Origin of the sequence: Bradyrhizobium sp. ORS 285 (genome assembly GCF_900176205.1) — a bacterium.
GTDB lineage: Bacteria > Pseudomonadota > Alphaproteobacteria > Rhizobiales > Xanthobacteraceae > Bradyrhizobium.
On record NZ_LT859959.1, the window covers coordinates 2,767,179 to 2,824,362 of the forward strand.

General features: G+C 65.9%; 48 protein-coding genes (2 of these 48 only partly in view). 34 read left to right on the forward strand and 14 right to left on the reverse strand.

What is annotated here, in order from left to right; all coding sequences use genetic code 11:
• Positions 1–259, forward strand: partial view of a chloride channel protein gene (locus BRAD285_RS12530; RefSeq protein ID WP_006611866.1) — the 3' portion only. 1,061 nt of this gene lie to the left of the window's left edge; 259 of the gene's 1,320 nt are visible here — the last part of the coding sequence; the start codon falls outside the window, past its left edge; it ends in the stop codon at positions 257–259.
• 339 nt (positions 260–598) lie between these two features.
• Here the strand turns inward: BRAD285_RS12530 and BRAD285_RS12535 are convergent, their stop codons facing one another.
• The 4 genes from BRAD285_RS12535 to BRAD285_RS12550 all read right to left on the reverse strand — a co-directional run bounded on the left by BRAD285_RS12535 (position 599) and on the right by BRAD285_RS12550 (position 5,472).
• Complete coding sequence (locus tag BRAD285_RS12535; protein WP_006611867.1) at positions 599–1,345, reverse strand: SDR family NAD(P)-dependent oxidoreductase; 747 nt, start codon at positions 1,343–1,345, stop codon at positions 599–601.
• A gap of 199 nt (positions 1,346–1,544) precedes the next feature.
• Positions 1,545–2,279, reverse strand: a complete 735-nt coding sequence (locus tag BRAD285_RS12540) for an SDR family oxidoreductase (RefSeq protein ID WP_006610836.1) — start codon at positions 2,277–2,279, stop codon at positions 1,545–1,547.
• Between the two features lie 134 nt (positions 2,280–2,413).
• Positions 2,414–4,237 carry an IlvD/Edd family dehydratase gene (locus BRAD285_RS12545; protein WP_035645527.1) on the reverse strand — a complete coding sequence of 608 codons (1,824 nt, stop codon included), beginning with the start codon at positions 4,235–4,237 and terminating at the stop codon, positions 2,414–2,416.
• Between the two features lie 155 nt (positions 4,238–4,392).
• Complete coding sequence (locus tag BRAD285_RS12550; RefSeq protein ID WP_006610838.1) at positions 4,393–5,472, reverse strand: LacI family DNA-binding transcriptional regulator; 1,080 nt, start codon at positions 5,470–5,472, stop codon at positions 4,393–4,395.
• A gap of 249 nt (positions 5,473–5,721) precedes the next feature.
• On the opposite strand from BRAD285_RS12550, the gene BRAD285_RS12555 reads away from it, so the two are divergent.
• The 7 genes from BRAD285_RS12555 to BRAD285_RS12585 all read left to right on the forward strand — a co-directional run bounded on the left by BRAD285_RS12555 (position 5,722) and on the right by BRAD285_RS12585 (position 13,367).
• The gene (locus BRAD285_RS12555; protein ID WP_035645530.1) at positions 5,722–6,783 is read left to right on the forward strand and encodes an ABC transporter ATP-binding protein; all 1,062 of its coding nucleotides are present in this window, start codon (positions 5,722–5,724) and stop codon (positions 6,781–6,783) included.
• Positions 6,784–6,879: 96 nt separating this feature from the next.
• Positions 6,880–8,202: an ABC transporter substrate-binding protein gene (locus tag BRAD285_RS12560; protein WP_006610840.1), complete on the forward strand. Its 1,323-nt coding sequence runs from the start codon at positions 6,880–6,882 to the stop codon at positions 8,200–8,202.
• A gap of 251 nt (positions 8,203–8,453) precedes the next feature.
• Positions 8,454–9,407, forward strand: a complete 954-nt coding sequence (locus BRAD285_RS12565; RefSeq protein WP_035645533.1) for a carbohydrate ABC transporter permease — start codon at positions 8,454–8,456, stop codon at positions 9,405–9,407.
• The gene (locus BRAD285_RS12570; protein WP_035645534.1) at positions 9,404–10,333 is read left to right on the forward strand and encodes a carbohydrate ABC transporter permease; all 930 of its coding nucleotides are present in this window, start codon (positions 9,404–9,406) and stop codon (positions 10,331–10,333) included. Before BRAD285_RS12565 ends, BRAD285_RS12570 begins: the two co-directional genes overlap by 4 nt.
• A 140-nt stretch (positions 10,334–10,473) precedes the next feature.
• Complete coding sequence (denD, locus tag BRAD285_RS12575; RefSeq protein ID WP_006610843.1) at positions 10,474–11,457, forward strand: D-erythronate dehydrogenase; 984 nt, start codon at positions 10,474–10,476, stop codon at positions 11,455–11,457.
• A gap of 75 nt (positions 11,458–11,532) precedes the next feature.
• On the forward strand, positions 11,533–12,702 hold the full coding sequence (locus BRAD285_RS12580) for an acetyl-CoA acetyltransferase (RefSeq protein WP_035645536.1): 1,170 nt from the start codon (positions 11,533–11,535) through the stop codon (positions 12,700–12,702).
• A gap of 107 nt (positions 12,703–12,809) precedes the next feature.
• Complete coding sequence (locus BRAD285_RS12585; protein ID WP_006610845.1) at positions 12,810–13,367, forward strand: GNAT family N-acetyltransferase; 558 nt, start codon at positions 12,810–12,812, stop codon at positions 13,365–13,367.
• A gap of 224 nt (positions 13,368–13,591) precedes the next feature.
• Here the strand turns inward: BRAD285_RS12585 and BRAD285_RS12590 are convergent, their stop codons facing one another.
• Entirely contained in the window at positions 13,592–14,155 is a 564-nt protein-coding gene (locus BRAD285_RS12590) for a DinB family protein (protein WP_006610846.1), read from the reverse strand.
• Positions 14,156–14,319: 164 nt separating this feature from the next.
• On the opposite strand from BRAD285_RS12590, the gene ybaL reads away from it, so the two are divergent.
• Entirely contained in the window at positions 14,320–16,092 is a 1,773-nt protein-coding gene (gene ybaL, locus BRAD285_RS12595; RefSeq protein WP_006610847.1) for a YbaL family putative K(+) efflux transporter, read from the forward strand.
• An 894-nt stretch (positions 16,093–16,986) separates the two neighbouring features.
• Here the strand turns inward: ybaL and BRAD285_RS12605 are convergent.
• On the reverse strand, positions 16,987–17,412 hold the full coding sequence (locus BRAD285_RS12605) for a GFA family protein (protein ID WP_006610848.1): 426 nt from the start codon (positions 17,410–17,412) through the stop codon (positions 16,987–16,989).
• 262 nt (positions 17,413–17,674) lie between these two features.
• On the opposite strand from BRAD285_RS12605, the gene BRAD285_RS12610 reads away from it, so the two are divergent.
• From BRAD285_RS12610 to BRAD285_RS12625, 4 genes are all read left to right on the forward strand, one after another.
• Entirely contained in the window at positions 17,675–18,880 is a 1,206-nt protein-coding gene (locus BRAD285_RS12610; RefSeq protein ID WP_006610849.1) for a CaiB/BaiF CoA-transferase family protein, read from the forward strand.
• A 4-nt stretch (positions 18,881–18,884) separates the two neighbouring features.
• Complete coding sequence (locus BRAD285_RS12615; RefSeq protein WP_006610850.1) at positions 18,885–20,051, forward strand: acyl-CoA dehydrogenase family protein; 1,167 nt, start codon at positions 18,885–18,887, stop codon at positions 20,049–20,051.
• Between the two features lie 398 nt (positions 20,052–20,449).
• A complete protein-coding gene (locus tag BRAD285_RS12620; RefSeq protein WP_006610851.1) occupies positions 20,450–21,586 on the forward strand; it encodes a thiolase family protein in 1,137 nt (378 codons plus the stop codon).
• The gene (locus BRAD285_RS12625; protein WP_006610852.1) at positions 21,583–21,939 is read left to right on the forward strand and encodes a Zn-ribbon domain-containing OB-fold protein; all 357 of its coding nucleotides are present in this window, start codon (positions 21,583–21,585) and stop codon (positions 21,937–21,939) included. Before BRAD285_RS12620 ends, BRAD285_RS12625 begins: the two co-directional genes overlap by 4 nt.
• A gap of 658 nt (positions 21,940–22,597) precedes the next feature.
• Here the strand turns inward: BRAD285_RS12625 and glsA are convergent.
• Complete coding sequence (glsA, locus tag BRAD285_RS12630; RefSeq protein ID WP_006610854.1) at positions 22,598–24,460, reverse strand: glutaminase A; 1,863 nt, start codon at positions 24,458–24,460, stop codon at positions 22,598–22,600.
• A 384-nt stretch (positions 24,461–24,844) separates the two neighbouring features.
• On the opposite strand from glsA, the gene BRAD285_RS12635 reads away from it, so the two are divergent.
• Together BRAD285_RS12635 and BRAD285_RS12640 are read left to right on the forward strand one after the other, a co-directional pair.
• Positions 24,845–25,828, forward strand: coding sequence for an IclR family transcriptional regulator (locus tag BRAD285_RS12635; RefSeq protein ID WP_006610855.1), 984 nt, complete (start codon positions 24,845–24,847; stop codon positions 25,826–25,828).
• Entirely contained in the window at positions 25,758–27,317 is a 1,560-nt protein-coding gene (locus BRAD285_RS12640) for an acyl-CoA carboxylase subunit beta (protein WP_006610856.1), read from the forward strand. Before BRAD285_RS12635 ends, BRAD285_RS12640 begins: the two co-directional genes overlap by 71 nt.
• 6 nt (positions 27,318–27,323) lie before the next feature.
• Here BRAD285_RS12640 and BRAD285_RS12645 read toward each other — a convergent pair whose 3' ends face one another.
• The 3 genes from BRAD285_RS12645 to BRAD285_RS12655 form a co-directional block, all read right to left on the reverse strand.
• Complete coding sequence (locus tag BRAD285_RS12645; RefSeq protein ID WP_006610857.1) at positions 27,324–28,607, reverse strand: MFS transporter; 1,284 nt, start codon at positions 28,605–28,607, stop codon at positions 27,324–27,326.
• Positions 28,608–28,692: 85 nt separating this feature from the next.
• Entirely contained in the window at positions 28,693–29,880 is a 1,188-nt protein-coding gene (locus BRAD285_RS12650; protein ID WP_006610858.1) for an acetyl-CoA C-acyltransferase, read from the reverse strand.
• Between the two features lie 141 nt (positions 29,881–30,021).
• Positions 30,022–30,792: an enoyl-CoA hydratase gene (locus BRAD285_RS12655; protein ID WP_006610859.1), complete on the reverse strand. Its 771-nt coding sequence runs from the start codon at positions 30,790–30,792 to the stop codon at positions 30,022–30,024.
• A 150-nt stretch (positions 30,793–30,942) separates the two neighbouring features.
• Between BRAD285_RS12655 and BRAD285_RS12660 the strand changes: the two genes are divergently transcribed.
• The 9 genes from BRAD285_RS12660 (at position 30,943) to BRAD285_RS12700 (ending at position 41,259) form a co-directional block, all read left to right on the forward strand.
• Positions 30,943–31,599 carry a TetR/AcrR family transcriptional regulator gene (locus BRAD285_RS12660; protein WP_006610860.1) on the forward strand — a complete coding sequence of 219 codons (657 nt, stop codon included), beginning with the start codon at positions 30,943–30,945 and terminating at the stop codon, positions 31,597–31,599.
• 155 nt (positions 31,600–31,754) lie between these two features.
• Positions 31,755–33,251, forward strand: a complete 1,497-nt coding sequence (locus BRAD285_RS12665; RefSeq protein WP_006610861.1) for a CoA-acylating methylmalonate-semialdehyde dehydrogenase — start codon at positions 31,755–31,757, stop codon at positions 33,249–33,251.
• 186 nt (positions 33,252–33,437) lie between these two features.
• Positions 33,438–34,583 carry an isobutyryl-CoA dehydrogenase gene (locus tag BRAD285_RS12670; protein ID WP_006610862.1) on the forward strand — a complete coding sequence of 382 codons (1,146 nt, stop codon included), beginning with the start codon at positions 33,438–33,440 and terminating at the stop codon, positions 34,581–34,583.
• Complete coding sequence (locus tag BRAD285_RS12675) at positions 34,580–35,656, forward strand: enoyl-CoA hydratase/isomerase family protein (RefSeq protein ID WP_006610863.1); 1,077 nt, start codon at positions 34,580–34,582, stop codon at positions 35,654–35,656. Before BRAD285_RS12670 ends, BRAD285_RS12675 begins: the two co-directional genes overlap by 4 nt.
• Positions 35,657–35,683: 27 nt before the next feature.
• Positions 35,684–36,574, forward strand: a complete 891-nt coding sequence (mmsB, locus tag BRAD285_RS12680; protein ID WP_006610864.1) for a 3-hydroxyisobutyrate dehydrogenase — start codon at positions 35,684–35,686, stop codon at positions 36,572–36,574.
• Positions 36,574–38,301, forward strand: coding sequence for an AMP-binding protein (locus BRAD285_RS12685; protein WP_006610865.1), 1,728 nt, complete (start codon positions 36,574–36,576; stop codon positions 38,299–38,301). Before mmsB ends, BRAD285_RS12685 begins: the two co-directional genes overlap by 1 nt.
• Before the next feature lie 7 nt (positions 38,302–38,308).
• A complete protein-coding gene (locus tag BRAD285_RS12690; protein ID WP_006610866.1) occupies positions 38,309–38,785 on the forward strand; it encodes a MaoC family dehydratase in 477 nt (158 codons plus the stop codon).
• Positions 38,786–38,959: 174 nt separating this feature from the next.
• On the forward strand, positions 38,960–39,877 hold the full coding sequence (locus tag BRAD285_RS12695; RefSeq protein ID WP_006610867.1) for an SDR family NAD(P)-dependent oxidoreductase: 918 nt from the start codon (positions 38,960–38,962) through the stop codon (positions 39,875–39,877).
• A gap of 155 nt (positions 39,878–40,032) precedes the next feature.
• Positions 40,033–41,259 (forward strand): TIGR03862 family flavoprotein, encoded by a 1,227-nt coding sequence (locus BRAD285_RS12700; RefSeq protein ID WP_006610868.1) that lies wholly within the window; start codon positions 40,033–40,035, stop codon positions 41,257–41,259.
• A gap of 259 nt (positions 41,260–41,518) precedes the next feature.
• Here BRAD285_RS12700 and BRAD285_RS12705 read toward each other — a convergent pair whose 3' ends face one another.
• The 3 genes from BRAD285_RS12705 to BRAD285_RS12715 all read right to left on the reverse strand — a co-directional run bounded on the left by BRAD285_RS12705 (position 41,519) and on the right by BRAD285_RS12715 (position 45,117).
• Positions 41,519–42,598, reverse strand: coding sequence for a D-TA family PLP-dependent enzyme (locus BRAD285_RS12705; RefSeq protein WP_006610869.1), 1,080 nt, complete (start codon positions 42,596–42,598; stop codon positions 41,519–41,521).
• A 207-nt stretch (positions 42,599–42,805) separates the two neighbouring features.
• Positions 42,806–44,617, reverse strand: coding sequence for an ABC-F family ATP-binding cassette domain-containing protein (locus BRAD285_RS12710; RefSeq protein ID WP_006610870.1), 1,812 nt, complete (start codon positions 44,615–44,617; stop codon positions 42,806–42,808).
• Positions 44,618–44,622: 5 nt separating this feature from the next.
• Positions 44,623–45,117 (reverse strand): YaiI/YqxD family protein, encoded by a 495-nt coding sequence (locus tag BRAD285_RS12715; RefSeq protein ID WP_035645541.1) that lies wholly within the window; start codon positions 45,115–45,117, stop codon positions 44,623–44,625.
• A gap of 123 nt (positions 45,118–45,240) precedes the next feature.
• Between BRAD285_RS12715 and BRAD285_RS12720 the strand changes: the two genes are divergently transcribed.
• On the forward strand, positions 45,241–46,041 hold the full coding sequence (locus BRAD285_RS12720) for a hypothetical protein (protein ID WP_006610872.1): 801 nt from the start codon (positions 45,241–45,243) through the stop codon (positions 46,039–46,041).
• 196 nt (positions 46,042–46,237) lie between these two features.
• Here the strand turns inward: BRAD285_RS12720 and BRAD285_RS12725 are convergent, their stop codons facing one another.
• Positions 46,238–48,613 (reverse strand): xanthine dehydrogenase family protein molybdopterin-binding subunit, encoded by a 2,376-nt coding sequence (locus BRAD285_RS12725; RefSeq protein ID WP_006610873.1) that lies wholly within the window; start codon positions 48,611–48,613, stop codon positions 46,238–46,240.
• Between the two features lie 200 nt (positions 48,614–48,813).
• Between BRAD285_RS12725 and BRAD285_RS12730 the strand changes: the two genes are divergently transcribed.
• The 9 genes from BRAD285_RS12730 to BRAD285_RS12770 all read left to right on the forward strand — a co-directional run.
• Positions 48,814–49,887 (forward strand): Ppx/GppA phosphatase family protein, encoded by a 1,074-nt coding sequence (locus BRAD285_RS12730; RefSeq protein ID WP_035645544.1) that lies wholly within the window; start codon positions 48,814–48,816, stop codon positions 49,885–49,887.
• Between the two features lie 226 nt (positions 49,888–50,113).
• Positions 50,114–50,809 (forward strand): RlmE family RNA methyltransferase, encoded by a 696-nt coding sequence (locus BRAD285_RS12735; RefSeq protein ID WP_006612645.1) that lies wholly within the window; start codon positions 50,114–50,116, stop codon positions 50,807–50,809.
• A gap of 101 nt (positions 50,810–50,910) precedes the next feature.
• Complete coding sequence (locus BRAD285_RS12740; protein ID WP_006612644.1) at positions 50,911–51,189, forward strand: DUF3551 domain-containing protein; 279 nt, start codon at positions 50,911–50,913, stop codon at positions 51,187–51,189.
• Positions 51,190–51,271: 82 nt separating this feature from the next.
• Complete coding sequence (locus tag BRAD285_RS12745; protein WP_006612643.1) at positions 51,272–51,634, forward strand: hypothetical protein; 363 nt, start codon at positions 51,272–51,274, stop codon at positions 51,632–51,634.
• 206 nt (positions 51,635–51,840) lie between these two features.
• Complete coding sequence (locus BRAD285_RS12750) at positions 51,841–52,809, forward strand: tripartite tricarboxylate transporter substrate binding protein (RefSeq protein ID WP_006612642.1); 969 nt, start codon at positions 51,841–51,843, stop codon at positions 52,807–52,809.
• Complete coding sequence (locus BRAD285_RS12755) at positions 52,806–53,294, forward strand: tripartite tricarboxylate transporter TctB family protein (protein WP_006612641.1); 489 nt, start codon at positions 52,806–52,808, stop codon at positions 53,292–53,294. Before BRAD285_RS12750 ends, BRAD285_RS12755 begins: the two co-directional genes overlap by 4 nt.
• Positions 53,294–54,793, forward strand: a complete 1,500-nt coding sequence (locus BRAD285_RS12760) for a tripartite tricarboxylate transporter permease (protein ID WP_035646905.1) — start codon at positions 53,294–53,296, stop codon at positions 54,791–54,793. The genes BRAD285_RS12755 and BRAD285_RS12760 overlap by 1 nt, the downstream gene beginning before the upstream one ends.
• A 198-nt stretch (positions 54,794–54,991) precedes the next feature.
• On the forward strand, positions 54,992–56,470 hold the full coding sequence (locus BRAD285_RS12765) for an HlyD family secretion protein (RefSeq protein ID WP_006612639.1): 1,479 nt from the start codon (positions 54,992–54,994) through the stop codon (positions 56,468–56,470).
• Positions 56,467–57,184 carry the 5' portion of a hypothetical protein gene (locus BRAD285_RS12770; protein WP_035646904.1) on the forward strand. It continues 497 nt past the right edge of the window, so the window shows 718 of its 1,215 coding nt (coding positions 1–718); its start codon is at positions 56,467–56,469; its stop codon lies off the right edge, out of view. Before BRAD285_RS12765 ends, BRAD285_RS12770 begins: the two co-directional genes overlap by 4 nt.

The window sequence follows — 57,184 nt, forward strand, 5'->3', positions numbered from 1 at the left end:
GAGCACGCCGCTGGCGCCGATCATGCTGCTCGGCATGGTCGCCTATTTCGCCGGCGTCGTGCAGGCGCCGATCACCGCCTTCGTCATCGTCACCGAGATGACCGACAACCACGCCATGGTGGTGCCGCTGATGATGGCCTCGCTGATCGCCTACGGCACCTCGCGCGTGATCTGCGAGGAGGGGCTCTATCACGCGCTCGCCAAGGGTTTTGTGGCCAAAGCCGAGGCTGCGCATGCGCCGAACCCCGGCGCTGCCTAGCGGCTGAAGCTCAGCGGTCCTGGTCCGTAACGGGGCGCCGTGCGAGCGCGCTAAAGCATGATCCGGAAAAGTGCGCAGCGGTTTTCCGAAAAGATCATGCGCAAACAATAACCTAAAGCGCGATGACGATTCATCCTGATCTCATCGCGCTTTAGCATCAACGTCGCGCCCTCGCAAAATGAGTCGCGTCGCGGCGTAGGGTGGGCAAAGCGTCGCCGTCAGGCGGCGCGTGCCCACCATCGGGCGGCATGTCGTGCGGTGAGGCGGTGGGCACGGCGCCACCACGATCTTGCGCGAGGAGAGGGCAGGGCTGCGCCTTTGCCCACCCTACGTTCTCAGCTAATACGTCGCGCGGCCGCCGGAGATGTCGAACACGGCGCCGGTCGAGAACGAGCACTCTTCCGAGGCAAGCCAGGACACCAGCGACGCGAGCTCCTCGACGAGGACGAAGCGGCCCTTCGGGATCTTCGACAGCATGAAGTTGATGTGCGCCTCGGTCATCTGGTCGAAGATCGCGGTCTTCGCCGCGGCCGGGGTCACGGCATTCACCGTGATGTTGTGCTGCGCCAGCTCCTTGCCGAGCGACTTGGTCAGCGCGATCAGACCCGCTTTAGACGCCGAGTAGTGCGCCGCGTTCGGGTTGCCTTCCTTGCCGGCGATCGAGGCGATGTTGACGATGCGGCCATAGCCCTGCTTCAGCATGACAGGCACGATCGCTTTCGCACAGATGAAGGGGCCGTCGAGATTGATGCGCAGCACCTTGCGCCATTCCTCGAGATCAGTCTCCCACACCGTCTTGTTGATTCCGGCGATCCCGGCATTGTTGACCAGGATGTCGATGGTGCCGAACGCCGCCAGCGTCGCGTCGCGCGCCCCTGCGACAGCGGTGGTGTCGGTGACGTCGACCTTGAGCGCCAGCACTTCGGGGCCGATCTCCTGCGCGGTCTTCTCCGCCAGCGCAATATCGTGATCCCAGATCGCCACCTTGGCGCCTGACGCCTTGAAGCGCTCAGTGATCGCGCGGCCGAACCCTTGCGCACCGCCGGTGACGACAGCGCAGCGATTGGCGAGGTCGATGTGGTTCATGGTCGAGACTCCCCGTCCTGTGAGCCACGCTTCTTACGACGTGCTCGGTGTGCTCCCTCTCCCCGTCCTTCACGGGGAGAGGGTTGGGGTGAGGGGCAGACGCACGGGTGGTGCGCGTTGTTAGACCTGTACCCCCTCACCCGGATTGCACCTTCGATGCAATCCGACCTCTCCCCGCAAGCGGGGAGAGGTAACAAAGCTACAACGTCCAGCCGCCGTCGATCGTATGCGCCACGCCCGTGGTGAACGCGCTCTCGTCGCTGGCGAGGTAGACCGCGAGATGCGCGATCTCCTCGGCCGTGCCGAGCCGGCCCATCGGCTGGCGCGAGACGAACATCTCGAGTCCGTTCGGGCCGGCCGCGGCCGCGCGTCCCAGCAGTGACGGCGTCTCGATCGTGCCGGGGCAGATGCAGTTGCAGCGGATCTTCTTGGCCACGTAGTCCGCCGCGACCGAGCGCGTCAGCGCCGCCACCGCCGCCTTGGTCGCCGCGTAGACGTAGCGGTTCGGCGCCGCCTTGAACACGCCTGCGGCGGAGGCGATGTTGACGATGGCGCCGCCGTTCTCGGCCAGCATCTTCGGCAGAAAGGCGCGGATCGTTCGGTGCATCGACTTGACGTTGAGGTCGAAGGAGAAATCGAAGTCGTCATCCGAGCAGTCGAGGATGGTGCCGTTGTGCACGAACCCCGCGGCATTGAGCAGGATCTCGACCTTGCCGACGCGCTCGGCCATCGCATTGACGGCCGCAGTGTTGCGCACGTCGAGGGTGGCGACCTCGGCGATGCCCTCGGCCTTCAGGGTCGAGAGACCCTTCTCGTCGATGTCGGTGGCGAACACGGTCGCGCCCTGTCGCGCGAAGGCGACGGCGCAGGCGCGGCCGATGCCGGCTGCGGCGGCGGTGACAAAGGCGCGCTTGCCCTTGAGGCGGTCGGACATGGGGTCTCCCTGAAGTACATTTTGCTCTTCGTCATCTCGAGCGCAGCGATGCGATCCAGGGCTGTGCGTGCGGCCCTGGATTGCTTCGTCGCTTCGCTCCTCGCAATGACGGTGGCTGGCTTCGTGCCGTGTGTCTAGTGATTATGCCTGGCCACGCCGACAGTGCCAGCGATGTTCTGGTACCGCGTGGCGAGCTCCATGCAGGCGCCGGTGGCCTGCTGGCCGACGGTGTTGCGATAGAGCTCCTGCCACGGCGTCTGGTTGGCCGGATGCGGGAAGCCCCCCCGGGCCTTCAGCTCGGCGCGGCGCTTGGCCAGTTCCTCGTCGGAGATCAGGATGTTGGCCGAGCCCTTGTTCAAGTCGATGCGCACCTTGTCGCCGGTCTTCAAGATCGCCAGGCCACCGTCAGCAGCGGCTTCGGGCGAGGCGTTGAGGATCGACGGCGAGCCCGAGGTGCCGGACTGGCGGCCGTCGCCGATGCAGGGCAGGGACAGGATGCCGCGCTTGATCAGCGCCGCCGGCGGCTGCATGTTCACCACCTCGGCGCCGCCGGGATAGCCGATCGGGCCGGCGCCGCGGATGAACAGCACGCAGTGCTCGTCGATCTCGAGCTTCGGATCGTCGATGCGGTCGTGATAATCCTCCGGCCCCTCGAATACGATGGCGCGGCCTTCGAAGGCGTTCGGGTCCTTCGGATTGACGAGATAGCGGTCGCGGAATTCCTTGGAGATCACGCTGGTCTTCATGATCGCGGAATCGAACAGATTGCCGCGCAGCACCAGGAAGCCGGCATCCTTCACCAGCGGCTTGTCGTAGGACCAGATCACGTCGTTGTCCGGCTTCGGCGCGGCGCGGCAATTGTCGCCCATGCTGCGGCCGTTGACCGTGATGACGTCCTCGTGGATGCGCTTGTGCCGCATCAACTCGCCGATCACGGCTGGCACGCCGCCGGCGCGGTGGAATTCCTCGCCGAGATAGAAGCCCGCCGGCTGCATGTTGACCAAGAGCGGCACGTCGTGGCCGACGGTCTGCCAGTCGTCGATATCGAGCTCGACGCCGACATGGCGCGCCAGCGCGTTGATGTGGATCGGCGCGTTGGTCGAGCCGCCGATCGCGGAATTGGCGACGATGCAGTTCTCGAACGCCTTGCGGGTGAGAATGTCGGACGGCTTGAGATCCTCCCACACCATGTCGACGATGCGCTTGCCGGTCTCATAGGCGATCTGGCCGCGCTCGCGATACGGCGCGGGAATCGCGGCGCAGCCGGGCAGGGACATGCCGAGCGCTTCCGCCAGCGCGTTCATGGTCGAGGCCGTGCCCATGGTGTTGCAATGCCCGACCGATGGCGCCGACGACGCCACGATCTGCATGAACTCCTCGTAGTCGATCTCGCCAGCGGCGAGCCGCTCGCGCGACTTCCACACCACGGTGCCGGAGCCCGTGCGCTGGCCCTCGTGCCAGCCGTTCAGCATCGGCCCGCCGGACAGCACGATCGCGGGAATGTTGACGGTGGCCGCCGCCATCAGGCAGGCGGGTGTGGTCTTGTCGCAGCCGGTGGTCAGCACCACGCCGTCGAGCGGATAGCCGAACAGGATTTCCACGAGGCCGAGATAAGCGAGGTTGCGGTCAAGCGCCGCGGTCGGGCGCTTGCCGGTTTCCTGGATCGGGTGGGTCGGAAACTCCATCGCGATGCCGCCGGCCTCGCGGATGCCCTCGCGCACGCGATGCGCCAGCTCGAGATGGTGGCGGTTGCACGGCGACAGGTCGTTGCCGGTCTGGGCGATGCCGATGATCGGCTTGCCCGACTGCAGCTCGGCGCGCGTGAGGCCGAAGTTCAAATAGCGCTCGAGATAGAGCGCGGTCATGCCCGGATTGTGCGGATCGTTGAACCACTCCTGCGAGCGCAGCCGGCGGCTCTTGTCAGCGCCGTTGCCGGCATGTCCGTTGGATTTTGTCATTTGCGTCCTCCCGCAGTGCAAACGTGGTGATCCGGTCGGTTCAGGGTGCACGCGAACAAGGCACCTGAGAGCAATGAGCCGGAATCGAAGTCGCCTACGTCTTTCGTTCAAGTCGTTGTCGTCAGCGTGGTTCTAGATCAGCGAATTTGGTTGCGCTACCATTTTGTTCCTGAGGCGCGGTCCGCCTGCGACGGGCGCGCTCCCGCGGAACGTTGCATCGTCGAGCTCTGGCGCTCCATGACCTCGAAGCCGAGATCGACGACGCGTTCGGTCACGGGGCGCCCTTCGATCTCGTCCATGATCATCGTCGCGGCGCGAAGACCCATCTCGTAACGATTGGTGCGGACACTGGTCAGCGTCGGAACCGCCGCGGCCATGAACTCCATGTCGTTGAAGCCGACGATCGCGAGCTGCTCGGGCACGGCGATGTGCCGGCGCTGACATTCGAACAGCACGCCGAGCGCGAGGTCGTCATTGGCGCAGAACACCGCATCGATGTCCGGCGCCTTCAGCATCAGGTCCGAAAACAAATTGCCGCCCATCGTCGTGGAGGTCGGCACGGCGGTCGTGACGATCAGTCGCGGGTCGAACAAACCGGCATTCTTCATCGCGCTCTGGTAGCCCTGCAGCCGTCGCTGCACCCTGGGGTCCATGCGCGCGCCGAGGAAGCCGATGCGCCGGCAGCCCTGCGCGAGAAGGTGCGAAATGGCCGCATAACAGGCATCGACGTGCGAGAAGCCGATCATCATATCGATCGGATCAGGGCCGAGCTCCATGATCTGCACGACAGGGCAGTCCGCCGCCTGCGTGATGGCGCGGCCTTCCGCGGTCTGGTCCAAGCCAGTCACGATCAGCCCGGCCGGCTTCTGCATCAGGAACAGCCGCAGCAGGCGCTCCTCCTGCAGCACGCTGTAGCGCGTATTCGCAAGTTGGATGCTGTAGCGGCTGCCTTCGAACGCGTCATAGATGCCGCGCAGCACGTCGGAGAAGACGTTGTTGGTGAGCGACGGTATCAGCACGCCGATCACTTCGGTGCGCTGCGATGCCAGCGCGCGCGCGGCAAGGTTGGGAACGTAGCCGAGATCCTTGGCGGCGCTCTCGATGCGCAGCCGGCGGCCCGCCGAGACGGTGTCGGGATTGCGGAAGAAGCGTGACACCGTGATCGGGCTGACGCCCGCCAGTGCCGCGACTTCGGTCAGCCGGACTTTGCCCGGCGTGATACGTTTCCGTCCCATGGATCGCTCATAGCATAGGCGGTCTGGTACACAAGCGATATTGACAGCGCTATCACGCGGTTGCTAAGCGAAGCATTGCGAAAGAGAACTAAACTGCCGACAATGCGTGCCGAGCTGGCGCCACTTCAGCGCCGCCTGCACGATCAGAAGACTACATAACGACAAGCGGCCAGATCAAACGGTCGCGCACAATGGGTGAGAATGCCGCCGGTCTGCAGCCAATGCAGTCGGTCTTTGAGGAGGAAATTGATGTCGTCGGTGCAAATTCGCGACGTGCGCAAGTCTTTCGGCGGATTCGAGGTGCTGCACGGCGTGACCATCCCGATCGAGGATGGCGAGTTCGTCGTGCTGGTCGGTCCGTCCGGCTGCGGCAAGTCGACGCTGCTGCGCATGCTGGCAGGGCTCGAGAACATCACCTCCGGAACCATTTCGATCGGCGAGCGCGTCGTCAACAACGTGCAGCCGAAAGAGCGCGACATCGCGATGGTGTTCCAGAACTACGCGCTCTACCCGCACATGACCGTCGCCGACAACATGGGCTTCTCGCTGAAGCTGCGTGGCGCGCGGCCCGAGGACATCAAGAAGGGCGTGGCGCGCGCCGCCGAGATCCTGGCGCTGACGCCGCTGCTCGATCGCTATCCGCGCCAGCTCTCCGGCGGCCAGCGCCAGCGCGTGGCCATGGGGCGCGCCATCGTGCGCGATCCCCAGGTGTTCCTGTTCGACGAGCCGCTGTCCAACCTCGACGCCAAGCTGCGCGTCGCGATGCGCACCGAGATCAAGGAGCTGCATCAGCGGCTCAAGACGACCACGGTCTACGTCACCCACGACCAGATCGAGGCCATGACCATGGCCGACAAGATCGTCGTCATGCATGACGGCATCGTCGAGCAGATGGGCTCGCCGCTTGATCTCTACGACAAGCCGGACAATCAGTTCGTCGCCGGATTCATCGGCTCGCCCGCGATGAACTTCCTCAACGGCCATCTCAAGTCCAACGGCTCGGTCTATGTCGAGACCGACAACGGCGCCAAGCTGCCGCTGCTGACGGCGCCGGCGGCGTCCGACGGCCGCCCCGTCGTCTACGGCGTGCGCCCGGAGCATCTCGAATTGGCCGATGACGGCATCGAGGCCGAGGTGATCGTTGTCGAGCCCACCGGCTCGGAGACTCAGATCGTCGCCCGCATCGGCACCCAGGACATCATTGCGGTGTTCCGCGATCGCCACGAGGTCAATCCCGGCGAGAAGATCCATCTGCGCCCGCGCGCGTCGGCGGCGCATCTGTTCGACAAGGATACCGGCCGGAGACTGTGATCCGGCCGCGCGGCGCTGGACGACGACTTAGAACTAAAACGACCGAAAAATCGGCAACAAACAAAACAAACAATATTGAATGGGAGAGAACTTCAGATGACGAAATTTCTCACGGATCGGCGGTCTCTGCTCAAGGGTGGCGCGACCTTGATGGCGGCCGCGGCGACGATGTCGGCCGACGAACTGCTCGGCTATGCCAAGGCCTGGGCGCAGACCTCGCCCTGGAAGCCGGAGCCCGGCGCCAAGGTCAACATGATGCGCTGGAAGCGCTTCGTCGAGGCCGAGGACGTGGCCTTCATGAAGATCGTCGACGCCTTCCAGAAGGCCAACAACGTCACGATCAACATCTCCAACGAATCCTATGACGACGTCCAGCCCAAGGCCTCCGTTGCGGCCAACACCGGGCAGGGGCTCGACATGGTCTGGGGCCTCTACACGCTGCCGTTCCTGTTCTCCAACAAGTGCGTCGACATGACCGACGTCGCCGATTACCTCGGCAAGAAGTGCGGCGGCTGGACCGACTCCGGCAAGGCCTATGGCATGCTCGACGGCAAGTGGATCGGCATCCCGGTGGCGGCCACCGGCGGCCTGATCAACTATCGCGTCGCTGCCGCCGAGAAGGCCGGCTTCAAGGAGTTCCCGAAGGACTTGGCCGGCATGTCCGAGTTCTTCAAGGCCATGAACAAGAACGGCACGCCCGGCGGCATGGCGCTCGGCCACGCCTCCGGTGACGCCAATGGCTGGGTGCACTGGGCGCTGTGGGCGCATGGCGGCAATCTGATCGACAAGGACAACAAGGTCGTCATCAACTCGCCGGAGACCGCCAAGGCGCTGGAATACGTCAAGGGTCTGTACGACAATTTCGTGCCCGGCACCGCGTCGTGGAACGACTCTTCCAACAACAAGGCGTTCCTGGCCGGCCAGCTCTACACCACCGTCAACGGCATCTCGATCTACGTCACCGCCAAGAAAGAGGCGCCGCAGATCGCCGAGGACATGAACCACGCGCATCTGCCGCCCGGCCTGGACGGAAAGACCCGCGAGATGCATCTGGGCTTCCCGATCCTGGTGTTCAACTTCTCCAAGTACCCGCAGACCTGCAAGGCGTTCACCGCCTTCATGCTGGAGCCGGAGCAGTTCAATCCTTGGATCGAGGCGGCGCAGGGCTATCTGTCGCACTTCCTCAAGGGCTACGACGCCAACCCGATCTGGACGGTCGATCCGAAGAACACGCCGTATCGCGACGTCGCGGCCACCGCGACGACGCCGGCCGGCCTCGGCAAGCTCGGCGAGGCGGCCGCGGCCGCGATCGCCGACTTCGTCCTGGTCGACATGTTCGCGAACTACTGCACCGGCCGCGAAGACGTGAAGACGGCGATGGCGAGCGCCGAGCGCTCCGCCAAGCGCATCTTCCGCTGAGGCGGGCCTCGACTGCGTAGGGTGGGCAAAGGCGCGCCGGGATCGCGGAGACATCCGAGATCTCGCCCGCGCCGTGCCCACCGACCACATCGCACCACCGGCGTTGGGCACGTCCCTCGTCGCGATGCAGGCATCGCGCCGAGGTCCTTTGCCCACCCTACGGGGGCGTCGCGAGAAAGAGATCTATCCCGAACGCCGGTGGGCACGTTTGATTTGCCCACCTTCCGGTTCGAAGGGAGCTGCTCGATCAGATGAGTACCATTCAGACCTCGATGCCTTCGGGCGCCGCCATCGGCGAGCCATCGGCCTGGACACGGTTGAAGACCAACCGCAACGTCATCGCGCTGTGGTTCATGCTGCCGGCCGCGGCGTTCCTGATCCTGTTCCTGGCCTATCCGCTCGGGCTCGGCGTCTGGATGAGCTTCACCGACGAGAAGATCGGCCGCAGTGGTGTCTTCGTCGGCATCGAGAACTACGAATGGCTGTGGGACGATTCGATCTTCTGGCTGTCGGTGTTCAACACGCTGCTTTACACGATCGTGGCAAGCGCCATCAAATTCGCAATCGGACTTTATCTCGCGCTGCTGCTGAATCGGCACATGCCGTTCAAGGCGATGATCCGGGCGATCGTGCTGATCCCCTTCATCGTGCCGACGGTGCTGTCGGCGATCGCGTTCTGGTGGATCTATGACGCGCAGTTCTCGATCATCTCCTGGTCGCTGATCAAGCTCGGCGTGATCACCCAGAACATCAACTTCCTCGGCGACACCGCCTGGGCGCGCGCCTCGGTCATCATCGCCAACATCTGGCGCGGCGTGCCGTTCGTCGCCATCACGCTCCTGGCCGGCCTGCAGACCGTGTCGCCCTCGCTCTATGAGGCCGCGACGCTGGATGGCGCCACCAGCTGGCAGCGCTTCCGCTACATCACCTATCCGCTGCTGACGCCGATCATCGCCGTCGTGATGACCTTCTCGGTGCTGTTCACCTTCACCGACTTCCAGCTGATCTGGGCGCTGACCCGCGGCGGCCCTGTCAACGCCACGCATCTGATGGCGACCCTGAGCTATCAGCGCGGCATCATCTCCGGCCGTCTCGGCGAAGGCGCCGCAATCGCGACCGCGATGATCCCGTTCCTGATGGCGGCGATCGCGATCTCGTGGTTCGGCATGCAACGGCGCAAATGGCAGCAAGGATCCGACCAATGACCGACACCACGCTGCCGCCCAAAGCGCAATCGAACGCCACGGCGACTGCCGCGAAGCTCGCCGGCGACGACTCCGAGGGGATGAGCTACCTCGAGTCGCTGCCGCGCCGGCTGATCACGCTGTATCTGCCGCTCGGGATCATTCTCCTGGTGCTGCTGTTCCCGTTCTACTGGATGGGCCTGACGTCGATCAAACCCGACGAGCAGCTGATCGATATGGAGAAGTACAACCCGTTCTGGGTGGTGCATCCGACCTTCAAGCACATCTCGAAATTGCTGTTCGAGACGCAGTATCCGCGCTGGCTGTGGAACACGATGTATGTCGCGATCGGCGCCACCACGCTCTCGATCTTCGCCTCCGTGCTCGCGGCCTACGCCATCGTGCGGCTGCGCTTCAAGGGCGCGGACACCGTGGGCGTGCTGATCTTCTTCGCGTACCTGGTGCCGCCGTCGATCCTGTTCATCCCGCTGGCCTCGGTGATCCAGGCCTACGGCCTGTTCGACTCGCCGCTGTCGCTGATCCTGGTCTATCCGACGCTTCTGATCCCGTTCTCGACCTGGCTCCTGATGGGCTACTTCAAGACCATTCCGTTCGAGCTGGAGGAATGCGCCCTGATCGACGGCGCCAGCCGCTGGCAGATCCTGGTCAAGATCGTGGTGCCCTTGGCGGTGCCGGGCCTGATCTCGGCCTTCATCTTCTCGTTCACCCTGTGCTGGAACGAGTTCATCTACGCGCTGACCTTCCTGCAATCGACGCCGAACAAGACCGTGCCGGTCGCCATCGTCAACGAGTTCGTCGACGGTGACATCTACAAATGGGGATCGCTGATGGCCGGCGCCCTCGTCGGCTCGCTGCCCCTCGTGATCCTTTACGCCTTCTTCGTCGAGCATTATGTGTCGGCCATGACCGGCGCGGTGAAGGAGTAGGCGGGCTCGTCGAGCTCTCGTAGGGTGGGCAAAGCGAAGCGTGCCCACCGTCTTCCGGCATCGCCAAGTGATCGCCAAGTGCTGCGGTGGGCACGGCGCTACGCGCCTTTGCCCACCCTACCTTTTGAAGGAGCATCCCCTTGCATATTCTCGTTCTCGGCGCCGCCGGCATGGTCGGGCGCAAGCTGGTGGAGCGGCTGGTCCGCGACGGCCGCCTTGGCGACACCGCCATCACCCGCCTGACCCTGCAGGACATCGTCGCGCCGGCGAAGCCCGACACGCCGATCGCCGTCGAGACCATCGCCGGCGATTTCGCCGTCCCCGGCTTTGCCGAGAAGCTGATCGCCGATCGTCCCGACGTCATCTTCCATCTCGCCGCCATCGTCTCCGGCGAAGCCGAGCTCGATTTCGACAAGGGCTACCGCATCAATCTCGACGGCACGCGGATGCTGTTCGACGCGGTCAGGTTGATCGGCGACGGCTACAAGCCGCGCCTGGTCTTCACCTCGTCGATCGCGGTGTTCGGCGCGCCGTTCCCCGCGGCCATCGGCGACGAGTTCGTCAACGCGCCGCTCTTGAGCTACGGCACCCAGAAGGCGATCGGCGAGCTGCTGCTGGCCGACTACAGCCGCCGCGGCTTCTTCGACGGCGTCGGCATCCGCCTGCCGACCATCTGCATCCGTCCCGGGGCGCCGAACAAGGCGGCGTCCGGCTTCTTCTCCAACATTCTGCGCGAGCCGCTCGCCGGCAAGGAAGCTGTGCTGCCGGTGTCCGAGGACGTCCAGCATTGGCACGCCACGCCGCGTTCGGCGGTCGGCTTCCTGCTGCACGCCGCGACCATGGACACTGCCAAGATCGGCCCGCGCCGGAACCTGACCATGCCTGGCCTCACGGCTACCGTCGGTGAGCAGATCGCCGCGCTCCGCCGCGTCGCCGGTGACAACGTCGCCAACCGCATCAAGCGCGAGCCGGATCCCTTCATCGTCGGCATCGTCGCCGGCTGGCCGCGGACGTTCGAGGCCAAGCGCGCCCGCGAGCTCGGCTTCACCACCGAGGAAAAGACCTTTGATGACATCATCCGCATCCACATCGAGGATGAGCTTGGCGGCAAGTTCGTGGCCTGAGACCGCCACCAGCCTCTGGACTCACATGGCGCAACGCGCCATGTGAGGGGCAGGGAGACATTCGGGAGAGACAGCATGACCGCCAGCATCGTCGGATGGGCGCATACGCCGTTCGGAAAGTTCGACGCCGAGACCGTCGAGAGCCTCGTCGTCAAGGTCGCCAATGAGGCGCTGGCCGACGCCGGCATCTCGGCCGGCGATGTCGATGAGATCGTGCTCGGCCATTTCAACGCCGGCTTCTCACCCCAGGACTTTACCGCCTCGCTGGTGCTGCAGGCCGATCCCGCCTTGCGCTTCAAGCCGGCGACCCGCGTCGAGAACGCCTGCGCCACGGGCTCGGCCGCCGTCCACCAGGGTATCCGCGCGATCGCCGCCGGTGCCGCCAAGATCGTGCTCGTCGTCGGCGTCGAGCAGATGACCCGCACGCCGGGCCCGGAGATCGGCAAGAACCTGCTCAAGGCCTCCTATCTGCCGGAAGATGGCGACACGGTCGGCGGCTTCGCCGGCGTGTTCGGCAAGATCGCGCAGGGCTATTTCCAGAAGTATGGAGACCAGTCCGACGCGCTGGCGCTGATCGCCGCCAAGAACCACAAGAACGGCGTCGCCAATCCCTTCGCGCAGATGCGCAAGGATTTCGGCTTCGAGTTCTGCCGCTCCGATAGCGAGAAGAACCCGTATGTCGCCGGCCCCCTGAAGCGCACCGACTGCTCGCTCGTGTCCGACGGCGCCGCCGCGCTGGTGCTGACCGACAGCGAGACGGCGAAGAAGTTCGCTAAGGCGGTGAATGTCCGCGCCACCGCGCACGCGCAGGATTTCCTGCCGATGAGCAAGCGCGACATCCTCGCCTTCGAGGGCTGCACGGTGGCCTGGCAGCGTGCGCTGGAGAAGGCCGGCGTCACCCTGTCCGATCTCTCCTTCGTCGAGACCCATGACTGCTTCACCGTCGCCGAGCTCATCGAGTACGAAGCGATGGGCCTGACGCCCAGGGGGCAGGGCGCCCGCGCCATCAAGGAAGGCTGGACGCTCAAGGACGGCAAGCTGCCGGTCAACCCGTCCGGCGGCCTCAAGGCCAAGGGCCATCCCATTGGCGCCACCGGCGTCTCCATGCACGTGATGACCGCCATGCAGCTCACGGGCACGGCGCCCGAGGGCATGCAGCTCGCCAACGCCAAGCTCGGCGGCATCTTCAACATGGGCGGCGCCGCGGTGGCGAACTACGTGTCGATCCTCGAGCCGGTGAAGTAGCCTGGCTCCATCCTCGTCATTGCGAGCGAAGCGAAGCAATCCAGGGCCGCGCTCGCGACTCTGGATTGATTGGTCGCTTCGCTCCTCGCAATGACGCTGGATAATCGATGATCCTCTCGACTGAACGCCTCACCTTGCGCGAATGGCGCGACGCGGATCGCGCACCGTTCGCGGCGATGTCCGCCGATCCCGACGTCATGCGCTACTTGCGCGCGCTGCCGACGCGGCAGGCGTGCGATCAATGGATCGATTTCCAGATCAAGCATTTTGCCGAGCACGGCTTCGGCTTCTGGGTGGTCGAAGATCGGGCCACTGGCGCCTTCCTCGGCGCAACCGGATTGTTCAAAGTTTTCTTCGACGCCCCGTTCACGCCGGCCGTCGAGACTGGCTGGCGGCTGGCCCGCGCGGCCTGGGGGCAGGGCATTGCCACGGAGGCCGCGCGCGCATCACTCACGTTCGGCTTCGATGAGCTCGGCCTTGACGAAATCATCGCCTATGCCGCGCCGGCAAATGGGGCGTCACAGAGCGTGATGCGCAAGCTCGGCATGATCCGGGATGAGGCGTCCGATTTCGATCACCCGCGCGTCGAGGCCGACAGCCCGCTGCGCCGGCAGGTGATGTACCGGCTCCCGCGCGAGGTGTGGGCCAGAAGCGAGATGCCGTAGGGTGGGCAAAGCGGCCGCCGCAGGCGGCAGCGTGCCCACCGTCGGGCAGCGTGCTCGAACGAGATGGTGGGCACGGCGCCATTGCGACCGCTCGTGAGGAGGGAGCGCGGCAGCGCCTTTGCCCACCCTACACGGCACCATTGTCGTAGCCCGGATGAGCGCAGCGATATCCGGGTTCGAGGCAACAGCGCGTGTAAACCCGGATGTCGCTGCGCTCATCCGGACTACGGCTTCCAAATCTTCTCCTCGCTGAACCCCAGCTCAGCAAACTCCTTCGTCCGCAGTCCTGCATCGTCGGCCGGAAAGAACTCGTCCAGCTGCGGCGGCTTCACCGACGTCGCTGACAGCATCGCATGCGCCTGGCCGCGGTGGTGGATGTCGTGCTGGAACAGATGCAGCAGCAGGCGATCGCAGCGCTCGTTCTGCACCCGCGTCTCGCGGTTGATCCGCACGACATCGTCGAGCCGCGCCGGCGTCAGCGCCTCGCAGAAGGCGATCAGGCGGCGGTCCATCGCGCCCTGCGCTTTCACGAGATCGGCGAGGCGCGGGAACGGCACCTGGTTCTGCCAGGCCATCGGGCCGAGCCAGCCGCCCTCCAGCGCGTCGATGTAGAACAGGTCGATGATGTAGATGTGGTTCAGCGTCTTCTGCAGGCTCGGGAAGAAGCCGGTGCGCTCGGCGGCAAAGTCGTCGGCGCTGAGCTGGCCGCAGGCCGTCAGCAGCCGGTGATTGGCCCAGGCATTGTTATAGGCGAAGGCACGAAACGTCTGGACGAGATCGGCGGGCATTGCGTCTGATCACCCCGTGATGGCTCGTCGCCGATCATACGGAACGGATCGCGCGCTTCACCACCGATTTCCGCGCGCGTCCGCGCATCATCCCCATGCGCGTGACGGAACTCTGCCACAATTGGTCGCGGTGCATCATTTCGCCCCCTGTGCAATAAGTTCAGATGCCGCACGACACACCCCTCATCGCGACCATCGTCGCCGGCCTCGGATTGGCCTTCGTCTTCGGAGCTCTCGCGCAGCGCTTCCGGTTCCCGCCGCTGGTCGGCTATCTCCTCGCCGGCGTCGCCGTCGGCCCCTTCACGCCCGGCTTCGTCGCCGACCAGGCGCTGGCGACCGAGCTTGCCGAGCTCGGCATCATTCTCTTGATGTTCGGCGTCGGCCTGCATTTCTCGCTGAAGGACCTGATGTCGGTCCGCGCCATCGCCGTGCCCGGCGCCGTGGTGCAGATCACGGTTGCGACCCTGATGGGCATGGCCTTGAGCTGGGCCATGGGCTGGTCGATCGGCGGCGGCCTCGTGTTCGGCCTAGCGCTCTCCGTCGCCAGCACCGTGGTGCTGCTGCGCGCGCTGCAGGAGCGGCGGCTGATGGACACCGAGCGCGGCCGCATCGCGGTCGGCTGGCTGATCGTCGAGGACCTCGCGATGGTGCTGGCGCTGGTGCTGATCCCGGCCTTTGCCAGCCTGCAGACCGGCAATGGCGACGTCGCCGCCGCCGATCCGCTCGCCGCCCGCTTCGGGCTCGGTCTCACCGGCGTGCTGCTGCTGACCTTCGCCAAGATCGGCGTGTTCATGGCCGTGATGCTGCTGGTCGGACGCCGCCTGATCCCGTGGATCCTGCACTACGTCGCCCACACCGGATCGCGCGAGCTGTTCCGCCTCGCGGTGCTCGCGATCGCGCTGGGCGTCGCCTTCGGCTCGACCAAGCTGTTCGGCGTGTCGCTGGCGCTCGGCGCGTTCTTCGCCGGCATGATGCTCGGCGAGTCGCCGCTGAGCCAGCGCGCCGCGCAGGAATCGCTGCCGCTGCGCGATGCCTTCGCGGTGCTGTTCTTCGTCTCCGCCGGCATGCTGTTCGATCCCGCCAGCATCATCCGCGAACCCTGGCCGCTGCTCGCGACGCTCTTCATCATCCTGTTCGGCAAATCGCTCGCCGCGTTCCTGATCGTGATCGCGTTCCGCCATCCCGTCTCGACCGCGCTCACAATCTCCGCCAGCCTTGCCCAGATCGGCGAGTTCTCCTTCATCCTTGCCGAGATCGGCGGCGCCACCAATCTGCTGCCGAAAGCCGGCCGCGACCTGATCCTGGCCGGCGCGATCATCTCGATCATGCTCAACCCGCTGATGTTCGCCGCCCTCGACTGGCTGTTGCCGCGTCTGGAGCACCGCCGTGCGGACGTCGCTGCGAGGCCGGCGCCGAAGCCAGCCGAGATCCCGGTGACACCTTTGACCGAGCACACCATCGTCGTTGGCTATGGCCGCGTCGGCCGGCTCGTCGGCGAGGCGCTGCAGCAGCGCGGCCACGCCTTCCTTGCGGTGGAAACATCTGAGGACATCCTCAAGCAGCTGAAGAGCGCCGGCATCGAGACCATCACCGGCAACGCCGCCCGCAGCAACGTGCTGCGCGCGACCAACCCCTCGGCCGCGCACGCGCTGGTCATCGCGATCCCCGAGGCGTTCGAGGCCGGGCAGATCGTCGAGCAGGCCCGCGCGGCCAATCCGGCGCTGCACATCGTGGCGCGCGCGCATTCCGATGCCGAGGTCGAGCATCTGAAATCGCTTGGCGCGGACATGGTCATCATGGGCGAGCGCGAGATCGCGCGCGGCATGATCGAGGAGCTCGACACGCGGCCGCCTGATCCGGCGCCGGAGCTTGTGCCGCAGCGGACCGAGAGCGTGCAGGCGCGAGCTGAACGTTCGGCTCCGTGGTTGGATGTCTGACACGACCGGGGCCTCATGGTTCGAGACACGCCGCTCCATGAACGGCTCGTCCGGGTTAGCTGGCCGTGCTCGCGGCGCTCCTCACCATGAGGGTTAAAAGCCGGGGCGGCACTGTACACCGGACCATGAACAGGCCGGCCGGCGTGTTCATGGAGAGGAGCGTAATCCCGGTCGATATATGCTTCGAGCGCCTGCAACGCGCTCCTTCCCCTCACCCTGAGGAGACCGCCGAAGGCGGGCGTCTCGAGGGTGAGGCCTCGTCCTTCACCTCAGGGGCTCCCGGCGACGCGTCGCATGTTCGCAGGTGTGCCGCTCCTGTTAAGGCGCGATCATAGCCTGCGCCAGCGGCCAGAATTCGCCCGCAGGCTCAAGCTGATTTGCCCTGTCCAGTCCTGCCGTAAAAAATAATTATCTTTCCATTTATCGGAAATCGTGCTTTACTCCCGCCATCCTGCTTCGCCACGAGGGGCGCTTCGCGATCGTCACGAACGTTGAGGCAGGGAGGCGGTGGCCGCGACATGTCGCAGCGTAGCTTGTCTGCGCGGACGAACGATGTGGCGCGGACGCGAAGTCGCGTGGTCCCGGCATCCCGATGCTGATGCCAAGCCGGCGGGTGATGATGATCCCAACGGCGACGGTGGCCAAAAGCCGGTGCACCGAGGAGAGCGTGAAGTAAGCGTGAAGACCACCGCGCAGGGAAGGCCGGGTCGGTCCGGCTGAACCTGTGGTTCTCTCCCCGTGCTTTTCTTTCGCACGGGGGCCACGGGTGCCAGTCGGCACCCGGCCTTCCCTGCGCCCTCTGTTGAACAGAGGGCCACATCGATCAGCACAGCTCGGACAGATCCTGTCGCGAGGCCGGTGATGCTTGTCCGCCCGTCGAATGCGAACCTCGACTCACTCCGGCATCATTTCGCCGGAGCCGCCGAACTCGGCCGGAAAATCCTTCAGCTTCGGCAGGCCGTCTTTGATCGGCAAGACGCTCTCCGCGTAGTTGACGTGCACGCCCGGCGTGAACTTCAACGTCGGAATCGTCGCCGCATAGACATCGATCATGCCGAGCGGCGGATGGTCGGTCATCAGGTGCCCGCCGCACTTGGTGCAGTATTTGCGGTGGCTCATGTCGGTCTTGTGATAGGTGCCGATCGCCTCCGCGCCCTTGGTCACCCGCACATTGGTCGGCTTCCACAAGGTGAAGGCGTTGACCGGACCGGCCGACCAGGAGCGGCAGGACGAGCAGTGGCAGTAGCCCATCGCCTCCGGCTCGCCATCGGCCTCGAGCTCGACCGTGCCGCAGAAGCATTTGCCCTGATACAGCGTCATGACAGCGTTCTCCCTCAATGTTTTTGGATGTTGGACGGCCATGCTGACACAACTGCGCGGCGGAAGGGAATCGCAGAATGCAGGTGTTGGCGCGGAACAATCTGGTGCGCCGCAACGGCGCTCGTCCGATCGTGATCCGCGCGACGGAATGTGGCCATGGCGCAGTCTTGCGCATGGCCCCATACGTGCGCAGCCGCTTGCCCCGGAACCGGCTGTGCCGTTAGCTCTGTCGATAACAACGAACGAGGGAGCTGACGCCGCGATGGGACCGCTTGCGGGCATCAAGGTCATCGACATGACCACCGTGCTGATGGGGCCGTATGCCGCCCAGACGCTCGGCGACTACGGCGCCGATGTCATCAAGGTGGAGTCGCCGGAGGGCGACGTGACCCGGAAAATCGGACCCTCACGTCATCCCGGCATGGGCCCGGTGACCCTCAACACCAACCGCAGCAAGCGGGTGATCTGCCTCGACCTCAAGAAGCCGGCCGGCCGCGAGGCCGTCCTGCGGATGGTCAAGGACGCCGACGTCCTGCTCTACAACATACGTCCTCAGGCGATGGTGCGACTTAACCTCGGCTATGACGTCATCTCCGCGCTCAATCCGCGCCTCGTCTATGCCGGGGTATTCGGCTTCGGCCAGGACGGACCGTATGCGGCCAAGCCCGCCTATGACGACCTGATCCAGGGCGGGGCGGCGCTGTCGCACCTGATGGCGGTGGCCGGCGACGGCACCCCGCGCTACGTGCCGAACGCGCTGGTCGACCGCATCGTCGGCCTGACGGCTGTCGGCGCGATCTGCGCGAGCCTCGTGCATCGCGACCGCACCGGCCGCGGCCAGCGCCTGGACGTGCCGATGTTCGAGACCATGTCGGCCTTCATCATGGGCGATCACATGGGCGGCCTCACCTATGAGCCGCCGCTGGACAAAGGCGGCTATGCGCGGCACCTGTCGCAGGACCGCCGGCCCTACAAGACCGCCGACGGCCACATCTGCGTCATCGTCTACAACGACAAGCAATGGGACGCGTTCTTCACCGCGTCCGGCCGCTCCGACCTGCGCGCCGACGATCGCTTCAACACCTTTGCGCATCGCGCCGCCAACATCGACGTGGTCTACGCCGAGCTGGCGCGCATCTTCCAGACTCGGACCACAGCTGAATGGACCGCGCTGCTGAACGAAGCCGACATCCCGGTCATGCCGATGCACGACCTCGAAAGCTTGCTGCATGATCCGCACCTCGTCGCGACCGATTTCTTTCCCGTCGTGAATCACCCGACCGAAGGCCCGATCCGCAGCACCCGCGTGTCCGCGACCTGGTCCGAGACCAAGGCCGAGCCGCAGCGTCTCGCGGGACGGCCCAACGAGCATGGTGACGAGATCCTGCGCGAACTCGGTTTTTCGTCCGACGAGATCGCCGCGATGATCCGTGACGGCGCGACCACGCCGCCGCCTGCGAAGGAGTGAGCGCATGGATTTCGCACTCTCGGCAAATCAGGAATCGATCCGCGACGCCGTGGCAAAAATCTGCGTCCGTTTCGACGACGCCTATTGGCTGAAGAAGGATAAAGAGGGCGGCTTCCCCGCCGACTTCCACAAGGCGCTGGCGGAGGCCGGCTGGCTCGGCATCTGCATCCCCGAGGAATATGGCGGCTCCGGCCTCGGCATTCTCGATGCCGCGATCATGATGCGCACGATCGCGGAATCCGGCGCCGGCATGAGCGGCGCCTCGGCGATCCACATGAACGTGTTTGGGCTCAATCCGGTCGTCGTGTTCGGCAGCAAGGAGCAGTGCGCGCGGATGCTGCCCGGCATCGTCGACGGTAGTGAGAAAGCCTGCTTCGCGGTCACCGAGCCGAACACCGGCCTCAACACAACGCAGCTGAAGACCCGCGCCGTGCGCAAGGGCGACCGCTACGTCGTCAACGGGCAGAAGGTGTGGATCTCGACCGCACAGGTCGCCGAAAAAATCCTGCTGCTGGCGCGCACCACGCCGCTGGAGGAGGTCAAGCGGCCGACCCACGGGCTGAGCCTGTTCTACACCGACTTCGACCGCAGCCGCATCAAGGTTCACGAGATCGAGAAGATGGGCCGCAAGCCGGTCGACTCGAACGAGCTGTTCTTCGAGGATTTCGAGATCCCGGTCGAGGACCGCCTCGGCGAGGAGGGGCGGGGCTTCGACTACATCCTGCACGGCATGAACCCCGAGCGCATCCTGATCGCCGCCGAAGCGGTCGGGCTCGGCCATCTCGCGCTGTCGCGTGCGTCAGCCTATGCGCGGACGCGCAACGTGTTCAATCGGCCGATCGGCCAAAATCAAGGCATCCAGCATCCACTGGCGAAGAACTGGATGGAGCTCGAAGCCGCCTGGCTGATGGTGCTGCAGGCCGGCTGGCAATACGACCAGGGCATGGCCTGCGGCCCCGCCGCGAATGCCGCGAAATATCTCGCGGCTGAAGCCGGCTTCCACGCCTGCGAGCAGGCGGTGATGACCCATGGCGGCTTCGGCTACGCCCGCGAGTATCACGTCGAGCGATACCTGCGTGAGTCGCTGATCCCGCGCATCGCGCCGATCAGCCCGCAACTAATTCTGTCCTTCATCGCCGAGAAGGTGCTCGGCATGCCGAAGTCGTATTGAGATGTCGCATTCAGACGAGCCGGTTTCGAGATGATCAACGACTCAGCCGTGAGGGACGCACGATGCCTGCATTCCCTCCCCCCTTGTGGGGGAGGGGCAGGGAGAGGGGTACCCCACGAAGACTGGTCGTGTGGCAACGCTCGACCCTTTCCCGCAAATTCAAGGCTGTCGCATTCGACGAAATGCGACCATCGCAGCAGGAACCCCCGCCAATTGGTTGCTCCGTCATGCCCGGGCTTGTCCCGGGCATCCACGTCCTTCCGAGCACGCCGGCCGACGTGGATGGCCGGGACAAGCCCGGCCAGGACGACGTGGAAACAGACGAGCGAGTTACGTCAGGCATCATGCATGATAGCCTTTCCCGCAAAGGGAAAGGGAGCGCAGCGAGGGCTGCGGCCATGACCTACATCACCGGCACCGGCCTGACCTCGTTCGGCCGCCACGACGGCCGCTCCTCGCTCGACCTGATGAGCACGGCGGCGCAGCTCGCGCTCGACGATGCCGAGCTCACGCGCCGCGACATCGACGGCATCCTGTGCGGCTATTCGACGGTGTCGCCCCATATCATGCTCGCGACCGTGTTCGCCGAGCATTTCGGCATCACACCGTCTTATGCGCACGCGGTGCAGGTCGGTGGTGCGACAGGGATGGCGATGGTGATGCTGGCACATCACCTCGTCGAGGCCGGCGTCGTCAAAAACATGCTCGTCGTCGCCGGCGAGAACCGGCTCACAGGGCAGAGCCGCGACGCCTCGATCCAGGCGCTGGCGCAAGTGGGGCATCCCGACTACGAGCTGCCACTTGGCCCGACGATCCCTGCCTATTACGGCCTCGTCGCCTCGCGCTACATGCACGAATATGGCGTGACCGAGCAGGATCTCGCCGAGTTCGCCGTGCTGATGCGCGAGCATGCGCTCGATCATCCCGGCGCACAGTTTCACGAATCGATCACCGTCGCCGACGTCATGGCGTCGAAGCCGGTGGCGAAACCGCTGAAGCTGCTCGACTGCTGCCCCGTCTCGGACGGCGGCGCCGCCATCATCGTCAGCCGCGAGCCGACCGGGGCGACCGCGGTGCGCGTGCGCGGCTGCGCTCAGGCTCATACCCATCAGCACGTCACGGCGGCGCCGGCTCTGAGCGAGCTCGGTGCCGAGATCGCGATCCAGAAGGCCAAGGCGGCCGCCGGCGTCGCGATCGCCGATGTCGACTACGCCGCCGTCTATGACAGCTTCACCATCACGCTGTGCATGCTGCTCGAAGACCTCGGCCTTGCCGGCCGTGGTGAGGCCGCGGCGCGCGTGCGGGACGGCCATTTCAGCCGTGACGGTGCCGTGCCGCTCAACACCCATGGTGGCCTCCTGAGCTACGGCCATTGCGGCGTCGGCGGCGCCATGGCGCATCTCAACGAGGCGCATCTGCAGATGACGGGGCGGGCCGGCCGCCGCCAGGTGCGCGATGCCGCGCTGACCTTGCTGCACGGTGACGGCGGCGTGCTGTCATCGCATGTCAGCATGTTCTGGGAGCGAGTACGATGAGCGAATCAGCCGACTGGACCAGAGGCGTGGCGGCGATCAGCTATCAGCGCTGCGCCTGCTGCGCCCATGTGCAGTATTTCCGCCGCGAGTTTTGCGCGGCTTGCGGCTCGCTTGCGCTGACGGATCACGTAGCGAGCGGCGAGGGCACCATCTACGCGGCGTCACTGGTGTGCCGCGCCGCGACGCCGGAGACGCGCGCGCATGTGCCCTACAACCTCGTGCTGGTGGATATGCGCGAAGGCTTTCGGATGATGGCCCACGGTGACCACGATCTTGCGATCGGCGACACGGTCAACGCACGCTTCGTCAGCTTCGCCGGTGGCACCGTGCCTTACTTCGGGAAAGCGCCATGACGGCGGATCACACGAGCGGAATCGGAAAAGGCCGACCGCGGGCGGCCGAGGCGGGACGATACGCACAACACATTCGTCCCGACCCGGATCGCCGCGCGATTGACGCAATACTCTACGCTACGCTTACTAACTCAAACGCAACTCTACTCGGTCGTTCGCATGAGCAATCGAGCCCACATTCCCACCTACGGGCGATGAAGCAACTGCGACGCAGAACCTCCAGACAGCCCTTCATCGCCCGTAGAACAGGACGCTGGCGATGACGATCATCGACGTCACGGCCAGCATGTGCGCGAGTGCCTCCGATGTTGCCCTCTTAGTGGCTTCCTTCATGCCGTTTCCTCCCTGGACTGGACACGACTTTCCGTTGCGCAAATACACACGCGACGGCGGCTGGAATTTTACTCGGAACACCCCATTGCGATGTCCGCTTCGCGAGTCCCCACTCGGCGTTCATCGACGGTTCAGAACATCGTCGGGTAATGCGGCGCGAATTGGGCTCGCTTATGGTTGTCCTGCGACCGACTCCCGGTAACGTTTAGGCGAGCCCGTACAATTACGAGTGATGAGAAATATCGCCTGAAGGCTATGAGCTGCTGTGAATTGCAACCTTAAGTATTTGGGTGCGCCGACGACATGCGACACTCCGATGACAGTCTCAATCGGCTGCAAGCAAATTGAGCCGCGCGTTCGCGATCGTCAGACGCTCCGCGAGCAGCTGTGCGAGATTGCGCATGATGCGCTCGCCAGCGCGTGGATGCCGCGCACGGAAGCGCTCGAAATCATCGAGACCGATCTCGAAGGCCGTCGCGGAGAAATCGGCGGTGACGTCTGCGGAACGTGTCGGTTCGAGCAGCGCCATCTCGCCGAAGCATTGCCCCGCGGTCAGTGTCGCCAGCCGAATGCCATCGGGCAAAGTGACGTGGACGACGCCGGAGCGGAGGAAGAACAGCGACGCCGCCCGTTCGCCGGAGCCGATGATGCGCTCGCTCTGCTGATAGTGCCTGATCGTCGCCAGCGCCGCCATCTCATGGCGTTCGTCGGCGGAGAGGCCGGCGAGCAGCGGCTGCTCGGCGAGCTCGGTGGTCTCGAGGAAATCGATCGCGCCGCCATAGCGGTAGACGATCTGGTCCTCCGCCCATTCGATCGCGGTGTCCAGCAGATAGAAGTCGCGCACGTTCCGGATGTCGCCGGTGCGCGCGGTGATCTCCTGCCACTCCGGCGAGGTCCGGCGGATTCCCGAGAGCACGACGGTGACGTGGAAGTCCGCCAGTTCATGAAACAGCTCGGCGAGCAGGCGCAGGCCGGCCGGTGTCATCGCGGTGACGCGGTGGAGGTCGAAGATCACGAATTGCGGACGCTCGCTCGCCGCCAACTGGCGGGAGACGTAGTCGACATTCGACAGCGACAGCGTGCCGACCAGTTCGAGCACGCGCACGGCGTCCGGATGCGCCGACAGGATCTCGCGCTCCTGGGCACGGCGGCTGCGCCGCGACGGATTGGCGCCGATGTCGTAGTCGGCGATGATCGTGGTGCGCGCGTCGTCGGAGCGGTTCAGCATGTGCAGGCCGTAATGCGCCGACAGCGCCTCGCAGACCTTGATGCCGCGCACGCTGTTGCCATGGCCGTCGAGCCGCGGCGAGTAGCTGCCGAGGCCGAGCCGGGCCGGCAGGCTCGCCAGGATGCCGCCGCCGACGCCGCTCTTGGCGGGAATGCCGACGCGGTAGATCCATTCGCCGGCGAAATCATACATGCCCGACGACGTCATCACCGAGAGCGTGCGCGAGACCGCATAGGGCGTCACGACCTGCTCGCCGGTCACCGGGTTGACGCCGCGATTGGCGAGCGTCGCCGCCATGACCGCGCAATCGCGCGCGGTGACCAGCACGGCGCACTGCCGGAAGTAGACGGCGAGCACGTCGTCGACGGGCTCGCTGATCACGTTGGAGGTGCGCAGGAGATAGGCGATGGCGCGGTTGCGATCGCCGGTCGCCGCTTCCGAGGCGAACACCGCATCGTCGACATCGAGCTTGCGGCCGGCGAAGCGGCCGAGCGCGTCGCGGATGGTCTCGAAGGCATCGGCGTGCCGCGCCTTGCGCACCAGGCCGCTGCACGCGATCGCGCCGGCATTGACCATGGCATTGAACGGATGGTTCTCGGCGTTGAGCCGGATCGAGTTGAAGGGATCGCCGGAGGGCTCGACGCCGATGACGCGTTCAACCTCGTCGGAGCCGAGGATGTCGAGCGCAAGCGCGAACACGAACGGCTTGGACATCGACTGGATCGTGAACGGCACGCGGCTGTCGCCGACCTCGTAGACATGGCCGTCGAGCGTCGCGAGGCTGATGCCGAAATGCGAAGGGTCCGCCTTGCCGAGCTCGGGGATGTAGTTCGCGACCGCGCCGTCGTGATCAGGCCAGAAGTCGGCGTGGCACGCCGAAAGGAAGCGCTGCAACGGCGGCATCGCGGCGGACGCCCAATGCTGCGGATTGCGGTGGGGGCGCGGAGTGTCGGTGGTCATGATGGCTCGGCGGGAAGACGGACGGCGCGCCGGTTATGTCGCAGCGGCGTTGGGGCAGCCAGCCCACAGTTGGGGCAGCACTGGTGAAATGTTGCCGCTGCCCAGGGATTGAGCGCTCGTCTGGACCCGCGGGCTGGGCCCGACTCGCGGAAATCCGCGCGATGTCCGCTGTCCGGGCGGCGGCTATGCGGTGCTGCAACACCGTCCCCGCGCGCGGCTCCTGGCATGCCATCCGGAATTGCGCTGAGAGGTCGCGTCTTGTGCCAACACGCTGAAGAACGATGGGTTTTAGAAACGCTCTTGTGTTGTGGGGGCAAAAAGCCTGGGCTAGCTTGTCCTGTAAGCGGAATTTAATTCCGCATAACGGAATTGAGTGGAACGCGCATGGGACGACGGTCTGAGCGATTGAGCAGGGTGGGCATGCTGCCCGGAGATCTCGCGGGCGAGGGCGAGGTCATTCAGGTGGTGTCGCGGGCGTTCGACGTGCTTCGTTGTTTCGAGGGGCACGATTCGCGACTCGGCAATCTGGAAATCTCCAACCGCTGCGGCCTGCCGCGGTCGACGGTGTCGCGGCTGACGCACACGCTGACGCGCATGGGCCAGCTGGTCTATCTGCCGCGCGATCAGAAGTATCGCATCGGCCCCAGCGCGGTGGCGATGAGCACGTCGATGACGCGGGGCTTGCAGCTGCGCAATCTGATCCGCCAGCGCCTGCAGGACGTCGCCGAGCAGTTGCCGGGCACGGTCGGGTTCGTCATCCCCGATCAGTTTCATCTGGTCTATCTGGAGTTCGGCCGCGCCGCGAATGCGCTCGGTCTGCACGAGACCACCGGCAGCCGCATCTCGATGGCCTCGACGGCCGCGGGGCACGCCTATGTCGCTGCGCTGGAGCCGGAGGTCGGCGACGCGCTGCTGGCCGAGATGGAGCGCGAGATGCCGGATGCGGCGAATCTCTTGCGGCCGCGCCTCGAGCACAACAGGCAGTTCCTGAAGGAGCATGGCTACGTAGTGGCCTGCGGCCTCTGGAGCCCGCATATCAACGGCCTTGCGCTGCCGGTGTGGTCGCCGCAGTACCAGACCAATGTCGTGCTGACGATCGGCTTGCTGTCGGCGATGTATGACGAGCAGCGCCTGCACGACGAGGTGGCGCAGCCGATGCGCGAGCTCGGCCGCAACATCGCAGCCCTGCTGCAGGGCGCGGAAGCCGATGTCTTCAACAGCCGGATGGAGAGGAAGCCGCTCCAGGTGACGACGAAGACCAATCATAAGAAGACCATCACCGGGGCAGGGGGAACGAATGAGTTGGCAGCCGGAGCTCGAGGAATTGGCCCGGCGCGAAGCCTTCGCGCGGGAGATGGGCGGGCCTGACAAGGTCAAGCGTCAGCACGACCAGGGCCGCCTCACCGTCCGCGAGCGCATCGACGGCGTCGTCGATCCCGGCAGCTTCCACGAGATCGGCGCCGTCGCCGGTCTCGGCGAATATGACGAGCAGGGCGAGCTCACGCATGTGACGCCCGCGAACTGCGTGTTCGGGCGCGCCCGCGTCGACGGCCGCACCGTCGTGGTGGTCGGCGACGATTTCACCGTCCGCGGCGGCTCGGCCGATGCCTCGATCGCGGCCAAGCCGCTGATGGCGGAGGAGATGGCGCACGACTTCCGTCTGCCCATCATCCGCATCATCGAAGGATCTGGCGGCGGCGGCTCGGTCAAGACGATCGAGACCAAGGGTGCGGCCAATCTGCCCGGCGGCATCGGCGGCAATCGCTGGTACCGCTACACGACCGAGAACATGTCGCTGGTGCCGGTGGTCGGCCTCGGGCTCGGCTCGGTGGCAGGCCTTGGCGCGGCCCGGCTCGCGGCGAGCCACTATTCGGTGATGACGCGGCAATCGGCGATGTTCGTCGCCGGCCCACCGGTCGTGAAGCGGCTCGGTCAGGACCTCGGCAAGATGGAGCTCGGCGGCGCCGACATCCAGACCAAGGCCGGCGGCGTCGATCATGCCGTCGACACCGAGGCGGAGGCGTTCGCCTGCGCGCGTCGCTTCCTGTCCTATCTGCCGTCCTCGGTGTATGAGCTGCCGCCGACCTTGCCCTGCACCGACGATCCGCAGCGCAGCGACGAGCAACTGATCAGCGCCGTGCCGCGCGATCGCCGCCGCGTCTACAAGATGCGGCCGATCATCGAGTCCGTCGTCGACAGCGGCTCGTTCTTCGAGGTGGCGCAGAACTACGGCCGCCCGCTGATCGTTGGTCTCGCGCGCCTCGAAGGCCGCGCGGTGATGGTGCTGGCGAGCGATCCCTATCACTTCGGCGGCTCATGGACGGCGGACGCCTGTCAGAAGGTGATCCGCTGGGTCGACTTCGCCGAGACGTTCCATCTGCCCATCGTCTATCTGATGGATTGCCCCGGCTTCATGGTCGGCCTCGACGCCGAGAAGGCGGCGACCATCCGCCATGGCGTGCGCGCGATGGCGGCGGTCAACCAGTCGACGGTGCCGTGGTGCACGGTCATCGTGCGCAACAATTTCGGCGTCGCCGGGGTGGTGCACCAGCCGGCCGACCGGTTCTCGATGCGCTACGCCTGGCCGTCCGCCCATTGGGGCTCGCTGCCGCTCGAAGGCGGCATCGAGGCGGCGTATCGCGCCGAGATCGATGCGGCGGCGGATCCGAAGGCCAAGCTGAAGGAGATCGAGGAGCGGCTGACCAAGCTGCGCTCGCCGTTCCGCTCGGCCGAGAAGTTCTGGGTCGAGGAGATCATCGATCCCCGCAAGACGCGCTCACTCCTCTGCGAGTTCGCGCGCCTTGCCGAGCCGCTGCGTACGCCAGGGCCGCCGACCGCGATGACGACGCGGCCGTGATGAGTGTTACGCCGCGGCAGGCTTGGCCTGCCGCGCGATCGCCAGCGCCAGCAGCGCGGCGACCATGCAGAGCGCGCCGGCCATGAAGAATGCCGGCAGATAGCTCTGCAGCAGGGTGCGTGACAGGCCGGCGCCGAACGCGGCAGTGCCGGCGCCGAGCTGATGTCCGGCGAACACCCAGCCGAACACCAGGTTGGCGCGCTCCGGCCCGAACCGCTGCGCCGTCAGCCGCACCGTTGGCGGCACGGTTGCGATCCAGTCGAGGCCGTAGAACATCGCGAACAGCGACAGGCCATAGAAAGAGAAGTCGGTGAAGGGGAGAAACAGGAGAGAGAGACCACGCAGGCCATAGTACCAGAACAACAGCCAGCGATTGTCATAGCGGTCCGACAGCCAGCCCGAAACGATCGTGCCGACGAAGTCGAACATGCCCATCGCGGCGAGGAGGCTCGCGGCCTGCACCTGGGGGATGCCGAAGTCGAGGCACATCGGAATCAGGTGCACCTGCACGAGCCCGTTGGTCGAGGCCCCGCAGATGAAGAAGGTCGCGAACAACATCCAGAACACCGGCACCCGCACTGCATCACGCAGGGTGCCGAGCGCGGTGGCGAAGATCGACGTGCTGACCGGAGGCGGGGCCGCGATCGGCTCGGTGCCCTTGTCGCCGAAGGGGCGCAAACCGAGATCGCTCGGGCGGTCGCGCATCAAGAGCAGGACGGCCGTGGCCGAGACGGCAAGGGCGCAGCAGACCAGCGCAAGCGCGGTGCGCCAACCCAGCCGTTCGGTCAGGCTGGCGAGCAGCGGCAGGAACACCAGCTGTCCGGTGGCGACGCTGGCGGTGAGGATGCCGACGACGAGGCCGCGCCGCGCGACGAACCAGCGCGTGGCGATGGTCGCGCCGAGCACGAGCGCAGTCATGCCGGTGCCCAGGCCGATCACGACGCCCCACAGCAGCACGAGGTGCCAGACCTGGGTCATCGCGAGCGAGGCGAGCAGCGCCGAGACCACGATCAACTGCGCCAGCAGCGTGATGTTGCGCAGGCCGTAGCGGTTGAGCAGGGCGGCCGCGAACGGCGCCATCAGCCCGAACAGCACGAAGCGGATCGACAGCGCCGAGGAGATCTCCGCGGTGCTCCAGCCAAATTCCTGCTGCAAGGGCACGATGAATACGCCGGGGGCGCCGACCGTGCCGGCCGAGACCAGCGCCGTGAAGAAGGTCACGGCGACCATCACCCAGCCATAGTGGATGTTGCGCCGTCCGAGGGCTGCTGCGAGCTGATTGGAGATCATGCGGGTCTCGTGAGGCTGGGAAACAGCGCCAGTCTGGCAGACAGCGCGGGTGGCGTGAATGGCAAAGATCCCTCGCTTTCGGACATCAGGGCCGTTCGAGCGCGATCGCCGTGGCCTCACCGCCGCCGATGCACAGCGCGGCGACGCCGCGCTTCAACCCACGGGCCTGCATCGCATGCAGCAGCGTCACCATCAGCCGTGCCCCGGTGGCCCCGATCGGGTGGCCGAGCGCGCAGGCGCCGCCATTGACGTTGAGCCTATCACGGGGGATCCCGAGATCGCGCTGCGCCGCCATGGCGACGACAGCAAACGCCTCGTTGATCTCGAACAGGTCAACGTCCTCGACCTGCCAGCCAATCTTCTCGAGCAGCTTGCGGATCGCCGGGATCGGCGCCGTCGTGAACCATTGTGGCTCCTGGCTGTGCGTGGCGTGCCCCTTGATCTCAGCGAGCACGGGCAGCCCGTCGCGCTCGGCGCGCGATCGCGTCCCCAGCACGAGCGCTGCTGCGCCGTCCGCATTGGCCGAGGACGCCGCCGGCGTGATCGTGCCGTCCTTGCGGAACGCCGGCTTGAGCGCCGGGATCTTTGCCGGATCGACCTTGAGCGGATGCTCGTCATTGGCAATCACGCGAGGGCCGGATTTTTCCGTCAGCGTGATCGGCGCGATCTCGGCCGTGAAAGCGCCGCTCTCGACCGCCTTGCGCGCGCGGGTCAGGGTTTCCACCGCATAGGCATCCTGATCGGCGCGGGTGAACTGATAGGCCTCGGCAGTTGCCTCGCCAAAGTCACCCATCGAGCGCCCGGTGTCGTAAGCGTCTTCCAGCCCGTCCAGCATCATGTGGTCGAGAATGCGATCGTGGCCGGCACGATAGCCGCCGCGCGCCTTGGCCAGCAGATAGGGCGCATTGCTCATGCTCTCCATGCCACCGGACACGACGATGTCGGCCGAGCCGGCGCGGATGATGTCGTGCGCCAGCATCGTCGCCTTCATGCCGGAGCCGCACACCTTGTTGATCGTGGTGGCGCCGGTCGCATCCGGCAGACCTGCGCCGCGCGCGGCCTGTCGTGCGGGGGCCTGGCCCTGACCGGCCGGCAGCACATTGCCCATGAACACTTCGCTCACCGCGTCGGCAGGGACGGCCGCACGGTCGAGCGCCGACTTGATCACGTGAGCGCCGAGCTCATGCGCACGCAGCGGCGACAATTCGCCCATGAAACGGCCGAGCGGGGTGCGGGCGGCGGACAGGATCACGACGGGATCTGACGAGGCCATGACGGGCTCCCTGGATTAAGATTATGGTCATCATATAACGGTGGCTCGAAAATGCAAATCGGCGATCCCGGGGAACTTGTAGTGAACAGGTCAGCGGGATTTGCCGGAAGCTACAGCCGGAAACTTGGCAAAAATTGCGCTCTAGCGCTTGCGATCGATGAAGTGCTGCATCAGCCGCTTGGGCTCGTCGGTCAGGAACGATCGTCCGAAGGCGCCGATCGACACCTCGATCGACTCCTTCAGCGGCAGGTCCTCCCATTGCCGCAGCAGGGCCTTCTGCGCCCGCAGTGCTTCGGGTCCGCAGGCGAGCAGCGAAGCAATGATCTTCTCGACTGCCGCATCGAGCTCGCCTTGCGCGGCGATCGAATCGACCAGGCCCCAGGCGAGCGCGGTCGGGGCGTCGATCGTCTCGGCGGTCATCACGAGCCATCGCGTACGGCCCCAGCCGATCAGTCGCGGCAGCAGCGCGGCATGAATGACCGAGGGAATGCCGACGCGCACCTCCGGCATGCCGAACTTCGCATCATGTGCCGCGACGCGGATATCACACGCTGCCGCGACTTCCAGGCCACCGCCGAGGCACCAGCCAGGCATACGCGCGATCACGGGTGCCGGGAAATTTCGCACCGCTTCACATAGTCCGGCCAGTCGCGTGATGAACGCCTCCGCTGAGGCTTGATCGAGCCTCGCCATCTCCTTGATGTCCGCGCCGCCGATCATGCTCTTCTCACTTTCGCCAGCCAGTACGAGCGCACGAATGCTGTCGTCGGAGGCGAGTGATTGCAGTCCGGCTTGTATGCCAAGGATGGCCGCCGACCCGACAATGTTCAGCGAGCCGGCATTGCAGATCGTGAGCCGCACCACGCCGCGGGCGTCGCGACTCACGCCGCAGTGAGAATTGAGCATATCCATGGCCGGCCTCGTCTGGGGTGTTGGGTGGAAGTCGCGGGAATAAATCAGGCCAGCGAAGTTGATTTAGATCAACTCGAATTCATCAAATAGCTGCAGCGAGCAGGGCGCAGAGCTGCTATTGTATGACCTCGGACATTCAATGGGACGGCAATGCGCTACTCTCCGGAACACAAGGCGGAAACCCACGCGCGAATCGTGCGCAAGGCGTCGGTGCGGCTACGGGAGAAGGGCGCTCACGGCGTCGGTGTTGCCGATCTGATGAAAGAGGCCGGGCTCACGCATGGCGGCTTCTACGCTCATTTCGAATCGCGCGATGCGCTGGTCGTCGAGGCGTTCGGTTATGCGATCGATCGGTCGGTGGAGCGCTGGCGCAAGCTCTTGGACGAATTGCCGCCGCAAAAGCGGCTCGCCGCCATCGTCGACGGCTATTTGTCGACCGAACATCGGGACGATCCCGGCCATGGCTGTGCGGTTCCCGCTCTCGGGGCCGAAATCGCGCGCGAGAGCGCCAAGACTCGCAAAGCCTTCGCAGCGAAGCTGGAAGAGCTGATCGACCTGTTCGCCGATTATATCGCCGATGTGCCGCGCAAGACCGCACACAAGCGGGCCTCCGCGATGCTCGCCACCCTGATGGGGACCATCGTCATGGCGCGCATTACCGGCAGCGGCGAATTATCCGAGGAGATCCTGAACTCCGGTCGCGAGGTGGCGCTGGCGGTTGCCAATGGTGACGGGGCAGCGGCGAAGACCTCGGCGCGGGCGCCCTTAAAAAGGCCGCTGAAAAAGGTGGCCGGCGTTAAGCGCTGAGCCTTCGGACGATCAGCGGGATGGACGGCCTGCCGCGGGAGCGAAGGGGCGGCAATTTCGCAGCGCCGGTCAGCGCTTAGACCCTTCCCAAACGCCGCAAAGACTGCAAGATGCCGGCCAAATCGGCACTGCTTACCCCCTGCGGAGGATACCCCATGCGTTCGATCGGTCATTTCATTGGCGGCAAAGAGGTCAAAGGTACGTCCGGACGGACGGCTGATGTCTTCGAGCCGATGACCGGTGATGTCCAAGCCAAGGTCGCGCTGGCCTCGCGCGCCGAGCTTCGTGCGGCTGTGGAGAACGCCAAGGCCGCGCAGCCCGCCTGGGCCGCGACCAACCCGCAGCGCCGTGCGCGCGTCATGATGAAGTTTCTGGAACTCGCGCAGCGCGATTACGACCAACTCGCCGAGCTGTTGGCGCGCGAGCACGGCAAGACCATTCCGGACGCCAAGGGGGACATCCAGCGCGGCCTTGAGGTCGTCGAGTTCGCCTGCGGCATTCCGCATTTGATGAAGGGCGAGTACACCGAGGGCGCGGGCCCCGGGATCGACATCTATTCGATGCGCCAGCCGCTCGGTGTCGTTGCCGGTATCACGCCGTTCAATTTCCCGGCGATGATTCCGATGTGGAAGTTCGCGCCCGCCATCGCCTGCGGCAATGCCTTCATCCTCAAGCCGTCAGAGCGCGATCCTGGCGTGCCGATGAAGCTCGCAGAGCTGATGATCGAGGCCGGCCTGCCGGCGGGCATCCTCAACGTCGTCAACGGCGACAAGGAAGCGGTCGACGCCATCCTCGAGGATCCGGATATCATGGCGGTCGGCTTCGTCGGCTCGTCGCCGATCGCCCAGTACATCTATGAGCGCGCCGCCGCGTACGGCAAGCGCTGCCAGTGCTTCGGTGGCGCCAAGAATCACGCCATCATCATGCCCGACGCCGATCTCGACCAGGCGGTCGATGCGCTGATCGGCGCGGGCTACGGCTCCGCCGGCGAGCGCTGCATGGCGGTGTCGGTCGCGGTGCCCGTCGGCAAGACCACCGCGGATCGGCTGATGGACAAGCTGATCCCGCGTGTCGAAGCCCTGAAGATCGGCACCTCTGTCGATCCGTCGGCGGATTTCGGTCCGCTGGTGACCCGCGAGGCGGTCGAGCGCGTCAAGAACTATGTCGACATCGGCGTCAAGGAAGGCGCGACGCTCGCCGTCGATGGCCGCGGCTTCAAGATGCAGGGCTACGAGAACGGCTTCTACATGGGCGGCTGTCTGTTCGACAACGTCACCAAGGACATGCGGATCTACAAGGAAGAGATCTTCGGTCCCGTGCTGTCGGTCGTGCGCGCCAAGGATTACACGGAAGCGCTGGCGCTGCCGTCGGATCATGATTACGGCAATGGCGTTGCGATCTTCACCCGCGACGGCGACGCCGCGCGCGACTTCGCGGCGAAGGTCAATGTCGGCATGGTCGGCATCAACGTGCCGATCCCGGTGCCGATCGCCTACTACACCTTCGGCGGCTGGAAGAAGTCGGGCTTCGGCGATCTCAACCAGCACGGCCCGGATTCGATCCGCTTCTACACCAAGACCAAGACGGTGACCTCGCGCTGGCCGTCCGGCGTCAAGGAAGGTGCGGAGTTCTCAATCCCGCTGATGAAGTAAGTTGAATGGGAGCCCGTGAGGGCTCCCATTGCGTCGTCCTCGTCGTCATTGCGAGGAGCGGAGCGACGAAGCAATCCAGACTGTGTCCACGGAACGATCCTGGATTGCTTCGCTTCGCTCGCAATGACGGGGTGTGCGGCGCCGACCCGACCAAAATAACAAGCCTTCAGGAAACGCGGAGAACGAATGCAGTTCGCTCTCGATGAGGATCAGATCGCGGTGCGCGACATGGCGCGCGCGTTTGCAGCCGAGAAGATCGCCCCGCATGCGCTGCGCTGGGACGAGGAGAAGCATTTTCCGGTCGACGTGATGCGCGAGGCCGCCGCGCTCGGCATGGGCGGCATCTACATCCGTGACGATGTCGGCGGCTCGGGCCTCTCCCGTCTCGATGCGGCGCTGATCTTCGAGGCACTGGCGACGGGCTGCCCGACGGTGTCCGCCTTCATCTCCATCCACAACATGGCGTCGTGGATGATCGACACCTTCGGGACCGAGGCGCAGCGCCAAGCGTATCTGCCGAAGCTCTGCCCGATGGATCTGATCGCGAGCTACTGCCTGACCGAGCCGGGCGCCGGCTCCGACGCGGCGGCGTTGCGCACGCGCGCGGTGCGCGACGGCGACGACTACGTGATCAACGGCCAGAAGCAGTTCATCTCCGGCGCCGGCGCGACTGACATCCTCGTCGCCATGGTGCGGACCGGCGCCGATGGTCCCGGCGGCATCTCGACGCTCGTGATCGACGCCAAGACCCCTGGCGTGTCGTTCGGCGCCAATGAGCGCAAGATGGGCTGGAATGCGCAGCCGACCCGCGCTGTGATCTTCGAGAACGCGCGCGTGCCGGTGGCCAACCGCCTGGGCGAAGAGGGCATCGGCTTCAAGATCGCGATGGCCGGGCTCGACGGCGGTCGCCTCAACATTGCGGCGTGCTCGCTCGGCGGCGCGCAGGGGGCGCTCGACAAGACGCTGGCCTACACGAAAGAGCGCAAGGCGTTCGGCAAGCGGCTCGACGAATTCCAGGCGCTGCAATTCCGCATCGCCGACATGGCGATCGAGCTGGAAGCTGCGCGCACCTTTCTGTGGCGTGCAGCGGCGGCCCTGGATCGAAAGGATCCGGACGCGACGATGCTGTGCGCGATGGCCAAGCGCTTCGGCACCGATGTCGGGTTCGAGGTCGCCAACCAGGCGCTGCAGCTGCATGGCGGCTATGGCTATTTGAGCGAATACGGCATCGAGAAGATCGTGCGCGATTTGCGGGTGCACCAGATCCTGGAGGGGACCAACGAGATCATGCGCCTGATCGTGTCGCGCAAGCTGATCGAGGGTGCGCGATGAACGAGGTGCTCGAGGGCGACCTGATCGTTCGTCGCGAGGGTTCGGCCGGCATCATCCGATTGAACCGTCCCAAGGCGATCAACGCGATGACCCTGGAGATGTCGATGGGCATCGACGCCGCGCTCGATCAGTTCGAGGCGAATCCCGCCGTTGCCGTGGTCGTGCTCGAAGGCGCCGGCGAGCGTGGCCTGTGTGCCGGCGGCGACATCCGCGGGCTCTACGAAAGCTCGAAGGCGAACGGCGATCTGGGCAAGGTGTTCTGGCGCCAGGAATACATCATGAACGCGCGCATTGCCGCGTTCCCCAAGCCCTATGTCGCCTACATGGACGGGCTGGTGATGGGTGGTGGCGTCGGCCTGTCTGCGCATGGCCGGCATCGTATCGTCACCGAGAAGACCAAGCTCGCGATGCCCGAGGTCGGCCTCGGCTTCTTTCCCGATGTCGGCGGCACCTGGCTGCTGTCACGCGCGCCGGGCGAGCTCGGCGCCTATTTCGGTTTGACCGGGCAGACCATGAACGGGCCCGACGCGATCCATGCCCGTTTTGCGGATGCGGTGGTGCCGACCGAAAAGTGGCCGGCGCTGCGCGAGGTCCTGACCAATGTCAGGCCCGGGACATTGTCGGCCGAGATCGACCGGCTGATCGCAGGTTTTGCCACCGGGGAGTCGGCCGGGCCCGTCGCCGCGCGGCAGGCCAAGATCGATGCCTGGTTCGCCCATGACAGCATGCACGACATCTTCGCGGCCCTCGAAGCTGATGACTCCGAGCTGGCGCGCGCGACGTTGAAGACGCTCAAGGAGAAGTCGCCGCGCGGCGTGGTCGTGACCCTGAAGCTGCTCCGCCTGGCGCGGGGAGCGACCTCATTGCAGGAGTGCTTGGTGCGCGAGTATCGCGCGGCGCTCGAAGTCTTCCGCAGCGACGATTTCCGCGAGGGCGTGCGTGCCGCGATCATCGACAAGGACCGCAACCCAAAATGGTCGCCGCCTGAGGTCGATCGGGTCACGCCGGAGATGCTGGCGCCGTACCTCGCCGAAATCGGCGCCGACGAGCTGACATTTCCGCAAACGAGATAACAAGCAGGTCGAGGGAGAGAACGGACCATGGCAACGATCGCATTCATCGGCCTCGGCAACATGGGCGGACCGATGGCCGCCAACCTCGTCAAGGCCGGCCACAAGGTGGTCGCGTTCGATCTGGTCGAGGCGTCGCGCGCGCAGGCCAAGGCCGATGGCGCTGAGATCGCCGACAGCGCGGTGGCGGCGGTGAAGGGGGCGGATGCCGTCGTCACCATGCTGCCGGCCGGCAAGCATGTGCTGGCGGTGTGGAACGAGGTCGTGCCCACGATGAGCAAGGGCGCGCTGATCATCGATTCCTCGACCATCGATGTCGAGAGCGCGCGATCGGCGCATGCGCTGGCTGCCAAGCATGGCATCGCCGCCGTCGATGCGCCGGTGTCCGGCGGCACCGGTGGCGCCAAGGCGGCGACGCTGACCTTCATGTGCGGCGGCGAGGATGGCGCGTTCGCGGCGGCCAAGCCGATCCTGGAGACAATGGGCAAGAAGATCGTTCATTGCGGCGGCGCCGGCGCGGGGCAGGCGGCCAAGATCTGCAACAACATGATCCTGGGCATCTCGATGATCGCGGTCGGCGAGGCCTTCGCGCTGGGCGAGAAGCTCGGCCTCTCGCATCAAGCGCTGTTTGACGTCGCCTCGACCTCCTCGGGCCAGTGCTGGTCGTTGACGTCCTATTGCCCGGTGCCGGGACCGGTGCCGGCCTCTCCTGCGAACAACGACTACAAGCCCGGCTTCGCGACCGCGCTGATGCTGAAGGATCTCACACTGTCGCAGGATGCCGCCAAGGCGGCCGGCGCGGCGACGCCGCTCGGTCAGCACGCGCAGGAGATCTACAAGGCCTTCGATGCCGCCGGCCATGGCGGTGTCGATTTCTCAGGCATCATTCAGCACGTCCGCAAGCTCGCCGGGACCACCTGATGACGACATTCAAGGACGCACGCGCGTTTCTCTTGGCGCATCGCACCGACTACGATGCCGCGGTGAAGGGTTTTCGCTGGCCCGATCCGGTCCCGTTCAACTGGGCGCTCGACTGGTTCGATGCCGAGCTTGCGTCGGACCCCGAAAGCCGCGAGCGCACCGCGCTGTGGATCTTCGACGCCGCGCAGGATCGCCAGACGAAACTGTCCTTTACGGCGCTGTCGCGGCGTTCTAATCAAGTCGCAAATTTTTTGCGCGCGCAGGGGCTCAAGCGCGGCGATCATCTGCTGCTCTTGCTCGGCAATGTCGTGCCGCTGTGGGAGACGATGCTGGCGGCGATGAAGCTCGGCGTAGTCGTGATCCCCGCGACCACGCTGCTGACGACCGATGAGTTGCGCGATCGCCTGGAGCGTGGCCGCGCGAAGGCGGTCGTCGCGGCGCAGGATCAGGTCGCAAAGTTTGCCGATGTCGGTGCGGATGATCTCGTCCGCATCGTCGTGGGGACGACGACATCATCCGATTGGCTGCCGTTCGAAAAGGCGGCCGAGGCCGCTGAGGCATTCACGCCGGATGGTCCGACGCAGCCGGATGATCCGATGCTGCTGTATTTCACATCGGGCACGACGGCCAAGCCGAAGCTGGTGCGGCACAGCCATCGCAGCTATCCGGTCGGCCATCTCTCGACGATGTACTGGCTCGGCCTGCAGCCGGGCGACGTGCATCTGAACATCTCCTCGCCGGGCTGGGCCAAGCACGCCTGGAGCTGTTTCTTCTCGCCGTGGAATGCGGGTGCCACCGTGTTCGTTGTCAATCAGCCGCGCTTCGATGCCAAGGGGCTGCTGGCGATCATCAAACGCTGCGGCGTGACCACGCTGTGCGCGCCACCGACCGTGTGGCGGCTGTTCATCCAGGAGCATCTCGCCGACTTCAAGGTGTCCTTGCGCGAGGCCTGCGGCGCCGGCGAGCCGCTCAATCCGGAAGTGATCGACCAGGTGCGCGCCGCGTGGGGTCTCACCATCCGCGACGGCTACGGCCAGACCGAGACCGCAGCGATCTGCGGCAATTCGCCGGGTCAGAAGCTGAAGATCGGCTCGATGGGTCGCCCGCTGCCGGGCTATCGCGTCGAGGTCGCCGACATCGACGGCAACCTCGCGAGCGAGGGCGAGATCACCTTGGCGCTCACGGGTGAGCGGCCGGCCGGTCTGATGCAGGGCTATCAGGGCGATGACGGCAAGCTCACGGGTGCCGACGGCACGCGCTATCGCACCGGTGACGTCGTGTTCCGGGATGAGGAGGGCTATCTCACCTTCGTCGGCCGCTCCGACGACGTATTCAAATCCTCCGACTACCGCATCTCGCCGTTCGAGCTCGAGAGCGTACTGCTGGAGCACGAGGCGGTCGCCGAGGCCGCGGTGGTGCCGAGCCCGGATCCGATCCGGCTTGCGATCCCCAAGGCCTATGTGCTGCTGACGTCAGGGGCGGAGCGCTCGCGTGCGACGGCGCTGTCGATCTTCGAGCACCTGCAGGCGCGGCTCGCGCCGTTCAAGCGGATTCGCCGGCTTGAGCTGGTCAGCGAGCTGCCGAAGACGATCTCCGGCAAGATCCGCCGCGTGCAGCTGCGCCGGCTGGAGCACGAGGACAATCGCACGGACCATCTGCGCGGCACGGAATTCAAGGAAGAGGACTTCCCGGAGCTGAAGACACGACCGTCCGGGCACGAGGTGTAGGGAACGCATGAACAAGATCTGGAAGAAGCCGCCCATTTCGCTTCAAAGCTATCAGGCCATGGTCGGCCAGGAGATCGGCGTGTCGTCATGGCACGTGCTTGATCAGCAGCGCATCGATACCTATGCCGACGTGATCGAGGATCATCAGTTCATCCATGTCGATCCGGAAGCGGCCAAGGCGACGCCGTTCGGCACCACCATCGCGCATGGCTTCCTCACGATGTCGCTGCTGTCGGTCATGTCCTACGAGGTCATGCCGGCGATCGAGGGCACGGCGATGGGCGTCAATTACGGCTTCGACAAGCTGCGCTTCATCTCGCCGGTCAAATCAGGCAAGCGCGTGCGCGGCCGCTTCGTTCTGTCTGAAGCCACGCTGCGCAAGCCTGGGGAGTTGCAGTCGCGCACCAACGTCACAGTCGAGATCGAGGGCGAGGACAAGCCCGCCCTGGTCGCCGACTGGATCGGTCTCATCTATCTGAGCTAACAATTTTCGTCACACCCCACTTCTCGTCGTCGCCGGGCTTGACCCGGCGATCCATCCAGACCGACAGTCTTTCGAAGTGGATGGATGCCCGGGCCTTCGCCGCGCCGAAGGGGCTTCGGCCCCGCAGGCGGGGCGAGCCCGGGCATGACGACCCAAATGATAGGGAACAGGATCATGGCAATCAGATTCGACGGACGTGTCGCCATCGTCACCGGCGCAGGCAATGGGCTCGGACGCGCGCACGCGCTGGGGCTGGCGAGCCGCGGCGCCAAGGTCGTGGTCAATGATTTCGGCGGCGCGCGTGACGGCACCGGCGGCTCGATGACCGCGGCGGAGACCGTGGTCGAGGAGATCCGCAAAGCCGGCGGCACCGCCATGGCCGACGGCGCGGACGTCTCGAATTTCGAGCAGGTCACCGCGATGGTCGAGCGCGCCACCAAGGAATGGGGCAGCGTCGACATCATGTGCGCCAATGCCGGCATTCTCCGAGACAAGTCGTTCGGCAAGATGGAAGTGGCCGATTTCGCCAAGGTGCTCGACGTGCATCTGGTCGGCAGCTTCTACTGCTGCAAGGCGGTGTGGAACGGCATGCGCGAGAGCAACTACGGCCGCATCGTGCTGACGACGTCGTCATCCGGCCTGTTCGGCAATTTCGGCCAGGCCAATTACGGTGCGGCGAAGACGGGCATGGTCGGCCTGATGAACGTGCTGGCGGAGGAGGGCCGCAAGACCAACGTCCGCGTCAACATCATCTCGCCGACGGCGGCCACCCGCATGACCGAGGAACTGCTGCCGCCGCAGGCGCTGCAGCTGATGAAGCCGGAATCGATCACGCCGGCGGTGGAGTATCTCCTGAGTGAGGACGCCCCGACCCGCACGATCATGGGCGCCGGCGCCGGCTCGTTCGCGGTGATCAAGATCCTGGAGAGCGAGGGCATCAATTTGCCGCCGGAGGAATGGACGCCGGATGCGGTCGCCGCGCATTTCCAAGAGATCAGCGACATGTCGAAGGCGCGGGCGCTGCAGGGCGCGTTCGAGCAGACGCAGAAGTATGTCGGCCAAGCTGCGGCGCGCTTAGGGATCAAGCTGTAAAGCACAGCCGGCATCCCACACTCCGCCGTCATGGCCGGGCTTGACCCGGCCATCCATCGCCTTTGCACAGAACGCTTGGACAGACGTGGATGCCCGGGTCAAGCCCGGGCATGACGACCTTTTGCATTGAGATGGGCGCGGCCTAAACTGGCGACATGTCATCTTCGAAGCAAATCGCCATCATCGGAGCCGGCCCGGCCGGGCTGATGGCCGCCGAGGTGCTGGCTGAGGGCGGAGCCCGCGTCACCGTCTACGACGCGATGCCGTCGGTGGCGCGCAAGTTTCTGATGGCGGGGCGAGGCGGCCTCAATCTCACCCATAGCGAAGAGCTGACCGCATTCCTGTCGCGTTATCGCGAAGCCGCGCCATGGCTTGCGCCGGCCATTCGAGCGTTTTCGCCGCAACAACTTCGCGACTGGTGCGAGGCGCTCGGCGAGCCGACTTTCGTCGGCTCCTCGGGCCGCGTGTTTCCGGTTGCGATGAAAGCCTCGCCGCTGCTCCGCGCCTGGCTGCGCCGGCTCGACGTCCAGGGCGTACGCATCGAGCTGCGCCATCGCTGGACCGGCTGGGACGATCGAGGACATCTTATCTTTGACACGCCAAACGGTCCGCACACCATTGCAGCCGATGCGGCCGTGCTCGCCCTCGGCGGCGCGAGCTGGCCACGCCTCGGTTCAGACGGCGGCTGGGTGCCCATCCTAGCGGCCAAGGGCATTGCGATCGCGCCGCTGCGGCCAGCCAATTGCGGCTTCACCGTCGGCTGGTCCGACATCTTTCGCGACCGCTTCGAGGGCCAGCCGCTGAAGGGCATCGCGCTGTCGTTCGGCGAGCGCAGCGTGCGGGGTGAAGCCGTGATCACGCGCACCGGCCTTGAGGGGGGCGCCGTCTACGCGCTGTCGGCCGAGTTGCGCGAAGCGATCGCCGTTCATGGCGAGGCGACGCTGCACGTCGCGCTGCGGCCCGATGTCGACGTCGCTGATCTGATCAAGAAGCTCTCGGCTCCGCGCGGCAAGCAGTCGTTCTCGAACATGCTGCGCAAGGCACTGCAATTGTCGCCGATCGCGATCGGTCTGCTGCAGGAGGCGGCAAAGATACAAGGCCTGTCTCTGTCGTCGCTGTCGCCGGATCGCCTTGCGGCGCTGATCAACGCGGTCCCAATCGAGCTGACAGGCACCGCCGGCCTCACCCGCGCCATCTCGAGCGCTGGCGGCATCGCGCGTGATGAGCTCGACGCCAATTTCATGCTGCGCCGACTGCCCGGCGTTTTCGCCGCGGGAGAGATGCTCGACTGGGAGGCGCCGACCGGCGGCTATCTGCTGCAGGCTTCGTTCGCGACCGGCGTGGCGGCAGGGAAGGGCGCGTTGAAGTGGCTCAAATCGTAGGGTGGGCAAAGCGCAGCGTGCCCACCATCAGCGTCAACCGAGACCACGGTGGGCACGATGCGCCGCGGCCTTGCCGCGTCGCCTCTTTGCCCACCCTACAGATCATCGTTATTTACTCAGGTGCCGCCACAAGCACCGTCGTCATTCCGGGGCGCCCGGAGGGCGAGCCCGGAATCCATAACCACGATGGTGCGTATGGATTCCGCGCTCAGCCGCTGGCGCGGCTGCCCCGGGATGACAGGCTGGAGAGAGCGGTCGCTTACCGCAGCTTGCCGCGCGCCGCGACCGGCAGCGTGCCCACGATCTCGTCGCCACGGACCATCACGACCTCGTCCATCATGTTGACGACGACGCAGACGTGATTGGGGATGATGCGGACGACGTCGCCGACATTGGGGCGGGTGTTGCTGCGGGAGAGGTCGAGAAAGCCGTGCTCCTCGGCGAAGCGGGCGATCTTGGCTTCCGGGTGCTCCAGGATCAGGCCGTGGCCGTCGAGTCCGCCGGTGTCGGTGGTCAAGGTCTTGGAGCCGGCATCGAGGATGCCGCGCTCGGGCGCGGCGCGGCTGACGACGGTGGAGTAGATCTGCAGCGCGCAGTCGTCCCACGTGGCCACGCCGGCGGCGACCTGCATACGGTCGTTGTAGATGTAGGTGCCCGGGCGATGCTCGGTCGCGCCCTTGAGCTTGCCGAGATTCTTCAGGTTCGGCGAACCGCCGGTCGAGACGATCGTTGCCTCCAGATCTTCGGCCCGCACGCCGGCCAGCGCCTCGTCATAGAAGCGCTGCGCGTCGTCCCAGCCGGTCTCGGTCGGATACATCATGAAGCCGGCGAAGCGCAGGCCCTCGCTCGCCTTGATCTGCCGCGCCAGCTGGATCGCCTCGGCCGGCGTCTCGACGCCGGCGCGCTTGCGCCCCGTATCGCATTCGACCACGACCGACAGCGTGCGGCCGGACTGTTTCGCCGCCTGCGGCAGGCCGGCGATGACGGTCGCGTTGTCGGCGGCGACGGTCATGTCAGCTTTCGCCTGCAGGGCCGCGAGACGCGCCATCTTCTCCTCGCCGATCAGATTGTAGCTGATCAGGATGTTGGTGATGCCGGCGTCCGCCATGATCTCGGCCTCGCCGATCTTCTGGCAGGTGATGCCATCAGCGCCGGCCTCGATCTGCAGCTTGGCCAGCACCGGGCTCTTGTGCGTCTTGATGTGCGGCCGGTTGGCGACGCCGACGGCATCGCATTGCGCCTGGATGCGCGCAATGTTGCGCTCCACCTTGTCCATGTCGATGACGGCGCAGGGCGTGCCGTACTCCCGGGCGATCTTGGCGGCGAGCGGGGTGGTCATGTCGTTAGCTCCATGTTGTCGTCATTGCGAGGAACGAAGCGACGAAGCAATCCAGAGTCCCGGCTGCAGCCCTGGATTGCTTCGCTCCGCTCGCAATGACGGAGAAAGAGAGTAGGGTGGGCAAAGCGAAGCGTGCCCACCGTCTTCTGTTGCGGAAGGATTCGGTGGGCACGGCGCGTGCGCGCCTTTGCCCACCCTACGGCGGTGTCATCCACCCTCGATCTCCTCGCGCAGCACTTCCAGCTCCAGCCAGCGGTCTTCGGCGGCGGTGAGCTCGGCTTGCGCGGTGGCGATGGCGAGGGAGGCGGCGTCGAATTTCTTGCGATCTTTCGAGTAGAGTGCGGGATCGGCGAGCACCGCCTGCTGCTTGGCGATCTCGGCTTGCAGCTTGGCAATCGTCTTCGGCAGCGTCTCGAGCGCGTGCTTCTCATTGAAGGAGAGCTTGCGCTTTGGCGCGCTCGTGGGCGCGGCGGCGGCCGGCTTCGTCTCTTTCTTCTCCTCAGCCGATTTCGCATGCTCGCGCTTCAGATCGGCGCCGCGCTGGACCAGCATGTCGCTGTAGCCGCCGGCATATTCCTGCCATTTGCCGTTGCCCTCCGGCACGATCACCGAGGTGACGACGCGATCGAGAAAGTCGCGGTCATGGCTGATCAGGATGACCGTCCCCTCGTAGTCGCCGAGCATGTCCTCGAGCACATCCAGCGTCTCCAGGTCGAGATCGTTGGTCGGCTCGTCCAGCACCAGCAGGTTCGACGGTTTGGCCAGTGCACGCGCCAGCATCAGCCGGCCACGCTCGCCACCGGAGAGCACTTCGAGCGGCGTGCGCATCTGCTCACGCGAGAACAGAAAGTCTTCCATGTAGCCGACGACATGCTTCGGCTTGCCGGCCACCATGACGTGGTCGCCGCGGCCGCCGGTCAGCGCCTCCGCGAGCGTCGTGCGGGGATCGAGGCTTTCGCGATGCTGGTCGAGTGTCGCCGTCTCCAGATTGACGCCGAGGCGGATGCTGCCGCTGTCAGGCTCGCTGCCGCCGGTGAGCAGATTGACCAGCGTGGTCTTGCCGGCGCCGTTCGGGCCGACGATGCCGATGCGATCGCCGCGCTGGATGCGGATGGAGAAATTGTCGACGATCTTGCGATCGCCGTAACTCTTCGTCGCGCCCTTGGCCTCGATCACCAGCTTGCCGGACTTGTCGGCTTCGGCGGCGGCGAGATTGGCACTGCCCGCCGTGCCGCGATAGTCGCGGCGCTGCTGGCGCAGCGCATGCAGATTGGCGAGCCGCTTGACGTTGCGCTTGCGCCGGCCGGAGACGCCGTGGCGCAGCCAGTGTTCTTCATTGACGATCTTGCGGTCGAGCTTGTGCTGCTCGCGCTCCTCCTCGTCCAGCACCTCGTCGCGCCACGCCTCGAAGCCGGCGAAGCCGCGGTCGATCTGCTTGATCTGGCCGCGGTCGAGCCAAGCGGTGGCGCGCGACAGATTGGTCAGGAAGCGGCGGTCATGGCTGATCAGCACCAGCGCGCAGCGGCGGCCGTCGAGCTCGTTTTCCAGCCATTCGATGGTGGTGAGGTCGAGATGGTTGGTCGGCTCGTCCAGCAGCAGGATGTCGGGATTGGGCGCGAGCACGCGCGCCAACGCCGCACGGCGCGCCTCGCCACCGGAGACATGCGCGGGATCTTCCTCGCCTGATAGTCCGAGCTGCTCGACGAGATAGCGCGCCTGATAGTGATCGTCGCCCGGTCCGAGCCCCGCCTCGACATAGGACAGCGTCGTCGCATGGCCTGAGAAATCGGGCTCCTGCGGCAGATAGCGCACTGTGGCGCCGGGCTGCACGAAGCGTGTGCCGCTGTCGCAATCGACGAGGCCGGCGGCGATCTTGAGCAGCGTCGACTTGCCCGAGCCGTTGCGGCCGATCAGGCAGACGCGCTCGCCGGGCGAGACCGAGAGCTCCACGCCTTGCAGCAGCGCGGTGCCGCCGAAGGTCAGGCGGATGTCTTTCAACTGGATGAGTGGCGGCGCCATGTCGCTTAGCTCTGTTGCTGGACCCGCGCGGCGCGTTGGCGCTGCACGCGGCGGATCGTGGTGTCGAGGGTGGAAAGGAAGGTCGAGCGGTCGCGCGGCGTGAACGAGCGCGGGCCGCCGGTGACCTCGCCGGACGAGCGCAAATCAGTCATCAGGTTGCGCACAGCCAAGGTCATGCCGATCGACTCCTCCGTGAACGGCTTGCCGTTCGGCGCGATCACGGCGCTGCCGGCCTTGACGCAGCGGCTCGCCAGCGGAATGTCGGAGGTGATGACGATGTCGTCGGCGGTGGTGCGCTCGGCGATCCAGTCGTCCGCGGCATCCATGCCGCTGCCGGCCGCGATGCGCGTGATCAGGGGATCGTCCGGCACGCGAATGAAGCCGCCGGCGACGACGACCACCGGCAGCCCGTGACGGATCGCGACGCGGTAGATCTCGTCCTTCACCGGGCAGGCGTCGGCATCGACATAGATGGTGATCGGGGCGGTTTGGAGCGTCATCGGGCCTTCATTCGGGATGGCCGGTTGGTACTCCATCGCGCCGGGAATTGCGAGCCAAAGGCTGAGCTTGCCAGGGGCTTTCCGGCCGTTACCATCGCCGAAAAGCGTCAAAGGGAGGCAAGGATGTCCGGTGAAATTGCGTCTTATGCGGTCGAGGCGTTCAACACGGCCAAGCAGTCCGAGAACAAGATGCACGACGACAGCGTCGCCCGCCGCTTCGGTTTCACCGGCGGCCTGGTGCCGGGCGTCGAGGTGCTGGCCTACATGCTGCACCAGCCTGTCGCGCGCTGGGGGCGGGCGTTCCTGGAGCGCGGGCTGATCGAGGCGCGGTTCATCAAGCCGGTCTATGATGGGGAGATCGCGGAGGTCAGGGCGAGCGAGATGGCTGGCGGCTTGGCGATGGAGGTGACGAGCCGGGGCCAGCTCTGCGCCACCGGTTCCGCATCGCTGCCGGCGGAGACGCCGGATATCGTGCTGGGGGACTATCGTGATGTTCCACCCGCAGACGTGCGACCGCCCATCGGCGCAGACTCATTCGAAGTCGGCAGCTGGCTCGGCACGGCGCCGCGCGCCTGGCCGGGGCCAGCGGCGACGATGTATCTCGAGGAAATCCGCGAGCGCGATCCGATCTATGCGAACGAGCGGCTCGGCCATCCCGGCATGCTGCAGCGGGTGATGAACCGGCTCCTGGTCGACAACGTCCTGCTCGGCCCGTGGATTCACGTCGGCAGCCGGATGCAATTGCTGTCGCTGATCGCCGAAGCCGACGAGATCACGGCGCGGGGCCGGGTGGTCGCCAACTACGAGAAGAAGGGCCACCGCTTCGTCGAGATCGATGCCCTGGTGGTCGCGAACGGCAGCCGCCCGCTGGCGCACTGCCACCATGTCGCGATCTATCAGCCGCGCGCGCAGGCGGCGGCTTAGCGGGTGAGGTAAGAGTTTTCTGAGAAAGGCGAAGCGCTCGAAATCGGGCAACGCTCTCACCCCTCATGGTGAGGAGCGCCGAAGGCGCGTCTCGAACCATGAGGCCTGATCCGGGCCTCGCCCTTCGAGACGCCCGCCTTCGGCGGGCTCCTCAGGGTGAGGGGTGAAGGTTCACCAAACCGACAGGACGAGCGCCTCACGCCGCCGTCTTCGCCTTGCCGTCCTGGATCGCGCGCCAGATCTTTTCCGCGGTCAGCGGCATGTCCAGATGCTTCACGCCGTAGTCCGAGAGGGCATCGATCACTGCATTTATCACGCTCGCCATCGACCCGGCACAACCCGCTTCGCCGCAGCCCTTGGTGCCCAAGGGATTGCTCTTCGCCGGGACCGGATGATTGTCGACCGTCATCATCGGCACGTCGGAGGCGCGCGGCAGCGCGTAGTCCATCAGCGAGCCCGTGATCGGCTGGCCGCTCTCGTCGTAGCGCAGGTGCTCCATCATCGCCTGGCCGATGCCTTGGGCGACGCCGCCATGCAGCTGGCCGGCGACGATCATCGGGTTGATCACGGTGCCGAAATCGTTGATCGCGGTGTAGCCGACGATGTGCGCCACGCCCGTGTCCGGCTCGATCTCGACCTCGCAGACATGGCAGCCGTTCGGGAACGTCGACTCCGTCGCCGTCGAATTGTGGTCGACGTCGAGCGAGGCCGGCACGCCCTCAGGCATCTTGCCCTCGCGCATCCGCCGAGCCAGCTCCATGATGTCGATGCTGCGGTCGGTGCCGGCGATAGTGAACTGGCCGCCAGCGAACTCGATGTCTGCTTCAGACGCTTCCAGCAGATGCGCCGCCGCCTGCTTGCCCTTGGCGATCACGAGCTGCGAGGACTCGACGATCGCCTGTCCCGTCGCGGTGATCGAACGCGAGCCGCCAGTGCCGTTGCCGAAGCGGACGAGATCGGAGTCGCTCTGCTCCAGCCGGATCTTTTCGAAGGGCACTCCGAGCTGCTCCGACAGTACCTGCGAGAACGGTGTCGCATGGCCCTGGCCGTAATCGAGCGTGCCGGTGGTCAGCGTCACGCCGCCATCGGCGTCGAAGGTGATCTTGCCGAGCTCACCGGAGGGCGGGGCGGTCACCTCGAGATAGGAGCCGACGGCGATGCCGCGCAGCTTGCCGGCCTTGCGGCTCTCGCGCTTGCGCTTGGCGAAGCCCGCGTAGTCGGAGGCCTGCAACGCCTTCTCGAACACGGCGGCGAAGTCGCCGGAGTCATAGGTGACCCCCGAAGCCGCCGGGAACGGCATCTGGCTCGGCTTGATGAAGTTGCGCTTGCGGATGGTGAGGCGATCGATGCCCATTTCGCGCGCGGCGGTGTCGATCAGCCGCTCCATGAAGTAGTTGGCCTCGGGCCGGCCGGCGCCACGATAGGCGCCCATCAGCGTCACGTTTGTCAGCACCGTCTTGATGTCGACGCCGAGCAGCGGCGTCTTGTAGACGCTGGCGAGGTTCTTGCCGGTGTTGAGCGACAGCGGCAGCGGCGCAACACCCATGATGTAGGCGCCGAGATTGCCATAGCCGGAGAGACGAACCGCGAGGAACTTGCCGTCGGCATCGAGCGCGAGCTCGCCATGAATGATCTGGTCGCGGCCCTGGCTGTCCGACAGGAAGGCGGTGGTGCGCTCGTCGCGCCACTTCACCGGACGCCCGAGCTGCTTGGCGGCGTGCAGGATGCAAATGTACTCTGGATAGGAGACGTTCTTCATCCCGAAGGAGCCACCGACATTGGTGGTGACGATGCGGACCTTCTCCGGCGCAACGTTGAGAATCTTGGCGAGCGTCGCCTTGTTGCCGGACACGCCCTGGGTCGGCACCTGCAGGGTGAAGCGCTCGGACTTGCCGTCGAACGCGGCGAGCGCGACGCGCGGCTCCATCGACACCACGGCGACGCGGGTGTTGACGATGTTGAGCTTGGTCACATGCGCGGCCTTTGCGAAGGCCTCGTCGATCTTGGCGGTGTCGCCATAATGGTAATCGAGCGCGACGTTGTTCGGGATGTGCTCGTAGAGCTGCGGCGCGCCGGGCTTGGTGGCTTCCTCGGCATTGGTGACCGCGGGCAGGGGCTCGATATCGACCTCGACCGCCTCGGCGGCGTCACGGGCCTGCGCCGCGGTCTCCGCCACGACGAAGGCGACGGGGTCGCCGACGAAGCGCACCTTGTCGGTGACCAGCGCCGGACGGTTGGTCTGCAGCAGCGGCGAGCCGTCCCGGCTCTTCATGGGCAGGCCGCAGGTGAACGGGCCATAATTGGCCGCGGCGAGGTCCGCTCCGGTCCACACGCCGAGCACGCCCGGCATCGCCTTGGCAGCCGACGTGTCGATGCCCTTGATGATGCCATGGGCGTGGCTGGAGCGGACGATCCAGGCATGCGCCTGTCCCGGCAGGTTGAAATCGTCGGTATATTTGCCGTGGCCGCGCACCAGCGTGTCGTCCTCCTTGCGCCGGACCGGCTGCCCGACGCCGAATTTCTGCAGCGCAATCGCGTTTTCGAGGGTGGCCGGAGCGGTGTGATCTTGCATGGATAGTGACCTGCGGAGCTGGATGGAGCGCAAATGCGGGCTGTTCCCAGATAGTGCAGCGCCCGCGGCCGGACAACGGTTGATTAGGAATGGTGCATCACGCCTGACGGAGGGGCTGTTGCGCCGGGCCTATCCACTGATAATGTCTCATGAAAGAGAACTTCCATCTGGGCCGGTTCGGCCAGCGGAAAGACATTTGAATGATCAATGACACGCGGCTGCGGGAGAGTCCGACGCCGCGCGGGAACCTGGAGCCCGGCTTGCACCCGGGTCTGGACGTCGCGACACCGGCCTGCGCCAGCCATGGCAGCAGCGTGTATGCGGCGCTGGACCTCGGAACCAACAATTGCCGGCTTCTGATCGCCTGTCCCTCGGGCGACAGTTTCCGCGTGGTCGACTCCTTCTCGCGCATTGTCCGGCTGGGCGAGGGCATCTCGACCACCGGCTGCATCAGCGATGCGGCGATGGATCGGGCCATCGCGGCGCTCTCCATCTGCCGGGACAAGATCCAGTCGAAGAAGGCCAGGCGTCTGCGCCTGATCGCGACCGAGGCCTGCCGTGCGGCGGCCAATGCCGAGGGGTTCCGGACCCGGGTGGCGGCCGAGACCGGCATCGAGCTCGAAGTCATCGACCGCGAGACCGAGGCGGCGCTCGCCGTGAAGGGCTGCGCGCCGCTGCTCGACTCTGGCGGTCGCGGGGCGATCCTGTTCGACATCGGCGGCGGCTCCAGCGAGCTGGTCCGGATCGAGCGTGATCCCTCTGACCGCAATGCGGAACCGCGCATCAAGGCCTGGATGTCGATCCCGCTCGGGGTCGTGACCCTGGCCGAGCGCTTCGGCGGCCGTGACGTCACGCCGGAGATCTATGCCGCCATGGTCGAGGCCGTGGCCGAGCATGTCGGGCCGTTCGCGGCCGAGAACGGCGGTGATCTTGCCGATATGCATCTGCTCGGCACGTCTGGCACGGTGACGACGCTCGCGGGCATTCACCTCAATCTCGCGCGCTACGATCGCCGTCGCGTCGACGGCATCTGGATCAATGATGCCGACATCACGGCGACGATCGGCAAGCTGCTGGCGATGAGCTACCAGGAGCGCGCCGAGAACAACTGCATCAGCATCGATCGGGCCGATCTCGTGCTGGCCGGCTGCGCCATCCTCGACGCCATCCGCCAGTCCTTCCCGCTGCCGCGCTTGCGCGTCGCGGATAGGGGCCTGCGCGAAGGCATGCTGGTCGAGATGATGCGCGAGGACGGCGCGCTGCGAACGGCATAACGCGCATCTCCTCAAGTGGCCGCAATGGTCGCCACGCTCTCGGTTCACCTCTCCCCGTCGGGGAGAGGTCGGCGCGCAGCGCCGGGTGAGGGGCTGCAGGCGTCTTGATGGACCACGACCCCTCACCCGGATTGCATCTGGCGATGCAATCCGACCTCTCCCTTCGGGAGAGGTGAACGCCCGTCGCCGCACGAGTTGACTGAAACGTCGCCAGACAGAGACCGACATGGCAAAAGACACCACCGGCCGCATGCATGTGCAGGTCAAGACCGGGGGCAAGCGCAAGCTGTCCTCGAAACTCTGGCTGGAGCGCCAGCTGAACGATCCCTATGTGGCGCAGGCCAAGCGCGACGGCTATCGCTCGCGCGCGACCTACAAGCTGCTCGAGATCGACGACAAATATCACATGCTCAAGCCCGGCATGACCGTGGTCGATCTCGGCGCCGCACCTGGCGGCTGGAGCCAGATCGCGGCGCGCCGGGTCGGTGCCGAGGCGGGCAAGGGCAAGGTGATCGCGATCGACCTCCTGGAGATGGGCGAGATCCCGGGGGTCACGTTCACCCAGCTCGATTTCCACGCCGAGGATGCCCCGGAGAAGCTGCGCGCGATGATCGGCGGCCGTGCCGACGTGGTCATGTCCGACATGGCTGCCAATACCACCGGCCATCGCAAGACCGACCAACTGCGCATCGTCGGCCTTGTGGAACTCGCCGCGCATTTCGCCGGCGAGGTGCTGAAGCCCGGCGGCAGCTTCCTCGCCAAGACGTTCCAGAGCGGCGCCGATGCCGAACTGCTGGCCCAGCTCAAGCGCGATTACGCCACCGTCCGCCACGTCAAGCCGGCGGCAAGCCGGCAGGATTCGTCGGAGCGCTACGTGCTGGCGATGGGTTTCCGCGGCGGAGAGCAGGGCGACGTGTTGTAATGGCGTCATTGCGACCGCCCGGCCGCGGCGATACAGAGCAGGTGCAATCAAGGTCTCGGGAATCGGCTTGGGGCCGGCGAGATCAAGACCGGAGGTCCTGCATGCGTGTTCTGACCTGGAGCGCCCTCGTGCTCGCTTTGACGGCGGGCTCTGTGATAACAGGACCAGCTCACGCCCAGGCCTATGATCCGCGCTATCCCGTGTGCATGAAGGTCTATGAAGGCGGCCGGTTTGGCGGCGGCGAGTGGATCGACTGCAGCTATACCTCGCTGCCGCAATGTCGTGCGACCGCATCGGGCCGGTCAGCGATGTGCGACCTCAATCCGTTCTATGCGCCGCCGTCGCCTCCGCCGCGTCGCGTGCATCGGCGTCATCACTGAAACATGTCGTGACGCAACGGCCATTGCCGTGCCGCACAACCGCGCGCAAGATGAGAATCGTTCCGTCAGCCTGGTCACTGCCATGCCGCATCGCTTCATCATTTCGATCGTGACGCTCCTGCTGCTGGTGCCCGCGATCGCGCTCGCGGCGCCCTCGCACAAGCGCAAGGCGCGGAGCTGGCAGGGCTATGGCTTCCTGCCCGGCTACAAGCAGCCGCCGAACAACAGCCTGCCGCTCTATGCGGACAAGGAAGCGATGCGCAACGGGCCGCCGCGCGGCAGCCGCCGCCACTGGTACATCGACGGTACGCCGAAATACATGCTGTACAATGGCGAGTGGCACTATTTCGGCCAGCCCGGCTTTTATCGCGGCCATTACAATGGCGGCAGCTTCGGCCCGTGCTGGACGCGGACCCCTGTCGGCATGGTCTGGACCTGCGGCTAGGCCGCTCGGCAGCTCACGCCAGACGGAACGCGCGCAGATGGGTGCGCTATCCTGTCGCAGCCCGGCGTCTTGAACGGCCCCTCTGCGGCTGTAGGCTTTTGGCGCGTCTTGAGAATCCGGGAACCGCTCCAGCCGTTCGCGGCGCATGCTCGCTTGTTCAAGCGCAAGAAGAAACGGGAGCCGCCCGGGCGGCCGTGGAGGGTGTTTTGACATCGTTTTGTGCGCGCCTGTTCGGCGCGGTCGTCGCGCTGACGGCGCTGGCCGGTGCTCCGGTTTCGGCTCAGCAGATGGAGCTCAAGGTGATGGCGCCGGCCGCGCCGGGCGGCGGCTGGGACCAGACCGCGCGGGCGATGCAGCAGGCGTTCGTCGCCTCGGGCGTGGCGCGCAGCGTCCAGGTCACCAACGTCGCGGGCGCGGGCGGCACCGTGGGCATCGCGCAGTTCGTCAACGGCGCCAAGGGCGACGGCAACCAGCTGATGGTCAACGGCTTCGTGATGGTCGGCGCGCTCGCCATGAACAAGTCGCCGGTGACCCTGGAGCAGGTGACGCCGATCGCGCGCCTGACCGAGGAGATCCAGGTCATCGTCGTGCCCGCGAGCTCGCCGATCAAGACCGCGCAGGATCTGGCCGCGGCACTGAAGGCCGACATCGCCAAGGTGACTTTCGCCGGCGGCTCGGCCGGCGGCGTCGATCACGTGATGGCGGCGCTGTTCGCCGGCACCGTCGGAGCCGATGCCAAGAAGGTCAACTACATCCCGTTCTCCGGCGGCGGCGAGTCGCTCGCGGCCATCCTCGGCGGCAAGGTCACGGCCGGCATCTCGGGCCTGTCCGAATATGACGGGCAGATCAAGAGCGGCAAGCTGCGCGCGATCGGCGTGTCCTCGGAGAACCGCATTCCCGGCGTCGACATCCCGACCTTCAAGGAGCAGGGCATCGACCTCGTGCTCGCCAATTGGCGCTCGGTGGTCGCCGCACCCGGCATCACGCCGGAGCAGAAGAAGACGCTCGCCGACGCCGTCGAGAAGATGGTCAAGTCGGATGCGTGGAAGGACATCCTGAAGCAGAAGGGCTGGGACGACGCCTATCTCGCCGGCGATGCCTTCGCCGACTTCCTGAAGAAGGAGAACGTCCGCGTCACCGACGTGCTGAAGTCGGTCGGCCTCGTCAAGTCATGACGGACAGCGCCGCAAGAGAGGCGCCCGCGCGAGGCATCGACAAGGCCGGCGTCGTCATTGCGGCGCTACTGGCCGCGGTCGCGCTGGTGCTGGTCTACGACGCCAACCAGATCCCGGCGACCACGATGTACGGCATGGGCCCGCAGGTCATGCCGGTGGTGATCGCCGTCGGGCTCGGCATCCTCGCGCTCGCCAATCTGATCGATGCGCTCAGGGGCAACCTGCCGCCGCGCGAGAGCGCGGATCCCGTGGCGGTGCTGCTGATCCTGGTCGGCCTCGCGCTTCTCATCGCCATCATCGGCTTCGGCGGCGGCTTCATCCTGGCGACGACGGCGCTGTTCGTGACGACCTCGGCCGCGTTCGGCCGCCGTGCCTTCGCAACCGACCTCGTCATCGGCGCGGTGCTGACGACCTTGATCTACATGGCCTTCGACCGTCTCCTCACCCTGAGCCTGCCCGCCGGTCCGCTCGAAAGACTGCTCTGATGGACACCTTCGCCGCGCTCGCGCATGGGATGGCGATCGCCGCCCAGCCGATGAACCTGCTCTATGCGCTGATCGGCGTGTTCCTCGGCACCGCCGTCGGCGTGCTGCCGGGCATCGGTCCGGCGCTGACCGTCGCGCTGCTGCTGCCGGTCACCTACAAGCTCGATCCCGGCGGCTCGCTGATCATGTTCGCCGGCATCTATTATGGCGGCATGTATGGCGGCTCGACCACCGCGATCCTGATCAACACCCCCGGCGAGAGCGCCTCGATGGCCACCGCGCTCGAAGGCAACAAGATGGCCAAGGCCGGCCGCGGCGGCCCGGCGCTGGCGACCTCGGCGATCGGCTCCTTCGTGGCCGGCACCATCGCCACCATCGGCCTCGCATTTCTCTCGCCTTATCTCGTCGACATTGCGGTGCGCTTCGGCCCCGAGGATTACTTCGCGCTGATGTGCGTCGCCTTCATCACGGTGTCCGCGACGTTCGGCGACTCGCCGATCCGCGGCCTCACCAGCCTGTTCATCGGGTTGGTACTCGGCCTCGTCGGCATCGACAAGCTGACGGGACAGGCGCGGCTCGCCTTCGGCGTGCCGGAGCTGCTGGACGGTGTCGAGGTGACGACGCTCGCGGTCGGCCTGTTCGCGGTCGGCGAGGCGCTCTACGTCGCCTCGCGCCGGCATCACACCGAGGAGAAGATCGAGGCGGTCAAAGGCTCGCTATGGATGACGCGCGAGGACTGGAAGCGCTCTTGGAAGCCGTGGCTGCGCGGCACGCTATTCGGCTTCCCGATCGGCGCGCTGCCCGCCGGTGGCGCGGAGATTCCGACCTTCCTGTCCTATTCAACCGAGCGGCGGCTGACGAAATATCCCGACGAGTTCGGCAAGGGGGCGATCGAAGGCGTTGCCGGACCCGAGGCTGCCAACAATGCGTCCGCCGCCGGCACCTTGGTGCCGCTGTTGACGCTGGGACTACCAACCTCCGCAACCGCGGCGATGATGCTCGCGGGCTTCCAGCAATACGGCCTCAACCCGGGACCGCTGCTGTTCGCCGAACGCCCCGATCTCGTCTGGGGCCTGATCGCGAGCCTGTTCATCGCCAACACGATGCTGCTGGTCTTGAACCTGCCGCTGGTCGGCCTGTGGGTGCGGCTCCTGAAGATTCCGACGCCCTGGCTCTACGCCGGCATCCTCGTGTTCGCGACGATGGGAACGATCGCGGCCAAGCCGTCGGTGGTGGAGTTGTCGATGTTAGCCGGTTTCGGCGTGCTCGGCTTCCTGATGCGGCGCTTCGACTTTCCCATCGCGCCGGTTGTCGTCGGCCTGATCCTGGGCCCGATCGCCGAGAGCCAGCTACGCCGCGCGTTGGCGATCAGCCTCGGTGATCCCATGACGCTGCTACAATCTCCGATCTCCGCGACGTTGTTAGTTGTCGCGCTGATTGCGCTGGTCGCGCCGTTCATCTTGAAGGGACTCGGGCGTTTCAAGGCGAATGAGGATTGAGTGTGGCGCGCAAGCCTAAACCGCGCCATCGCACTGCAACATAACGTGACCGGCAGAACGGGCGAAGATCGGACTCGGCTTGAAACGATGTCCGCGTGATCTGGTTTGCGCTTCAACCATCGAGACCGGGGCCTGGAACCCCGGATCATCAGAGGAAGCGTCTTTCGGGGCGTGTCACCCCAAACCGAAAGAGACCCGATGACCGATCGCTTCGATGACGGTTTCAAGCCAGTCGCTGCATCCCCTCTCTCCGCGCCGAAGACACCGGCGCGACCGCCGCGTCATCCGGTGATCCTGCGCGTCTCCGCCATCGGCGTCGCCGGCATCCTGTCGGCGCTGATGCTGACGGCGGTGGTGCCGCCGATCATCGCCGATCAATCGGACCGCGCCGTCGTCGATGCGCCGGTGATGCTGCTGACGTCGCCCATCGCGGGACAGGTCGAAACGCTCGATGCAACACCGGCGGCCGAGGTGAAGGCCGGGGATCGCCTGGCTCAGATCACGAATTCGCGGCTCGATCGCACCACGCTGATTTCCTTGGAGGAAAAGGCGGGCGACGCACGCCAGAAGCTCGATGCCACCCGCGCGAAGCATCAATCCGACATCAGCTATGTCGCTTCGCTCGACGAGGAGATCAAGAGTCAGGCCGAGCAGCTGAAGGCGCAGCTGCAGTCGCAGATCGAGGAGCTGCGCGCCCGCGTCGCGCAATCCAACGCAATGAGCAGCGAGAAGAAGGCGATCGTCGACCGCCAGAACCGCATGGTCGCGCGCGACGCCGCCAGTGCCGAGATGCTGAAGCCGACCGAGCAGCAATATGCGGCAGCGCTGCACGACACCGATGCGCAGACCGCCAAGCTGAATCAGAAGCTGACGCAGTTGAAGGCGCTCAACGCCGGCATCTATGTCGGTGAGGATCTGGTCGCGCTCAACATGCTCGGCCAGAAGCGCCGCGACATCGATCTCGACGCCCGCAGGATGGAGATCGAGGAGAAGCAGCAATCGGCCGTGCTCGACGATCTCGAAGGCCTGATCAAGTCGGAGCGCGCGCGGCTGGCGCGGCTTGCCGCGGCCGACGTGCTGTCGCCCGGCCCAGGCAAGGTCCTTGCGGTCGGCGCCGACACCGGACGACAGGTCAGCGCCGGCGACACGATCGCCTCGGTGGTCGATTGCGACAAGCGCTTCGTGGTCGCGATCTTCTCCTATCGCCAGGGTGAAGCGATGAAGGCGGGCACCAAGGTCCGCATCGAGGGCGGCGGCTTTCACACCGGCACCGTCAGCGCCGTGCTGCCGAAGACCAGCGACAAGGTCGACGAACGCTTCGCGGTGCCGTTTCCGCAGACCGAGCGGCGCGAGCTCTATGTGATGATCACGCCGGATGCTTCCGATGAAAAGCCTGCGGCGCAGCCGGCCTCCGCGGCGACACCGGCCTGTACGGTCGGGCAGTGGGTCACGGTGACCCGTGACAACGGCATCGTGCCGTCGATGTCCGTGACATGGCGGCGGCTCGGCCATCTGGTCGCTTCTCTGGCCGATCTCGACGCCTCTGGACCTGATGAGGCAACGCGGCGCGCCGGCGTCGCCAAGCTCGACTCCGCGCTGCGGTCGCAGCCGGCCGCGCAGCAGAGCGAGCTCACCAATCCATGGCTCCCAGCTGCCGGCACGGTGGCGGCGCAATGAGGCATTTCATCATGATGCTGTCGATGGCGCTGCTCGGTGCCGTCACGCCGGTCCACGCCGAGGTCTCGTTCTGCCCAGGTCTGATCACGGCCGTCGAGCCGAAGCTCGCCGGGCATGAGGCCGCGTTCGTTCGCAGTTACGAGCCGGGCGCGGACGAGGAGGGACTGCCGCTCGGCCTCTCCACGACGGCGTTCACCTATGACAATGCGCTGGCTGCGATCGCGCTCGTCGCATGTGGCCGCGTCAACGAGGCCCGCGTGATCGGCAATGCGCTCGTGCATGCGGCCTCGCACGATCGCACCTTCGACGACGGCCGTCTCCGCAATGCCTATCGCGCCGGTCCGGTCGGTCTGGGCGCTGCGCTGCTGCCGGGCTGGTGGGATCACCAGAACAACATCTGGGGCGAGGACCCCGCGCAGGACGGCACCGCGACCGGCAACGTCGCCTGGGCGGCGCTCGCGCTGCTGACGCTGCATCAGGCGACGGGCGATGCGACCTATCTGTCGAGCGCAAGGCGGCTGATGGACTGGATCATCGGCAATGCGAGCAGTGGCGAGGACGGCTTCAGCGGCGGCTTCCACGGCTACGATCCGCAGCAGGTGCGGCTGACCTGGATGTCGACCGAGCACAATGCGGACGTCTACGCTGTCGGGTCGTGGCTGCATCGCCTTACGTCGGAGCAGCGATACCAGGGCGCCGCGCAGACGGCGCGGC

What these genes read in the sequence shown, in the direction of transcription:
- BRAD285_RS12535 (WP_006611867.1), bottom strand. Translation starts at nt 1,345, where the DNA reads ATGAACCACATCGACCTCGCCAATCGCTGCGCTGTCGTCACCGGCGGT.
- BRAD285_RS12540 (WP_006610836.1), bottom strand. Translation starts at nt 2,279, where the DNA reads ATGTCCGACCGCCTCAAGGGCAAGCGCGCCTTTGTCACCGCCGCCGCA.
- BRAD285_RS12545 (WP_035645527.1), bottom strand. Translation starts at nt 4,237, where the DNA reads ATGACAAAATCCAACGGACATGCCGGCAACGGCGCTGACAAGAGCCGC.
- BRAD285_RS12550 (WP_006610838.1), bottom strand. Translation starts at nt 5,472, where the DNA reads ATGGGACGGAAACGTATCACGCCGGGCAAAGTCCGGCTGACCGAAGTC.
- BRAD285_RS12555 (WP_035645530.1), top strand. Translation starts at nt 5,722, where the DNA reads ATGTCGTCGGTGCAAATTCGCGACGTGCGCAAGTCTTTCGGCGGATTC.
- BRAD285_RS12560 (WP_006610840.1), top strand. Translation starts at nt 6,880, where the DNA reads ATGACGAAATTTCTCACGGATCGGCGGTCTCTGCTCAAGGGTGGCGCG.
- BRAD285_RS12565 (WP_035645533.1), top strand. Translation starts at nt 8,454, where the DNA reads ATGAGTACCATTCAGACCTCGATGCCTTCGGGCGCCGCCATCGGCGAG.
- BRAD285_RS12570 (WP_035645534.1), top strand. Translation starts at nt 9,404, where the DNA reads ATGACCGACACCACGCTGCCGCCCAAAGCGCAATCGAACGCCACGGCG.
- BRAD285_RS12580 (WP_035645536.1), top strand. Translation starts at nt 11,533, where the DNA reads ATGACCGCCAGCATCGTCGGATGGGCGCATACGCCGTTCGGAAAGTTC.
- BRAD285_RS12585 (WP_006610845.1), top strand. Translation starts at nt 12,810, where the DNA reads ATGATCCTCTCGACTGAACGCCTCACCTTGCGCGAATGGCGCGACGCG.
- BRAD285_RS12590 (WP_006610846.1), bottom strand. Translation starts at nt 14,155, where the DNA reads ATGCCCGCCGATCTCGTCCAGACGTTTCGTGCCTTCGCCTATAACAAT.
- ybaL (WP_006610847.1), top strand. Translation starts at nt 14,320, where the DNA reads ATGCCGCACGACACACCCCTCATCGCGACCATCGTCGCCGGCCTCGGA.
- BRAD285_RS12605 (WP_006610848.1), bottom strand. Translation starts at nt 17,412, where the DNA reads ATGACGCTGTATCAGGGCAAATGCTTCTGCGGCACGGTCGAGCTCGAG.
- BRAD285_RS12610 (WP_006610849.1), top strand. Translation starts at nt 17,675, where the DNA reads ATGGGACCGCTTGCGGGCATCAAGGTCATCGACATGACCACCGTGCTG.
- BRAD285_RS12615 (WP_006610850.1), top strand. Translation starts at nt 18,885, where the DNA reads ATGGATTTCGCACTCTCGGCAAATCAGGAATCGATCCGCGACGCCGTG.
- BRAD285_RS12620 (WP_006610851.1), top strand. Translation starts at nt 20,450, where the DNA reads ATGACCTACATCACCGGCACCGGCCTGACCTCGTTCGGCCGCCACGAC.
- BRAD285_RS12625 (WP_006610852.1), top strand. Translation starts at nt 21,583, where the DNA reads ATGAGCGAATCAGCCGACTGGACCAGAGGCGTGGCGGCGATCAGCTAT.
- glsA (WP_006610854.1), bottom strand. Translation starts at nt 24,460, where the DNA reads ATGACCACCGACACTCCGCGCCCCCACCGCAATCCGCAGCATTGGGCG.
- BRAD285_RS12635 (WP_006610855.1), top strand. Translation starts at nt 24,845, where the DNA reads ATGGGACGACGGTCTGAGCGATTGAGCAGGGTGGGCATGCTGCCCGGA.
- BRAD285_RS12640 (WP_006610856.1), top strand. Translation starts at nt 25,758, where the DNA reads ATGAGTTGGCAGCCGGAGCTCGAGGAATTGGCCCGGCGCGAAGCCTTC.
- BRAD285_RS12645 (WP_006610857.1), bottom strand. Translation starts at nt 28,607, where the DNA reads ATGATCTCCAATCAGCTCGCAGCAGCCCTCGGACGGCGCAACATCCAC.
- BRAD285_RS12650 (WP_006610858.1), bottom strand. Translation starts at nt 29,880, where the DNA reads ATGGCCTCGTCAGATCCCGTCGTGATCCTGTCCGCCGCCCGCACCCCG.
- BRAD285_RS12655 (WP_006610859.1), bottom strand. Translation starts at nt 30,792, where the DNA reads ATGGATATGCTCAATTCTCACTGCGGCGTGAGTCGCGACGCCCGCGGC.
- BRAD285_RS12660 (WP_006610860.1), top strand. Translation starts at nt 30,943, where the DNA reads ATGCGCTACTCTCCGGAACACAAGGCGGAAACCCACGCGCGAATCGTG.
- BRAD285_RS12665 (WP_006610861.1), top strand. Translation starts at nt 31,755, where the DNA reads ATGCGTTCGATCGGTCATTTCATTGGCGGCAAAGAGGTCAAAGGTACG.
- BRAD285_RS12670 (WP_006610862.1), top strand. Translation starts at nt 33,438, where the DNA reads ATGCAGTTCGCTCTCGATGAGGATCAGATCGCGGTGCGCGACATGGCG.
- BRAD285_RS12675 (WP_006610863.1), top strand. Translation starts at nt 34,580, where the DNA reads ATGAACGAGGTGCTCGAGGGCGACCTGATCGTTCGTCGCGAGGGTTCG.
- mmsB (WP_006610864.1), top strand. Translation starts at nt 35,684, where the DNA reads ATGGCAACGATCGCATTCATCGGCCTCGGCAACATGGGCGGACCGATG.
- BRAD285_RS12685 (WP_006610865.1), top strand. Translation starts at nt 36,574, where the DNA reads ATGACGACATTCAAGGACGCACGCGCGTTTCTCTTGGCGCATCGCACC.
- BRAD285_RS12690 (WP_006610866.1), top strand. Translation starts at nt 38,309, where the DNA reads ATGAACAAGATCTGGAAGAAGCCGCCCATTTCGCTTCAAAGCTATCAG.
- BRAD285_RS12695 (WP_006610867.1), top strand. Translation starts at nt 38,960, where the DNA reads ATGGCAATCAGATTCGACGGACGTGTCGCCATCGTCACCGGCGCAGGC.
- BRAD285_RS12700 (WP_006610868.1), top strand. Translation starts at nt 40,033, where the DNA reads ATGTCATCTTCGAAGCAAATCGCCATCATCGGAGCCGGCCCGGCCGGG.
- BRAD285_RS12705 (WP_006610869.1), bottom strand. Translation starts at nt 42,598, where the DNA reads ATGACCACCCCGCTCGCCGCCAAGATCGCCCGGGAGTACGGCACGCCC.
- BRAD285_RS12710 (WP_006610870.1), bottom strand. Translation starts at nt 44,617, where the DNA reads ATGGCGCCGCCACTCATCCAGTTGAAAGACATCCGCCTGACCTTCGGC.
- BRAD285_RS12715 (WP_035645541.1), bottom strand. Translation starts at nt 45,117, where the DNA reads ATGACGCTCCAAACCGCCCCGATCACCATCTATGTCGATGCCGACGCC.
- BRAD285_RS12720 (WP_006610872.1), top strand. Translation starts at nt 45,241, where the DNA reads ATGTCCGGTGAAATTGCGTCTTATGCGGTCGAGGCGTTCAACACGGCC.
- BRAD285_RS12725 (WP_006610873.1), bottom strand. Translation starts at nt 48,613, where the DNA reads ATGCAAGATCACACCGCTCCGGCCACCCTCGAAAACGCGATTGCGCTG.
- BRAD285_RS12730 (WP_035645544.1), top strand. Translation starts at nt 48,814, where the DNA reads ATGATCAATGACACGCGGCTGCGGGAGAGTCCGACGCCGCGCGGGAAC.
- BRAD285_RS12735 (WP_006612645.1), top strand. Translation starts at nt 50,114, where the DNA reads ATGGCAAAAGACACCACCGGCCGCATGCATGTGCAGGTCAAGACCGGG.
- BRAD285_RS12740 (WP_006612644.1), top strand. Translation starts at nt 50,911, where the DNA reads ATGCGTGTTCTGACCTGGAGCGCCCTCGTGCTCGCTTTGACGGCGGGC.
- BRAD285_RS12745 (WP_006612643.1), top strand. Translation starts at nt 51,272, where the DNA reads ATGCCGCATCGCTTCATCATTTCGATCGTGACGCTCCTGCTGCTGGTG.
- BRAD285_RS12755 (WP_006612641.1), top strand. Translation starts at nt 52,806, where the DNA reads ATGACGGACAGCGCCGCAAGAGAGGCGCCCGCGCGAGGCATCGACAAG.
- BRAD285_RS12760 (WP_035646905.1), top strand. Translation starts at nt 53,294, where the DNA reads ATGGACACCTTCGCCGCGCTCGCGCATGGGATGGCGATCGCCGCCCAG.
- BRAD285_RS12765 (WP_006612639.1), top strand. Translation starts at nt 54,992, where the DNA reads ATGACCGATCGCTTCGATGACGGTTTCAAGCCAGTCGCTGCATCCCCT.